Here is a 56,636-nt window from a genome sequence, read left to right on the forward strand (position 1 = left end):
AGAAGCGCCCGCTCTCCAGGTCGTCGAACTGCGCCGAATCGACGATGTTGCACCCCTTCCCAGACAGGTACGTCGAGATCGCCGCAACGATCCCGCGCGCCGTCGGACAGGTCACCGTCAGGACAAACTGCTGCATCGGAAGTCTCGTCGCTTGGCGTGTCGGGTCGCGGCCGGCGCTGCCGGTCAGCTGTCCATCTTCAGGGCGGCGATGAAGGCTTCCTGCGGGATGTCCACCTTGCCGAACTGGCGCATGCGCTTCTTGCCCTCCTTCTGCTTGTCGAGGAGCTTGCGCTTGCGCGAGGCGTCGCCGCCGTAGCACTTGGCGGTCACGTCCTTGCGCAGGGCCGAGATGGTCTCGCGGGCCACGACCTTTCCGCCGATCGCCGCCTGGATCGGGATCTTGAAGAGGTGGTTGGGGATCAGCTCCTTCAGCTTCTCGCACATGGCCCGGCCGCGCTTCTCGGCCTGCGTGCGGTGGACCAGCATGGAGAGCGCGTCCACCGGCTCGGCGTTGACCAGGATCGACAGCTTCACGAGGTCGCCCTCGCGATAGTCGGCGAGCTGGTAGTCGAAGGAGGCGTAGCCCTTGGAGATCGACTTCAGCCGGTCGTAGAAGTCGAAGACCACCTCGTTGAGCGGCAGCTCGTAGGTCACCATGGCGCGCTTGCCGACATAGGACAGGTCGACCTGGATGCCGCGCCGCTCCTGGCACAGGGTCAGGATGTTGCCGAGATAGTCGTCCGGCGTCAGGATCGTCGCCTTGATCCAGGGCTCGTAGATCGCCTCGATCTGCATCGTGTCCGGCATGTCGGCCGGGTTGTGCAGCATGGTCGTCTCGCCGTTGCGCATCCGCATCTCGTAGACCACGGACGGGGCGGTGGCGATCAGGTCGAGGTCGAACTCGCGGCTGAGCCGCTCCTGGATGATCTCGAGGTGCAGCAGCCCCAGGAAGCCGCAGCGGAAGCCGAAGCCGAGCGCGGCCGAGGATTCCATCTCGAACGAGAACGAGGCGTCGTTGAGGCGAAGCTTGCCCATGGCCGCGCGCAGGTCGTCGAAGGCGGCGGCGTCGGTCGGGAACAGGCCGCAGAAGACCACGGGCTGGGCCGGCTGGAAGCCCGGCAGCATCTCGGCCGTCTGGCGCCGGTCCTCGGTGATCGTGTCGCCGACGCGCGTGTCGGCAACCTCCTTGATCGAGGCGGTGATGAAGCCGAGCTCGCCGGGGCCCAGCGCCTCGACATTGACCATCTTGGGCGTGAACACGCCGACCCGGTCCACCGGGTACTTGGCGTCCGTGCCCATCATCCGGATGGTCTGGCCCTTCTTCAGCTCGCCGTCGATCACGCGCACCAGCACCACGACGCCGAGATAGGCGTCGTACCAGGAATCCACCAGCATCGCCTTCAGCGGTGCGTCGCGGTCGCCCGTCTTGGGCGGGGGCAGGCGCTTGACGATCGCCTCCAGCACGTCCTCGATGCCGAGGCCCGACTTGGCCGAGATCAGGACGGCCTCGGAGGCGTCGATGCCGATCACCTCCTCGATCTGCTCCCTGACCTTGTCGGGCTCGGCGGCCGGCAGGTCGATCTTGTTCAGGACGGGCACGATCTCGAGGTCGTTGTCGAGCGCGAGATAGACGTTGGCGAGCGTCTGCGCCTCGACGCCCTGCGCGGCGTCCACCACCAGCAGCGCGCCCTCGCAGGCCGAGAGCGAGCGCGACACCTCGTAGGCGAAGTCGACGTGCCCCGGCGTGTCGATCAGGTTGAGGATGTAGGTCTGCCCGTCCTTGGCCGGATAGGCGAGGCGCACGGTCTGCGCCTTGATGGTGATCCCGCGCTCGCGCTCGATCTCCATGTTGTCGAGCACCTGCTCCTTGCCGGCCATCTCGCGCGCGTCGAGCCCGCCGGTGAGCTGGATCAGCCGGTCGGCGAGCGTCGATTTGCCATGGTCGATATGGGCGACGATGGAGAAGTTGCGGATGCGGGAAAGCGGCGTCTGGCTCATGGCAGACGCCTATAAGGCTTTGAGGGCCGGACGGGAATGGGGTTTCTCGAAGCGGCCCTTCGGGTGCCGGACGCTCGTCAGGCGCCGTCGCCGCGCGCGATCCGCCCGCCGGCCCGCTCGTCGAAGAAGAAGGGGCGCAGCCGCACCCCCACAGCGTTGCCCGCGAAGGCCGCCACGAGCCACAGCCAGCCGTGCAGCGATCCGCTCGCGATCCCGGAGAAATAGGCCCCGATGTTGCAGCCGTAGGCGATGCGCGCGCCGTAGCCGAGGAAGAGGCCGCCGATCACGGCCGCCGCGAGCGAGCGCGCCGGAATGCGCAGGTTGGGCGCGAAGCGGCCGGCAAGGCTCGCCGCCAGCATGGCGCCCGCGACGATCCCGAAGTTCATCACCGAGGTGACGTCGGCAAACACGCTGCCGGCAAGCGCGCGCGCGTTGGCCGGCGCCTGCCAGTAGGCCCAGGCGGCGGGGTCGACGCCGATCGCCTGGGCACCCTTGGCGCCCCAGAGCGCGAAGGCGGAGGTGATGCCCCAGGGCCGCCCGGCCAGCGCCAGCGTCGCGAAGTTGAGGACGGCCAGCGCCAGCGCGCCGGCCAGAAGCGGCCAGGGGCCGCGCGCCAGTCGGGCGAGACCGCGTGTCGCGGGCCGGCCCGCCGTCTCCAGCGCGCCGTGGCGACGACGCTCCGCCAGGACGGTGATCGCGGCGATCGCGGCGAACAGGGCGAGCGACGCCGCGATGCCGGGCCCGACGCCGAGCGTCTCTACCAGCGACACCGGCGGCAGGGCGGGCAGCGATTGCCACCAGTCGAAATGGACGGTGGCGAGCACCGAGCCGACCACGAAGAACAGGAGCGTCACCAGCATGCGCGCGTTGCCGCCGCCGGCCGTGAACAGCGTGCCGGACGCGCAGCCGCCGCCCATCTGCATGCCGATGCCGAACAGGAAGGCGCCGACCACGACGCCGACCGACAGGGGCGAGACGAAGCCCGCGACCGGCTGGCCGAACAGGCTGCCCGCGCCGAGGGCCGGGAAGAACAGCACCACGGCCAGCGCCAGCATCGCCATCTGCGCCCGCAAGCCCCGCCCGCGCCGCTCCAGGATGAAGACGCGCCAGGCGGAGGTGAAGCCGAAGGCGGCATGGTAGAGCACCAGGCCCAGCGCGCCGCCGAGAAGCAGAAGGGCGCCCTGGCGGGGGCCTTGCGCAAGGCCGAGCGCGAGGGCGCCGAGCAGGAGGGCGGCTAGGGCCGCAAGGCCCGGGGGCCCGGACAGGGCGGCCGGAGCCGGGCGGAGGGTGGCGTCGGTCATCGGAAACACTCCGGGCGCGGCCGGTCGGCCGGCGGCGCTTCGTTCGCGGATGGATGCCGGGAATGTAAGTGCCCCATAGCATGCGGGCGAGCGATGGATGTGCGAATGCGCGGCGCGAGGCGGATCCGTTTTGCGCATGAGGGCTCATCGGCGCGTCGGCGATCCGCCGCGGGCGGCGCGCCGCCCTTTCAGCAGGGCGCGCTCGTCATCGAGGTGTTCTTCAGCGCGGCCGAGAAGCGCGGCCGGGCGGCCGAGAAGTTTGACAGCGTCGTGACCGGAAGCCCGACCGTGTTAAACAGCGGCGTGGACTGGACCGTGGTCTCCACGAAGATCACGGAGTCGCTATCGGCGACCACCGGCATGTCGGCCGTGGGGATCGTGGCGTCCGTCATTGCGACCATGGGGGAGGGCGCGTAGGACCAGCACACCACGAACTTTCCGCTCTTGCGCATGACGCTGGAGACGCGGAAGGTGGTCTCGCCGACCGGATGTCCCGCCATCGCGACGAAGATGGCCCGGTTGACGTCGAGGTCGGCGGTGGTCGTCTCGGTCTTTCGCGACAGGATGTCGCCGATGGTGAAGGTCGATTTCTCCGCGGTCGCGGAGTCCCGGTAGAGACCGAACAGCGTCACCGTGCCGAGCAGCAGCGCGATCAGGACGGGCGCGATCAGGGCGAACTCGATGGCGGCGATGCCGCGCCGGTCGCGCGCGAGGCGGCGGAACGGGGAGATGCCGCTCATTGGCCCGACGGCTCGTTCATGAAGGCCGAACTCGACACGATGCTGTATCCCCCGAGGGAGTCCTTGGGTAGGCGGAGGGCGAGGCCCATGAGCGGGGTGATCGGATCGGCGACGAGGCAGGCCCGCACGAACAGGACCTGCGCCCGGTCTCCTGTGGTGAAGGTGACGGAGGGCTCGTAGCTGCTGCCGCGATCCAGGCACGTGGCGCTCGTGGTCGGGATGTCGGACGCGGTCTTGACCACCGACATCTCGACGATCATCGCCTTCTCGCAGACCGGCACCACCAGCCCCATGTTGGCGCAGATCGCCGTCTTCATCTGCGGTTGGCTGGCCGGGGCGTCGGCGGTGTTGATCCGCACCTTGCGCACCGCGAGGTCCAGCGCGCGGTCGAGCGAGATGCTGCGCACCATGATCCACCCGGCCTCGATCGTGGAGAAGACCAGGGCGAGGAAGATCGGCACGACCAGCGCGAATTCCAGGGCGGCGACGCCCGATCGGTCCTGAGCGAAGCGCCGACGCATCCCGTCCCCTACTGCGTGATCCTGATCTTCTGCATGGAGGTCGCGATCGACTGGAACGCCTCCGTCATGTCCAGGCCGTCCACCTTGTAGGCGTAGGCCGGCTTGCTGGCGCATTCGGCGATATCGGCGGCGATGGCGGTGGACACCTTGAAGGCGATGGTGAAGATCGTGATCCCCTCCGCCTTCGTGTAGGCGCAGACCTGCTTGTAGAAGGCCTTGGCCTGCGCGTCGGTGAAGGCGTTGAAGCCGGCGGCGTAGTTGTTGGTCGTGGTCCCGTAGCTGCCGGTGATGTTGCGCGTGGTCACGACATAGCGGCTGTCCGGCTTGGTGTTGGCCGTGGTGGGACGGGGCTGGAAGCCGATCTGGCCGTCCGTCATCAGGACGATGAACTTCAGGGTGTCGGTGTCCGTGAAGTCGGCCGGGCGCGCCGAGAACGCGCTCGGGATCGTCGCGAGGTTCCGGGTGCGGATCGTCTGGAGCGCCGGGCGCATGGACGGGTTGAGCAGGAGCTCGGCCCATTTCATGCCGTAGGCCGTGCCGGTCCCGTCGTAGGGGGCGAGCGCGTCGATCTTCGCCTTCAGCGTCGTCAGGTCGTTGGTCATGTAGGTGACCGTGGGGACGGTCGGGCACCACCAGGGCTGCTTGCCCGAGGCGTTGATGTTGTAATAGCTGAAATGGGGTGCCTGGTCGCGATCGTAGAAGGACGGCTTGCCGGACGCGAAGTCGCCGGTCGTCATCTCCAGGCACCAGCTGTAGCTGTTGCCGGTCGCCCAGCGCGAGTAGGGGGCGGTGCGGCCGTTGTATTCGGCGCTGGTCAGATAGGTGAAGACCTTCTCGCCGAGGTTCACCTGGCCCGCGAAGGGGATCACGCTGACCGAGGTGGTCGGCGCCATGTCCTCCTTGAGGACGATGTCGAGGAAGCTCTTGGCCGCCGGACGCAGCTGCGTCATGCCGCCGTTGTCGAGCATCGATCCCGAGATGTCGAGGACCAGCGAGAGCTCGACGTTCTTGCGCGCCTCCTCGGCCGTCGAGGAGCCGACGATGCCGAGATTGTCGATCTGGGCGAGCTGCAGGAACGTCGTCGGATAGTTGATCCTGGCGCTGGCGGAGACCTTGCGCCGGGTCAGCGTCTTTTCCTCGGTGACGGTCAGGGTCGCCGTGTCGCCGTTCGGCACGCTCTTCAGGAAGGAGCGCACCACCGTCTCGGCGTCCTCGGTCTGCGTCAGCGAGGCGGCGGCCAAGGTGCCGCGATCCAGGGCGTCCTGGAGCGCCAGCCGGCCGCGCTCGTGCACCACGAGATCCACCGCACCGCCCGCCGCCAGCACCATGGGCACGAGGAGAAGCGCCGTCATCACCGGGATGCTGCCCCGGCGGTTGCGCTTGAACGAGGATTCGGGCGGGGCGGCAGGGCGCATGACGACAACCACAGGATGTCAGATGCTTGTTGTCATACCGGGCGACTCCTTAAGACCGCATGACGATTTCCGCCGCGCTTTCACGGGGCTTCCGGCGGCGCCGCCGCGCGGCGAGGAAGGCCGCGGCGACAACGCCCGATAGTGCCGGGGGCGGCCGGGCGAGGACGGCGCGGCGCCTCGGCGCAAGGGGCCATCAGGGTGCCGGCGAAGCCCGCCGGCGCCGGCTCACGCTGTCCCGTGCCGGACCTCGCCGAGACCCAGCCAGCGCGCCATCAGGGCGAGTTCGGCCTCCAGCGCCTCGCGCGTGTCGGCAGGCGCGTCGGGTTCCAGATGGAGGGCGGGAACCAGGAGGCGCGAGCGCGCACGGTCGGCCTTGAGATCGACGCGCGCGGCGAGCCGGTCGCCGTGGAGGAAGGGCAGCACGTAGTAGCCGTGGCGGCGCAGCGCGGCCGGCACGTAGATCTCGATCCGGTAGCGGAATCCGAACAGTCGCTCGGCGCGCGCCCGCTCCCAGACCAGCGGGTCGAAGGGCGCCAGAAGCGCGGTGGCGGCGATGCGCCGTGGCGCTCGGGCCTGCGCATGGAGAAAGGCCACCGGCCAGCCGGGAACGGCGACGGGCTCGAGCGTCCCGGCCTCCACCAGATCGGCGAGGGCGGCCCGCGTTTCGGCCGGACCGAGCCGGAAATAGTCCTTCAGTTCGCCGAAAGTCGCGATTCCCAGCGCCCGGGCCGATCGCTCCACCAGCCGGCGGTGCGCCTCGGCCTCGTCCGGGGTCGGCAGTGCCAGCACCGCGCCGGGGATCACGCGCTCGGGCAGGTCGTAGACGCGCTCGAAGCCGCGCCGGCGCGTGCGCGTCGTCAGGTGGCCGGCATAGAAGAGCCATTCCAGCATGCGCTTGGGCTCGGACCATTCCCACCATCCGGTGCGGCCCCGCTCGAGGTCCGAGGCGCCCATCGGCCCGTCCACCCGGATGCGCTCGAGAAGGGCCATCGCCTCGGCCCGGCGCGGCCCCGCGAAGGTGCGCATGCCGGCGTATCCGGCCGTGCCCCGGTCCGCCCGCGCCATGCGCCAGCGCAAGGAAGGATGGAGGTCGAGCGGCAGGAGCGAGGCCTCGTGCGCCCAGTATTCGAAGACGCGCCGCTCGCCCGGGCGACCCCAGGCGTCGCGGTCGAGCAGCGCGGTGTCGTAGGGGCCGAGGCGCGAGAAGGCGGGCAGGTAGTGCGCCCGCGCGACGACGTTGACGCTGTCGATCTGATGCAGCGCCAGCCGATCGAGGTTGCGGCGCAGGTGCAGGGCGCCGGCCCGATCCGGCCGCGCCCTCGCGAACCCTTGCGCGGCGAGCGCGACGCGGCGCGCCTCGGCGGGCGACAGCGAGCGCGTCACGGCGAAGGCTCCAGGCGGGCGCGCTCGGCGCGGGTGAGCGGGCGCACGGCGCCCTTCGGCAGGTCGCCGAGCGCGAGGTCCCCGATCCGGACGCGAACGAGGCGCAGCGTCTCGGTGCCGAGCGCGGCCAGCAGGCGGCGGACGTGGCGGTTGCGCCCCTCGTCGAGCACGATCTCCAGCCAGGCGTTGCGGGCGCCCGCGCGCAGCAGCCGCGCCGACCGCACGCCGAGCCGCTCGCCCCGGTCCTCGACACCCGCGCGGATGCGCGCCAGCAGCGCCTCGTCGGCCGGCCGGTCGATCTGCACGTGGTAGGTCTTTGGAACGTGCGAGGCGGGATCGAGCAGGCGCTGCGCGAGCCCCGTGTCGTTGGTCAGGAGCAGCAGGCCCTCGCTCGCCTTGTCGAGCCGACCGACCGGCGAGACGTGCGGAAGCTCGAGGCCCTCGAGGCAGCGGTAGATGGTCTCGCGGCCGTCCGGGTCGTCGCGCGTCGTCACCAGGCCGCGCGGCTTGTTCAGCATCAGGACGATCGGCGCGGCGGCCGCCACCGCGTGGCCGTCCACCTCGATGCGCGCGGTGGAGGCGAAGGTGCGGTGTTCCGGGTCGCGCACGATGCGCCCGTCCAGCCGCACGCGCCCCTCGCGCACCAGCGCCTCGCCCTGGGCGCGCGAGCAGTGGCCGAGCTTCGACAGGACGCGCGCCAGCCCGTGGCCGCGCTCTCCCGCCGCCGGAGGGGCGGGGGCGGCGGGCGCGCGGGAAGGGGGGCGGGTTCGGTGCGGCATCGCGCTCGGGCGGCGGGTTGGCTTCCGGGGCTGATTGCGACGGGACGCCGCCGGACGCAAGTCCTCAGGGCGCGGCGGGCGCCGCCGGATCGGGCGCCTTGGCGGCGAGCTGCCACAGCCGGGCGATGCGCGCGGCGAAGGCGCCGGGCTTGTCGCTCAGGAGCCTGCCGCAGGTCTCGGCGGCCTCGGCGCGCAGCTCGGCCTGGTGGCGGTCGAGCAGCGCCAGCACCACGTCGAGATCGGCGCGCGCGCCGAAGGAGCGGGGATCGGCCAGCATCTCGGCATGGAGCACGGCATAGTCGTGGTCGCGGCCGAGCGCCTCGGCGGCCCGGTCGGCTTCCTCGCGCAGGGGCGCGAGCGCGGCGGGCCACAGGCCTTCCAGGAGCTTCAGGTGCATTCCGAGATACTTGATGCGCTTGCGCAGGTCGTGGAAGTCCTCCGCGCGGTTGCTGGCGCGCGCGGCCGCGAGGTCGCGGCGAGCCCGGCGGTAGTTCGCCTCGACGCCGGCGACCACGCGCACGCGGTTGCGGCGCCGGCCCTGCCCGAGCGCCAGCGCGTCGAGCCGCGAGCGGCCCGCTTCGAGGCTTCCCAGCGCCTCGGCGGCGACGTCGCGCGCGCTGCCCTGCGCCTCCACCGCCGCCTCGCGCTTGAGCTCCAGCGCCGTGCGCACCACCGCGAAGGACGGGCTGTCGACCTCGCCCGCGAAACGTCCTTCCAGTCCGTCCAGCGCCTCGATCAGCGCCGTGCGGTCGCGCACGCCCGACAGGGTGCGGCCCGCCTCGCGGTAGCGGGCGTTCTCGGCACCCGCGAAGGACGGGTCCGCCTCGCGCAGGAGCCGCACCAGCCCCCGGAGCTTCTTGAGGCGCTTGCGCGCCTCGTGCACCGCCTCGTGCCGGCCCTCGTCCCCGCCCGAGAGGTCGCGGACGGCCTTGTCGATCTGCTTCTGCGCGGTGCGCCGGAGGGCGATGTCGACGGGAGCGCGGGGGTCGATGCGGTAAGCCATGATCTCCTCTGCGGCCGACGGGCCGAGCGTGCTGAACGGGCGTCGATCCTTCGGCGTTCCGCCCCGACGGATCGGGTGCCGCCCGCTCCGTCGCCGCATGGCGCGGCGGCGGAAGCCGGCAGAAGACGCCGTGGGGTGGCGGTTCGCCGCGCCGTCAGTCCGCTTCCCTCGCGTCCGGGCGGCCTTTCAGCGCCAGCGCGGCGTTGGCGTAGCGTCGGTCGGCGGTGACCTCCGTCCCGATCCAGTCCGGCAGCACGAGCGGGTGATCGGGGGAGGGCAGTTCGATCTCGGCCACCACCAGCGGCGCGAGGGCGCCCCCGAAGACGTCGATCTCCACGGTGAGCCCGCCCAGCGGCACGAGATGACGCCGCTTCTCCACCACGAGGCCGATGCGGGCGGCCTCTAGCTCGGCCGCGTCGGCGGGCGGGATCGGGTATTCGTATTCCCCGCGCGCGCTGCCGGCGCCGGTCTTCACGGTGATCATCGCGGGGCGCCCCTCGCGCAGGCGCACCCGGAGCGTCAGGCCCTCGCGGACCGCCAGATAGAACTGGCGGATCGCGGTTCCCCCGTCGGCGAGGCCACGCCAGCCGTCTCCCCGCAGCAGGAACTTGCGTTCGATCTCGGTCGCCATGGCCGCGAGGATCGCACGCGGGGCCCGTCCGTCAAGCCGCGATCAATCGTCCTCGACGAAGACCTCCTTGCGCTTGTTGCGGATGGCGGGCAGCAGCGCGAAGATCACGCAGGCGAGGCCGAGCGCCAGGAGGGTGGCCGAGATCGGCCGCTCCAGGAACACCATCGCGTTGCCGCGCGAGATGATCATGGCGCGGCGCAGGTGCTCCTCCAGAAGCGGGCCCAGCACGAAGCCGAGGAGCAGCGGCGCGGGCTCGCAGCCGAGGCGGATCAGCACGTAGCCGAGGATGCCGAACACCCCGATCGCGTAGACGTCGAACGGGTTGCTGTTGATCGAATAGCAGCCGATGGCGGCGAACAGCACGATGGCGGGAAAGAGGATGCGGTAGGGGATCGTCAGCATCTTCACCCAGATGCCGATCAGGGGCAGGTTCAGGATGACCAGCAGCACGTTGCCGATCCACATCGAGGCGATGATGCCCCAGAACAGCGCGGGCTGGGTGTTGATGACGTTGGGTCCCGGCGTGATCCCCTGGAGAATGAACGCGCCCACGATCAGCGCCATCACCGGATGGGCCGGGATGCCGAGCGTCAGGAGCGGGATGAACGAGGTCTGGGCCGCCGCGTTGTTGGCGCTTTCCGGCCCGGCGACGCCCTGGATGGCGCCCTGGCCGAACTCGGACTTGTCGGCGGCGAGGTTCTTCTCCATCGAGTAGGAGGCGAAGGAGGACAGGACGTGGCCCCCGCCCGGCAGGACGCCGAGGATGGAGCCGAGCGCCGTGCCGCGCACGACCGGGCCGGCGATGCGCCGGAAGTCCTCCCGCGTCAGCCACAGGCTGTCCACCTTCTTGACGCCGACTTCACGGGTCGTCTCGTTCTCGAGGTTGCGGAAGATCTCCGCCAGACCGAACACGCCGACGGCGATCGAGACGAAGTTGATGCCCTGGTAGAGCTCGAGCTGGCCGAAGGTGAAGCGCGGCGTGCCGGTGTAGATGTCCTGGCCGACCGTGCCGAGGAGCAGGCCGAGCACGATCATGGCGAGCGCCTTGACGATGGAGCCGTGGGCGAGCGAGATCGAGACCAGGAGCCCGAGCACGATCAGGGCGAAGTATTCGGGCGCGCCGAACTGGAGTGCGACGCGGGCCAGCGGCGGGGCCGCGATGGCGAGGAGCAGGGTCGCCACCGAGCCGGCGAAGAAGGAGCCGAGCGCCGCCGTCGCGAGGGCCGCGCCCGCCCGCCCCTTGCGCGCCATCTGGTAGCCGTCGATGGCCGTCACCGCCGAGGAGCTCTCGCCCGGCAGGTTGATCAGGATCGCGGTGGTGGAGCCGCCGTACTGGGCGCCGTAGTAGATGCCCGAGAGCATGATCAGCGCGGTGACCGGCGAGAAGGAGAAGGTGATCGGCAGCAGCATGGCGATGGTCGCCGTGGGGCCGATGCCGGGCAACACGCCGACCAGCGTGCCGAGCAGCACCCCGATGAAGCACCAGAAGACGTTGATGGGGGTGAGCGCCGTCTCGAAGCCGAGGGCGAGATGGGACAGGAGTTCCATGGATCCGCGCGCCTCAGGAGAAGGTCAGGAGGGGGCCGAAGGTCGGCAGGGTGATGCCGAGCCCCACCTTGAAGACCAGCCAGCAAAGGGCCGACATGCTGACGGCGATGGTGAGCGACGAGAGGATGGAGTTGCGCGCCGAGGCGAGCGCCACGATCGCGGTTCCCAGGAACACCACGGGCACGAGGCCGAGGGCGGCGCCGAACTCGCCGAAGATCGCAAGGGCCGAAAGGATCAGGACGATCCCCTTCCACGGGATCGGCGTCTTCTCGACCTGCTCGTTCTTCTTCATGCCGGCCAGGATCACCAGGACGCCGAACAGGGCGAGGAGGATCGCCAGCGTCATCGGGATGAAGCCCGGTCCCATGCGGATCGCGCGGCCCATGTCGTAGTTCGACGCTTCCCAGCCGAAGCCCGCCGCGAGCGCGATGAAGATCAGCCCCGCCAGAAGGTCGCGGCGCGATTTCACGCCTTCGGATGCATGCATGTGGATTGGCCCCCAACCAACTGGCACTGGACGAACCGGCCGGAAGCGCGAGCCCCGGCCGGTCGATATCTCGTCAGGCGGATGCGACGGTCAGTCGGCGTAGGTGCCCGCCGCCTGGATGATCGGGCGCCAGAGCTCGATCTGGGAGGAAAGCTGCTGCTTGAGCGCCTCCGGGGTCGCCTCCTCGGCGGAGACGGGGGCGGTGCCCAGCTCGGCGAAGCGCGCCTTCACCGTCTCGTCGGCGAGCGCCTTCTGCAGGGCGCCTTCCAGCTTGGCGATGATCGCCGGATCGGTGCCGGCGGGGGCGTAGAGCCCGTGCCAGACGCCGATCTCCATCTTGTCGAGGCCCACTTCCTTGGTGGTCGGAAGATCGGGCAGCGAGGTCACGCGCTCGGGCGTCGTCACGGCGTAGGCCTTCACTTCGCCGGCCTTGATCTGGTTGGTGGTGTTGGTGGTCTGGTCGCACAGGACGTCCACCTGGCCGCCGACGATGTCGGTCATGGCCGGCGCCGCGCCCTGGTAGGGCACGGTGATCATCTGCGTGCCGACGGCCTCCTGGAGCAGCATGCCGCACAGGTGCGAGGCGGAACCGATGCCGGCATGGGCATAGGTGGTGTCCGCGCCGTTCTCCTTGAGATAGCTGATCAGCGCGGCCGCGTCGGCCGGCTCGAAGTCCTTGCGCGCGACGATGGTCATCGGCACGGAGGTGACCAGCCCGATCGGGGCGAAGGCCGTCAGCGGGTCGAAGGCGAGCTGGCGGTAGAGCGTCGGGGCCGTCGACATGCCGATATGGTGCAGGAGCAGCGTGTAGCCGTCCGGCTTGGCCTGGGCCACCTGACCTGCGCCCAGCGTGCCGCCCGCGCCGCCGACGTTCTGCACCAGCACCTGCTGGCCGAGCTCGCTGGTCATGGTCTGCGCGATCAGGCGCGTGACGGTGTCGGTCGGGCCGCCGGCGGAGAAGGGAACGACCACCGTGATCGGCTGCGTCGGGTAGTCGACCTGCGCGGACGCGGAGGACGCGGCTGCGAGAACGGCGATCGAGGCCAGGAGCCCCTTCCAAATCGGCGACATGATTCCTCCCAGAATGTCGGCGCCTCGTCGATTGTGGCGCCACGATGAGCAGCACATGATTCTGTTTGGTTGTCCAGCCTTTTGCCAGGACCGGTGCGGATGGTGCCCGCGTTGCTCGGGTCTTCGAGGGGAATACCGCTCGGGTATCGATCGCGGGGACGGTCGGCCCCGGTCTTGCCAGGATGAACGTCGCGCCGGCGATCGGATGCTGACGGGAAGGGACTTCGCGGCAGGATCTCCAGAGGCGATCGGAGGGCGCGGGGCGATGCGCCGCGCGAGATGCCATAAAAAAACCCCACGGCCGGAAGGGCGCAGGGTTCTCTCATATCGGTTCTTGTCGCCCCGCCCCGCCAGTTCATCCGTGGTCGGACCGGAGCGACGGGTACGAGATTGACAGTCCAAGCCTGTGCGAGGCTGGACCCGCTCCCGGCGGGGAGGGTGGCCGGGCCGGCGCGACGCGCGCGCAGCCCGGACGAGGACTCAGAGAGCCTTGAGGTTCTGAGCGGCGAGCTTGCCGGTCTTGCGGTCGGCGACGAGCTCGAAGCTGACCTTCTGGCCGTCGGCCAGGCCGTCCAGGCCCGAGCGCTGCACCGCCGTGATGTGGACGAAGGCGTCCTGACCGCCATCGTCGGGAGCGATGAAGCCGAAGCCCTTCTCGGAGTTAAACCATTTCACGGTTCCCGTAGCCATGGGACACCTTTCTACGCAAGCGTTCGTCGGCGGCCTTCCGGCGCGCTCCAGTTTCGAATATCGCGATGAAGCGGGATGAACTGGCACCGCGCGAGCGGCGCAGGGCCCAAGCGTCCGGCCATCTTTCGACCGCTTGGATATGCCCGTGCCGAACGGAAAAGGCAAGTCGGCGTGACATATTTCCCGCAGCGGCGCGCCGGCCCACCGCCACCGTGCGCCCGTGTGCCGCAGGATCTTGTTTCGCCGCCCATGCATTTGCCCGGGATGTTGGATCTGTCTCGCTCCGTTCGCCTCCGGCGATCTCATCGAACCAGCTCCGGGCCCGTCGGCGCACGCCGCGCCGTGGATCCGGTCGGGTCGACCCGCGTTCTCACATCTTCGCGATCGGAGGCGTCATGCTGAATTGGGTGAGACCGGCACAGGATCCGGGTGTGGAACGGCCCGGACGGCCGAGCGCGCTGCCGCTCGAGTCCTATGCCGCGCTGGGCGACGGGCGCAGCGTCGCGCTGGTGGGGCTCGACGGGTCGATCGACTGGTGGTGCGTCCCCAACATGAATTCGGCGCCGATGCTGGACCGTATCCTTGACGAGCGGCGCGGGGGCTTCTTCACGCTGACGCCCCGGGGCGAGTTCACGTCGCACCGCGCCTACCGGCCCGGGTCCAACGTGCTGGAGACCGTGTTCGAGACGAGCACCGGCCGCGCGCGTCTGGTGGAGGCGCTGAACAGCGGCTCGGGCGGGCGCCTGCCCTGGTGCGAACTGGCGCGCCGGATCGAGGGGCTCGAGGGCGAGGTGACCTTCGAGATGCGCCTCGTGTTCGGCACCCAGGCCGACACGATCTGTCCGTTCCTCTACACCAACGCCAACGCCACGACCTTCCACGCCGGCTCGGTGATCGGCCTCCTGCGCTACAGCGACGGCGTGCGGATCGAGGAGGAGGGCGACGGCGAGATCCGAGGCGTGGTCGGCGTGCGGGCCGGCGGGCGCGAACTCGTCGCCATCCTGGCCGGCGAGAACGAGCCGCTGGTGGTGGAGTCCCCCGAGGTCATCGACGCACGCATCGACGTCACGCACGAGGAATGGCGCCAATGGTGCGCCGGGATCCGCTTCCAGGGATCCTATCGCGACGCGGTGATCCGCAGCGCCCTGGCGCTGAAGCTCCTCCTGTACTCTCCGACGGGGGCGATCGCCGCCGCCGCGACCTGCTCGCTGCCCGAAGGCATCGGCGGCGAGAAGAACTACGACTACCGCTACGCATGGGTGCGCGACGCATCGTATACGATCAAGGCGTTCCTGCGCATCGGCGCGGCGGCCGAGGCGAAGGGCGCCTTCACCTGGCTCATCAAGCGCCTTGCCGAGCACGGCGCCCTGGTCTGCTACACGCTGGAGGGCGGCGTGCTGGGCGAGGAGGTCGAGATCGACCTGCCGGGCTATCGCGGCAGCCGTCCGGTGCGGCGCGGCAACCAGGCGGCCGGGCAGCACCAGCACGGGATCTACGGCGACATCTTCGAGACCGCGGCCCGCTTCGTCGCCGGCGGGAACGTCCTCGACCCGCACAGCGCCTCGGTCCTCGCGGCCGTCGCCGACCGCTGCGCGGAGACCTGGCGCCAGCCCGATTCCGGCATCTGGGAGCTGTCGGAGCGGGGCCACTACACGATGTCGAAGATCAGCGCGTGGCAGGCCCTGGCGCGGGCGGTGGAGCTGGCCGACGGCGGCCATGTGCCCGCCACCTGCCGGGACCGATGGGCACGCTCGCGCGACCGGATCGCCGAATGGGTCGACGCCAACTGCTGGTCCGAGGAGCAGCAGGCCTATGTCATGGTGCCGGGCGGCGACAAGCTCGACGCCTCGCTTGCGCTCGCGGTTCGCTTCGGCTTCGACGGGCGCGATCGGCTGGAGAAGACGCTTCGCGCACTGGACGACCGGCTCGGGCGCGGCCTCTTCCACTATCGCTACCACGGGGTCGAGAACGACGAGGGCTGCTTCCTCGCCTGCACCTTCTGGATCATCGAGGGCCTGGCGCTGCTCGGCCACCGCGACGAGGCGCGCCTGCGTTTCGACGAGGTGATGGCGGCGCTGGATACGCGGGGCGCCGGCATCCTCGCCGAGATGGTGGATCCGGACACCTTGGCGTTCCTGGGCAACATGCCGCAGGGCCTCAGCCATCTGGCGCTGATCCAGACCGCCGCCACCGTGGACGGATGCCCCTTGTAGCGCCCTGACCCCAACGGCGGCTCAGCCGCCGTCGCGAACGCGCGAAAAATAGTCGTCGTCGCCGACCTGCCCGCCCTTCAGCGCGATCTCCAGCCCGTCGAAGGCGGGATCGTCGCTGTGGGCGAGGGCCACGGGCGAGCCCGGCGTGTCCGGCAGCGGCAGGCGGGTGGTCAGCGCATGCACGGCGAGCTGGCGCAGCGCGTGGCTCGACGTGTCGCCGCCCGCGATCACCGCACGACCGAGCCCGAGGCGACGAACGAGCCCGGCCTGGAGGCGCCCGAGCCCCCGGCCGATCGCGTGGCGTGCCCCAGCCGTATCCGAAAGCGCGGCGCCGAGATCGCTGTCCGGCCCCATCGCCGTGTGCACGACGACCGAGCGTCCCGCGTGCAAGGCGGCCTCGGCTCGTGCCGAAACCGCCTCGGTCGCCGCCGTGTCGCCCGCGACGAGGGCCCGGGGATCGAGGGCGATCGTCTCGAATCCGTTCGCGCCGGCATGGCGGATCTGCCGCTCGGTGGTGGGCGAGCAGCTTCCCGACACCACGCTGATGCGGCCCGCCGCGGGAAGCGGCGCGAAGGCGGCGGGCGCGCCGATGCGCCCCGTCCGCGCCCAATGCGCCGTGAGGGCGTATTCGACGCCGGACGAGCCCACCGTGAAGCGGCAGCCGGCCTCGGCCAGCCGCTCCAGCTGCCGGCCGGCGGCCTCCTGCGTCTCCCCGTTCAGGACGTCGACGAGCACGAGGCCGGGATCGGCGGCCAGGATCGCGTCGAGCCGCGCGTCGGCATCCGGCGAACACAGCGCCAGTTGGTCGAGAAGCGCGACGTCGAGGGACGTCTGCCCGGCGAGGTGCAGGCGAAGGTCCGCCTCGCGCATCGGGGTCACGGGGTGGCGGCTCATCACCGGGTGGCGGTCGATCCGGAAGGTCTCGCCCCGGAACCGGGCGAACAGCGTTCCGAAGGCGGTCCAGCGGCCGAGCTGCGGCGCGCCGACCAGCAGCGGCACCGGGCGCTCGCCGAACACCGCCCGGCCGATCTCGGCGGCCCGCCCGATGGATCCGACGCCGGGGCTTGAATCGAAGGTCGAGCAGACCTTGTAGTGGGTGATCGCGGCGCCGCGTGCCGCCAGCCACCGGAACGCGTCGGGCAGGTTCCGGTCCATCCAGTCCGGCGTCTCGCTGCGGCTGGTGCCGGCAAGGCCGATCGCGGCCGCGCCGGCGAACCGCGCGAGTTGCGCGTCCGTCGGCACGTCGGTGAACAGCACCGTCTCGATGCCGCGCATGGCGAGGGATTCCATGACGTCGGTGGAGCCGGTGAGGTCGTCGCCGTAGAAGGCGAGAAGCGGCGTCGTCATCGGCTCAGGCTCCCTTGGCGTCCGCTCCGCCGAACGCTTCGAGCGAGGCGGCGAGTTCGGGATGGTCGGCGGCATGGGCGGCGAGGTCGATGCCCGCGACCGCCGCCTCCCAGGCCTGCCGAACGGCGCGCACGCCGGCCGCCGGCCCCATCGGATGGCTGACCACCCCGCCGCCGCACAGGTACAGGAGGTCGGTGGATCGCACGGCGGCATAGGTCGCGGGCGCCTGTCCGCCCCATTGGCCGGAGCCGACCACCGGCAGGGGGCGGTCGTCCGGGCGGAACAGCGGCCGGCGCAAGGCGTGGTAGGAGCGCAGGAAGGACGCGTCCGGCTCCCAATATTTCGCCGCGATGCCGTTGATCTGGAACTGGTCGACGCCGAGCAGGCGCCAGAAGGTCTGGTAGACCGAGAAGTCGAGGCCCAGCGAGGGGTGCCGCGTGAGGATGTCCCAGCCGTTGCGGTGGGCGTGCAGCACGAGGCCGGACCGGCGGCGCAGGAAGGCCATGGCGCCCATGCCGATCGAGTTGATGTTGACCACCGCCGCGTTGCCGCCCGCCGCCAGCACGAGGTCGTGGTTGCGCATCATCTCGTCGGGATCGGTGGCGGTGATGCCGAAGGCGACCATCACCTTCTTGCCGGTCCGCTGCTCGTGGTCCAGCACCACGGGCATGATCGCCTTCACCCGCTCGGCGAGCGGCGAATAGGCCGGGCTCATCAGCTTCTCGTCGTCCTTGATGAAGTCGACGCCGGCCTCCACCAGCTCGCGCACCATCGCCGCGCTTTCGGGCGGGCGCAGGCCGAGCGCCGGCTTGACGATCGTGCCGACGATCGGCCGGCCGGACACCCCTGTGAGCCGCTTCGACCCCTCGATGCCGAACTGCGGGCCGGGCCAGGCCCTGCCGAAGGCGTCCGGCAGGGTCAGTCCGGTGACGCGGATGCCGCTGAAGCCCTTGATCGAGAACGTGCCGCCGATGGCGATGGTCATCAGGGCGGCGAGGTCGGTGCCGACCGCCTCCATGGGAAAGGCGATGTCCGCCTCGCCGCAGTTGAACGAGCGGGGCTCGGCAAGGTCGTCGTGGGTGCGCCCGAAGGCGGGCTCGGCGACCGGCTCCAGCATGCGCACGTCGACGACGCGGGCGGCCACGCGCGCCTTGAGCTCCGGCGTCTCGCCGGGAAGCGGCACGAAGGTTCCGGTGGACTGATCGCTGGCGATCTTGCGGGCGAGCCCCTCGACGCTGCCCGGCGTCTCGATCCGATAGGTCAGGACGATGTCGTCGCTCATGGGGGAGATGTCCTGCGAAGGCTGGAGAGAAGACGCGGGCGCCCGGCGTCTGGTATCGTCGCCATACCAGTTCGGACGCGTCGGTTCCCCGACGCGCGCCGTTCGCCAGCGGGAACGTCAGCCATGGTGCAGCCGAGCGAGCCGATCGTCCGCCGCAAGCTCTCGACCGAGGTGTACGAGCGCCTCAAGGCGATGATCACCACGGGCGAGCTGCGGCCGGGCGACCAGATGCCCTCCGAGCGCGAGCTGATGGAGCGTTTCGGCGTCGGGCGGCCGGCGATCCGAGAGGCGATGCAGGCGCTGGGCGGCATGGGGCTGCTCGCCATCTCGCACGGCGAGCGGGCCCGGGTGCTGAGCCTGACGCCCCGCTCGCTCTTCGGCCAGGTCGACCGGGCGGCCGAGATCATGCTCACCACCTCGCCCGGCGCCTTGGACCACCTCAAGGAGGCCCGCATCTTCTTCGAGCGGGGCATCGTGCGCCAGGCGGCCGAGCGGGCCGGGCCGGCCGACGTCGCGGCGCTCGGCGCGCTTCTGGCCGAGCAGCGTGCCGCGCTCGGCGACCCCGACCGCTTCATCCGCACCGACATGCGCTTCCACGCCCGCATCGCGGCGGTGCCGGGCAACCCGATCTTCGAGGCGGTGGCCGAATCCATGCTCGGCTGGCTGCGGCAGTACCACAACGAGCTGCTGATCTGGAGCGGCAAGGAGAACGTCACGCTCCTGGAGCACGAGGAGATCCTCCAGTGCATCGCCGACCGCGATCCCGCTGCGGCGGAAGCGTCGATGGTGCGCCACCTGGAGCGCTCGCGCGAGCTCTACCGGCATCAGGGCGCCTGAGGCGCGACGATCCGCGCCACCGCATGGGGCGGCAGCCGGAGCCGCTCGCCCGCCGGCCGCTCGGGCGGCAGGTTGCCGCCGGACGCCGCGTCGAAGGCCGCCTCGTCCAGAAGCGAGACGGTAGCGCCCGGTCCGACGCCTTCCACGGTCGCCTCCTGCGGCTCGGGCGTCAGGTTGGCGAGCCAGAGCTCCAGCCGCCCGTCGGCGCGCCGCACCGCGAACCCGTCCACCGCGCCCGGCCGCGCGGAGCGGAGCTCCAGGCGCCGGGCGCCGCCGAGCGCCGCCAGGCCCTTGGCCACGTGATAGGCCGGCGCCGTGCGCCCCTCGGCCGGCAGCAGGCCGCGCGGGCCGGCAAGGCTTGCGCCCGTCCAGGCCTCGACGCCCGAGCCCGCCAGCCGCGCGGCATAGCCCACGAGGAAGGCCGCGCCGAACAGGCCGCGCGCGCGCGGATCGTCGTGCGCCATGGGAACGCGCCGGCCGTCCGGGTTCGGCATGGTGCGCGAGCCGTAGGGGTTCTGCCGCATGCCGATCGTGGTGGGCCCGAGACGGTAAGGCTTGGCGCCCACGAAGGCGCGGGTGGAGCGCGTGATGAAGGGGATCGCCTCCAGCGTCTGCATCACCGACAGGTCGTCCGCCGCGTGGACGATGGGATTGGTGGCATGGGTGACGAAGTCGAGCCCGTCCAGCGGCACGCGCTTGCGGTTCAGCTCGGTGAAGTAGCTGAGCATGCCGCCGCCGAGCCGGGCGCGCGGAAAGGCTGCGCGCGCGGCGCGATAGACCTCCTCCAGCGGCGGACAGGCCGGCCAGGCGCTGCCCGGCGGGGTGGACCGGCGATCCGCGGCCGGGCCGACCACCACGGTCTGTGGCGCGAGGCCCGAGGCCCGCACGAGGTGTGCCGCGCGCCCCGCCTCGTCGGCCGGCGCGTCCCGGTCGGGCAGAACGAGCTCCAGCGCGCGCTCGGCCTCCGGCAGCAGGGCGGCGACGCGCGCGAACGCGGCGAGCGCCGCCTCGCCGTGTCCGGCGAGCGGATCGAAATGGAACAGGAGGAAGGCCGGCGCGAGGTCGCGCAGGCGATCCGGCCGCGCCAGCGCCGCCTCGGTCTCCTCCGGCGCGACGGCGAGGCCGAAGCGCGGCATCGGGTCGGGCAGGGGCGCACCGATGCGCAGCGCCACGGGGCCGTCCGCCCCGTCTGCGCGTCCGGTCGCGCGCGTCTTGGGCGGGGCGCCCTCCACCGTCAGCCTCACCGACTGTCGATCCGGGGTGCCGGCTTCCATCCGGTAGGGCCAGGGGCGCGCCAGGGGGCGCACATAGGTCTTGAAGGACGCGTCGGACCAGGCGCGCTGGTCCTCCATCTCGAAGGCGTCGCCCTCCATGCGGCAGGTGGCGCGCAGGCCCGGCGCCGGCTCGTGGGCCAGCGCGCGGATGTCCTGGAAGGGCTGCCAGGGCTCGATCAGGTCGGGAAAGCGCGCGTCCTCCACGCGCCCGTCCGTGTGCTCGACGCGCAGCGGCGTGCCGGCGACGCCCCGGATCGGATGCAGGACGCAGAAGCCGCAGCGGTTGGTCTCGAACGCCCGGTCGGGCCGGGCCTCGACGGCGAAGGCGAGCGTGCCGTCCGCCGTGCCCTCGATCAGGGCGCTATAGGCCAGCCGCGCCCCGTCCGGCGCCTCGATCTCGGCCCGGTAGCGGACGCGGAACCGCTCGTCGTCCTCCTCGACCTGCAAGTCCCGGATCGGCGGGTCGCAGGTGCCCCAGTCGCGGTCGCGCACCACGTAGGCCACGGCGCGCAGGATCTCGACGCCGGCGAAGGCGACGGTGCGCAGGTTGCCCGACACGAGGTCCGCTTCCAGGCGCCCCGCCCGCAGGCGGCGCGAGGCGGCCGGTTCCTCTCGCGTGCCGAAGAGCTTCAGCGCGTCGGCCACGATCAGACCTCGCGCGGGTCGAGGCTCGACCCGGCGGCGGCGCTCAGATAGGCCGCCTCCACCAGGGCGAGCGTCTTGAGGTTGTCGCGGCCCGACGTGTCGGGCTCGGTTCCCGCGCGCAGCGCCTGCGCCCAATGCGCCTGGATCAGCGCGACGCTCTCCTGGATGTTGTGCCAGGGGCGCGAGGCCCAGGGCAGGAGCGGCGGCGAGACGTCCTCGTGCCGCGTGCCGTCCGGTCCCGTCACGGTCAGCCGGTAGCCTTCGTCGAGGCGGATCGTTCCCTCGGACCCGTCGATCTCGATCAAGGTCTGCGGGAACCGCTCGGTCTCCAGCCGGGTGGCGTAGGAGCAGTCCACCACGCTGGCGAAACCCGCCTCGTGGTCCAGGAGCATGGTGGCGACGTCCTCGCCCCGGATGCGCGGGTTGACGCGCCGGGTGCGGGCCGTGATCCGCGTGACGTCGCCGAACAGGAAGCGGGCGATGTCGAGCGCGTGGATGCCGAGGTCCTCGACGATGAACCGCTCGCCCTCGGCGAGATAGGGCTGGCCGGCATAGACGTCGTAGGCGGAGCGGAAGGACACGCGCCCGAAGAAGGGGGCACCGATCTCGCCAGAGGCGAGGCACCGGCGCACCGCCCGGATCGGCGACTGCCAGCGGAAGTTCTCGTGGACCATCAGCGGCACGCCCGCCCGCTCGCAGGCCTCCACCATGGCGCGCGCGTCGTCCATCGTCGGTGCGAAGGGCTTCTGGCAGATCGCGGGGATCGCCAGCGAGGCCGCCAGCTCGACCAGCGCGCGGTGGCTGGGGGCGGTGGTGGCGATGTCCACGAAGTCCGGCCGCACCTCCCGGAGCATGGCGGCGGCGTCCGTGAAGCGCGCGGCGACGGCGAAGCTCTCGCCCATGTCGTCGAGCCGCGCCGCGTCGCGGTCGCACAGGGCGACGATGGAGACGCCCGGAATGCCCGCCCAGGCATGCATCTGGTTGCGGGCGAAGAAGCCGCAGCCGATCAGGGCGCCGCGTAGCTCGCGCATCTCGGCCCCCGCGTCAGGTGATGCGGCGGATGGAGGCCATCAGCTCGTCCGGCTCGAAGATGCGCTTCCAGTCGTCGCGCATCAGCGCCGGCTTGCCGAACTCGATGGCCTTGTTGCACGCGTCCGAGAACACGCCGGGCGTCTCCTCGAAGATCACGGCGCCGAGGACGTTCATGTGGCCGAGCAGGAAGTCGCGCGCCGCCTCCCGCGGCACCCCCCGCGCCACGACCTCCTCCATCGCCTCGCGCATCACCACCAGGAGGCTCGCCGTCACCGTCTCCGAAAGGCCCGGCTCGAGCAGCGCCATCTGCTCCACCGTGATGCGGTGCGAGCGCATCACCGGCGCCCAGATCGCCCGCGCGATCTCCTCGCCCAGCGCGTAGTGCGCCTCCGGCCCTTGCATCAGGGCGGAGACGATGTGCTGCTTGGCGGCGACGCCGCCGAAGAAGTCGCGCTTGGCGGCAGGCTCGGTCTCGTCGTTGAAGATCGGCGGATGGCAGGGGTGGGTGACGAAGTAGGTGAGGTCTTCGCGCGCGGGCAGATGGCCGGCGAAGGGCGCGGCGGCGTCGAGGATCATCACCATCGTGCCCGGCCGCAGGCGCGCCTCGATGCCGGACAGGACCCGGCCGATCAGGGTGTCGGGCACGGCGAGGACGACCACTGCGGCGCCGTCCAGCGCGGCGTCCTCGTCCAGGCAGTCGACGCCGAGCTGCGCCTTCAGGCGCTCGCGGCCCGGCTCGGACCGCTCCACGTGGCGCACGTCGAAGCGCGACCCCTTGAGATTGCCGGCGAGGCGGGTGCCCATCTTTCCGCCGGCCCCGAACAGGGCGATCGATGTCATGGAGAATCCTTCGCGACTGGAGCCTCCATGGCGTCGCACGATCACGGCATCTCGTCAACTGGTATGACGAGTACCCGTCCGGTCAGGGCTGGTCGAGCGTGAAGCCGATCCGCAGACTGACCTGGTAGTGTGCCACCCGGCCGCCCTCGACATGGCCGCGCGTCTCGGTGACCTCGAACCAGCGGATGTTGCGCAGCGTGGCGGCGGCGTCGGCCAGGGCGTTCTCGATCGCCTTCTCGATCGAGTCGGGCGAGGAGCCGACGATCTCGATGATCTTGTAGGTGTGCTCGGACATGGGGACGCGCTCCGGGTTGCTCGCCGGTCGACCCGCTCGGCGACCGTCCCCTGTCGTTCTAGCGGCCCGGGGGCGGGCGCACAGGGCGGCGCCTCACTGGCTGACCCAGAGAATGCGCGCGATCCACTCGATCTCGGCCAGCGGGAACTGCCGGTCCGGGAAGTCCGGGTTGACGGAGGCGAGCTCGATCGTGCGGGCCGTCTGGCGCTGGAGCACCTTGACCATGACCTCGCCCTCCTTGGTGCGCACCACGACGCGGTCGCCCCGTCGCACGGGCGCGCCGGGCTTCACCACCACCACGTCGCCGTCGCGATAGAGCGGCATCATGGACTGGCCGGAAACCTCCAGCGCGTAGAGCGAATCGTCGGCGCCCGGCAGCTCGACCTCCTCCCAGCCCTGGCCGGCGGGAAAGCCGGCATCGTCGAAATAGCCGCCGGCGCCGGCCTCGGCGCTGCCGAGCAGCGGCACCGAGGTGCGGGGCGCCGGCACCGGGCGCAGCGAGTGCAGCGGTTCGTCGGGCGCGGCGAAGAAGGCTTCCGAACTCGTGCCCGTCGCCTCCAGCACCTTGGCGATCGATTCCGTGGAGGGCCAGCGCGGGCGCCCGTCCGAGGCCATGCGCTTGGACTTGTTGAACGTCGTCGGGTCGAGGCCCGCCCGGCGCGCGAGGCCCGAGGGCGACATCTTCAGCCGGGCGGCGAGGCCGTCGATCGCGGCCCAGATCCTGTCGTGCGACAGCATGCGGCAAACCTCTCGGGTCGAAGGCGCGGGGCGACGCCGTTGGCCGAGGAATATAGTCCTCGACCCATTCTGTCTAAGATGTGACTCGCGTCCTGTCGACAATCGGTGCGCGGATTCGGACTTCGGGGCGCCGAAAATCCCGTGTTTTCCACCGCTTCGGCGAAAGCCCCGACGACGTTTTTCGCGCGATCTTCCCTCGACAGGGGGGAACCCGAGTCCCAAATGCGGCATTTCGATGGATGGATCGTGGCCGCCGCCCGGGCGCCGGTCCGCTCGCGCCCCGCGTCGCGTGGAAGGGTCAGGATGAGTACGGTCGGCTTCCGCTTCGCCCCCAACACCACCGAGGAAACCCGCATGCGCGCCAGCGAGCCGGGGCGCGGGCGCGACGCGACGGGGCCGCTCGGCATTCCGTTGCGCGGCTGGAAGGACATCGTCTGGCGGCTCTACTACTCGTTCTTCGAGGACCGCGTCATGCTGATCGCGGCCGGCGCCACGTTCTACCTGCTGCTGGCGCTGTTTCCCGCCTTCGCGGTGTTCGTATCGTTCTACGGCATCGTCGCCAACCCGACCACGATCGCCGACCACATCGCCTTCATCGGCCGCTTCCTGCCGCAGGCCGGGACCGACATCCTCACCTCGCAGCTCGAACAGCTCGTCTCTCGCGATCCCGCCTCGCTGTCGGCGAGCTTCGTGACCAGCCTCCTGTTCTCGCTGTGGAGCGCCAACAACGGCATCAAGACACTGTTCGAGGCGATGAACGTCGCCTATGGCGAGCACGAGCAGCGCTCGTTCCTGAAGCTCAACGCGGTCGCCTTCTGCTTCACGATCGGCGCCTTCTTCATCGCCACCGTGCTGTTCGTCTCGGTGGGCGTGGTGCCGGCCGTGATGGCGATCGTGGGCGCCCAGAGCTATACGGACGGGCTCATCGCAGCCGCGCGCTGGCCGGTGGTCTTCGTGCTGATCGTCGGCGCCATCAGCATGGTCTACCGCTACGGTCCGAGCCGCAACCGGGCGCGCTGGTCGTGGGTGCTGTTCGGCGCGATCCTGACCGCCAGCGTCTGGCTCGCCGCCTCGATCGGCTTCTCCTGGTACCTGCGCTCCTTCGCCAACTACAGCGTGACCTACGGCTCGCTGGGGGCCGTGATCGGCTTCATGATGTGGGTGTGGATCTCGTCCATCATCTTCATCGTCGGCGCCGAGGTGAACGCCGAGATGGAGCACCAGACGGCGATGGACACGACGGACGAGCCGGACAAGCCGCTCGGCGAGCGCGGCGCGCGCGTCGCCGACACGATCGGCCGCTCGCTCTGGCGCGAGAAGCGCGAGGGCTGAGCGCCCCCGCGCCGTCTCCCGTGGTTCAGGCCGCGGCCTTGGCCGGGGCGAAGCGCCCGTAGAACGTCTCGCCGCGCGTCGCCATCTCCCGAAGGAGCGGCGTCGGGCGGAAGCGTTCGCCGTGCTTGGCGGCGAGCGTTTCGCACAGCGCCACGAAGGCCTGCACACCCATCCCGTCGATGTAGCTGAGCGTGCCGCCGGTATAGGGCGCGTATCCGAAGCCGAGGATGGAGCCGACATCGGCCTCGCGCGGGTCGGTGACGACGCCTTCCTCCACCGTGCGCGCCGCCTCCAGCGCCATGGTCACCAGGAAGCGCTGCTTGAGCTCGGCGAAGTCGATCTCGTCGGCCTTGCGCTGCGGGAACCTGTCCTTCAGCCCCGGCCAGAGATGCTTCTTCGCCGGCTTGGCGGGGTAGTCGTAGAAGCCCTTGCCCGCCTTGCGGCCGAGCCGGCCCTCGCCGTCCACCATGTCGTTGACCAGCGCGAAGTGACGCGGGTCCACCGCACCCTCGCCCATGTCGCGGATCGTCGCCTTCATGATCCGCTGCGACAGGTCCACCGCCGTCTCGTCGTTGAGCGCCAGCGGGCCGACCGGCATGCCGGCGAACTTGGCCGCGTTCTCGATCATCGCCGGGGGCACGCCCTCGACCAGCATGTCGTAGGCCTCGGTCATGTAGCGCAGCACGCAGCGGTTGGCGAAGAAGCCGCGCGTGTCGTTGACCACGATCGGCGTCTTCCGGATGGCGCGCACGAAGTCGAGCGCGACGGCCAGCGCCCGGTCGCCCGTCTCCTTGCCGAGGATCACCTCGGTCAGCATCATCCGGTCCACCGGCGAGAAGAAGTGGATGCCGACGAAGCGCGCCGGGTCGGGGAAGGCCTCGGCGAGGCTGGTGATCGGCAGGGTGGAGGTGTTGGAGGCGAAGATCGCGTCGGGCTTCAGCACGGCGGCGACCTGCCGGCTGACCTCCGCCTTCACCTCGCGGTCCTCGAACACGGCCTCGATCACGAGGTCGGCGTCGGCGAGGGCCTCGTAGTCGGGCGTCGCCGAGATGCGGGCGAGCAAGGCCTCAGCCTCCTCGGGCTTCGCGCGGCCCTTCTTGACGAGGCCCTCCATCAGGCTCGCCGAATGGGCCTTGCCCTTGTCGGCGGCCGCCTGGTCCCGGTCCACCAGCACCACGTCGATGCCGGCCTTGGCCGCGACATAGGCGATGCCGGCGCCCATGAAGCCCGCGCCCACGACGCCGACCTTGCCGATCCGCTGCTCGGGCACGCCGGCGGGCCGGCGGGCGCCCTTGTTCAGCGCCTGCATCGAGACGAAGAGCGAGCGGATCATCATCGCCGCCTCCGTGGTCTGGAGGACCTGCGTGAAATAGCGCTGTTCGATCCGCAGCGCCGTGTCGATCGGCACGAGCAGGCCTTCGTAGACGCATTTCACGATGGCGCGGGCGCCGGGGTAGTTGTCGGCCGTCTCCTTGCGGTAGAGCGAGGCGACCGCGGGCCAGACCTGCGCGCCGGCGGGCGAGTAGACCGGCCCGGACGGCAGCTTGAAGCCCTTCTCGTCCCAGGCCTTCACCGGCTTCAGGCCCGCCCGCAGCATGGCCTTGGCCGCCTCGATCAACTGGTCGTCCGGCACGACCTCGTCGACGAGCTTCATGCCCTTCGCCTTGGCGGCGCTCAAGGTCTCGCCCTTGAGCAGCATCTGCAGCGCGCTCTGCGTGTCGGCGAGGCGCGGCACGCGCTGCGTGCCCCCGGCGCCGGGGAAGATGCCGACCTTGACCTCCGGCAGGCCCATCTTCGCGCTCTGCGCGGCCACGCGCCCGTGGCAGGCCAGCGCCAGCTCGAAGCCGCCGCCCATGCAGGTGCCGTTGATCGCGCAGACATAGGGCTTGCCCGAGGTCTCGAGCTTGCGCCAGATCCGGCCCATCTCGCCGCAGCGCCGGAACAGCTCGGCCACCGCCCCGTCGGGGTCGCTCTCGCGCTGCGCCTGGAAGGCGGCGAACATGGCGCCCAGCATGTTGAGGTCGGCGCCGCCGGTGAAGGAGCCCGCCTTGCCGGAGGCGAGCACCACGCCCTTCACGGCCGGATCGGCGGCGAACGCGTCCACCAGGGTCTCGATCTCCCGCAGCACCTCCTCGGTGAAGACGTTCATCGAGCGGTCCGGCATGTCCCAGGTGACCAGCGCCAGCCCGTCCGCGTCGCGGTCGACGGTGAAGTTGCGAAGATCCATGCGGTGTTCTCCCGATCGTTCGATCCGCCGGGCGCGTGGCGCGGGCGGGCATTGGTGGGTCAGGCCGGCGAACGTCGCCGGGCCTTCAGGGTTTTCAAAGACCTGTCCGGTAGAATCGGTCCCGACGAAACGGGAACGGGACGGGGACGATGACGACGGACTGCGAGGGCTGCCGCTCGGGCAGGCGCCTGGACTTCGACTTCTCCATGGCCTTCCAGCCGATCTTCGACATCGCCGCCGGCAGCGTCTGGGGCTACGAGGCCCTGATCCGCGGACTGTCGGGGGAGGGCGCCCACGCCATCCTCTCCATGGTCTCGCCGGACCAGCGATACCAGTTCGACCAGGCATGCCGGATCAAGGCCCTGGAGCTCGCCGCCCGGCTGTTCCCGCGCGGCGAGAACACGCGCCTGTCCATCAACTTCCTGCCCAACGCCGTGTACGAGCCGGCGGCCTGCCTGCGCGCGACGCTCGCCGCCGCGCGTCGCCACGACTTTCCGCTCCAGTCGCTGATGTTCGAGTTCACCGAGAACGAGGAGATCGTCGACACCGGCCACCTCCAGACCATCCTCGCCGAATATCGCCGCCAGGGCTTCATCACGGCGCTGGACGACTTCGGCGCCGGCTATGCGGGCCTCAGCCTCCTGGCCGACTTCCAGCCCGACCTCATCAAGCTCGACATGAAGCTCGTCCGCGGCATCGAGGTGAGCCGGCCGCGCCAGATCATCGTGGCGACGATCGCAACCGCCGCGCGCGAGCTCGGCATCCAGATCCTGGCCGAGGGCGTCGAGACCGAGGACGAGTTCACCGTGCTGAAGGCGGCCGGCATCACGCTGTTCCAGGGCTACTGGTTCGCCAAGCCCGCCTTCGAGGCCTTGCCGCCGCTCGACATGTCGATCCGCGCCACGCACCGCCCGAGCCGCAGCCTGGTGGCCTGAGGCCGGCATCACACCCGCTCGATGATCGTCGCCGTGCCCATGCCGGCGCCGATGCACAGCGTGACCAGCGCGGTCTGCCGGTCCTGGCGCTCCAGTTCGTCGAGGACGGTGCCGAGGATCATCGCGCCCGTCGCGCCAAGCGGATGGCCCATGGCGATCGCGCCGCCGTTGACGTTTATCGCGGCCGGATCGATCTCGAACGCCTGCATGTAGCGCAGCACGACGGCGGCGAAGGCCTCGTTCAGCTCGAACAAGTCGATGTCGGACAGAGACATGCGGGAGCGCTTCAGGAGCTTTTCCGTCACGTCCACCGGGCCTGTCAGCATCAGAGCGGGGTCGGAGCCGATCGAGGCGAAGGCACGGATGCGCGCGCGGGGCTTCAGCCCGAGCGCCTCGCCGCCGGCCTTGGAGCCCACGAGAACCGCTGCGGCCCCGTCCACGATGCCCGACGAGTTGCCGGCATGGTGGACGTGCTCGACGGCCTCCACTTCGGGATGCGCCTGGATGGCGACCGCGTCGTAGCCGCCCATCTCGCCCATCATCGCGAAGGACGCGTTGAGCGAGCCCAGCGACTGCATGTCGGTGCCGGGGCGCATGTGCTCGTCGCGGTCGAGGATCAGGAGCCCGTTCTGGTCCCGCACCGGCACGACCGAGCGCGCGAAGCGCCCCTCCGACCAGGCGGCGGCCGCGCGCTTCTGCGATTCCACCGCGTAGGCGTCCACGTCGTCGCGGGTGAAGCCGTACTTGGTGGCGATCAGGTCGGCCGAGACGCCCTGCGGCATGAAATAGGCCGGGATGCCGACCGACGGATCCATGATCCAGGCGCCGCCCGACATGCCCATGCCGACGCGCGACATGGATTCGACGCCGCCCGCGATCACGAGGTCGTCCGCGCCCGCCGCGACCTTGGCGGCCGCGAGGTTCACCGCGTCGAGCCCCGAGGCGCAGAAGCGCGAGATCTGCATGCCGGGCGCGGCGAAGTCGTAGCCGGCCTCGAAGGCCGAGGCCTTCGGGATCACCGATCCGGCCTCGCCGACCGGGTCGACGCAGCCGAAGATGATGTCGTCCACCTCGGCCGTCGGCAGCCCGTTGCGCTCGCGCAGGGCTTCCAGAACCTTGGCGCCGAGCCGCACGGCCGGCACCTCGTGGAGCGATCCGTCCCGCTTGCCGCGGCCGCGCGGGGTGCGCACGTGGTCGTAGATGAAAGCGTCGGTCATGAGAGATTCGTCTTTCCTGTCCGGCCTGCCTGTGCGGCTTGTTCAGAAGGCGTCGGCGTCGAGCGCCATCATCGAGTCGGCGCCCGACGAGATGCGGGCGAGGTGGGCCGCCGTCTCGGGCATCAGGCGGTCCATGAAGAAGCGCGCGGTGACGAGCTTGTTCTCCAGGAACGATGTATCGTCGCCCGCACCGGCCGCCAGCTTTTCCTGCGCCGCGTGCGCCATGCGGCCCCACATGTAGCCGAGCGCGACGAGCCCGAAGAGATGCATGTAGTCGGTGGAGGCGGCGCCCGCGTTGTCGGGCTTCTGCATGGCGTTGGTCATCAGCCACATCGTGGCCGACTGGAGATCGTTGAGGCCCTTCTTCAGCGACTTGGTGAAGGGCGCCATCGCCTCGTTCGAGCGGTGCTCCTCGCAGAAGGCGCCGACCTCCTTGAAGAAGGCCTGGATCGCGCGACCGCCATTGAGGGCGAGCTTGCGCCCGACGAGGTCGAGCGCCTGGATGCCGTTGGCGCCCTCGTAGATCTGGGCGATCCGCGCGTCGCGCACGAACTGCTCCATGCCCCATTCCCGGACGTAGCCGTGGCCGCCGTAGACCTGCTGGGCCATCACGGCGTTCTCGAAGCCCTTGTCGGTGAGGACGCCCTTGATGACCGGGGTGAGGAGGCCCATCCAGTCGTCCGCGGCCTCGCGGACCTTCGGGTCCTCGGCGCGGTGCGCGAGGTCGCCCCGCAGCGCCGTCCAGAGGATCAGCGCGCGGCCGGCCTCGTTGACGGCGCGGATTGTCATCAGCATGCGCCGCACGTCGGGATGCACGATGATCGGATCGGCGGCCTTCTCGCCGTGCTTCGAGCCCGCGAGCGCGCGCCCCTGGAGCCGGTCGCGGGCATAGGCGACGGCGTTCTGGTAGGCGATCTCGGAGATCGCCAGGCCCTGGACGCCGACGCCGAGCCGCGCCTCGTTCATCATCGTGAACATGGCACGCAGGCCCTTGTGCGCCTCGCCGACCAGCCAGCCCGTCGCCCCGTCGTAGTTCATCACGCAGGTGGCGTTGCCGTGGATGCCCATCTTCTCCTCGAGCGAGCCGCAGGACACGCCGTTGCGCGCGCCCGGCCGGCCGTCCTCTTCCGGCAGGAACTTCGGCACGATGAAGAGCGAGATGCCCTTCACGCCCTCCGGCGCGCCCTCGATGCGGGCGAGCACCAGGTGGACGATGTTCTCCGACAGGTCGTGCTCGCCGGCCGAAATGAAGATCTTCTGGCCCGAGATGGCGAAGGAGCCGTCGGCGTTCGGCACCGCGCGCGTGCGCAGGAGGCCGAGGTCCGTGCCGCAATGGGGCTCGGTGAGGTTCATGGTGCCGGTCCAGATGCCGTCCACCATCTTGGGAAGGTACAGAGCCTTCTGCTCGGGCGCGCCGTGGTGCTCGATCGCCGCGATCGCGCCGCGCGTCAGGCCGGGATACATGGCGAAGGCCATGTTGCTCGAGGACAGGAACTCGTTCACGGCGGCGGCCAGCGTGTGCGGCAGGCCCTGGCCGCCGAACTCGGGATCGGCCGACAGCCCGCCCCAGCCCGCCTCGCGGAACTGCGCATAGGCTTCGCGGAAACCCTTGGGCGTGGTGACCGAGCCGTCCGCCGCCCGGTGGCAACCCTCGAGGTCGCCCGACTGGTTGAGCGGCAGGAAGACGTCGGCGGCGAACCGGCCGGCCTCGCCGAGGATCGCCTCCACGACGTCGGGCGTGGCGTCCGAGAAGCCGGGCAGGTTGCCGTGGCGCTCCCAGCCGAGGATGTCGTTGAGGACGAAGAGCGTGTCGGCGACGGGGGCCTGGTAGACCGGCATGACGAGAACTCCCAGCGTCAATCTTTGACGTTTGCGTAAACGTCACTCAGCGATGTCTACCGCCGTTCCGCGCCGGGATCAAGCCGAACGGGGCCTGCGGGCCCAAGCCACGGACGAAGCACCCCGTGGGTCTTGAGATCGCCGTCCGAGACTGAAACAGAGGAGGGCGACAGCACAAGGCAGGGCAGGCTCCATGTTCCAGAACTTCGACGAGGCGTCCGATTCCTCCCAGAGCGCCTCGCGCGTCGAGCGCCTGCGCGCCAGCCTCGCGGAAGCGGGCGTCGACGGGTTCGTGGTGCCGCGCGCCGACGAGCACCAGGGCGAGTACATCCCCCCGTCCGCCGACCGGCTGCGCTGGATCACCGGTTTCACCGGCTCCGCCGGCACCGCGCTCGTGCTGCCCGGCCGCGCCGCGATCTTCGTGGACGGGCGCTACACGGTGCAGGTGCGCGCGCAGGTGGACGGCGCGGTGTTCGCCATCGAAAGCTCCGTGGACACGCCGCTCGGCACCTATCTGCGCCGCAACGCCGAGGGGCTGCGCATCGGCGTCGACCCCTGGCTGCACACGGTGGGCGAGGTGGCCTCGCTGCGCGCGGCCATGGCGGAGGCCGGCGGCGAGCTCGTCGCCCTGCGGCACAATCCGCTCGACCGCGTGTGGCAGGACCGCCCGCAGCCGCCCAAGGGCGCCGTGGCGCCCCATCCGCTGCGCCACGCAGGGCGATCGGGCGCCGAGAAGCTCGACCAGATCCGCGAGGCGCTGGCCAAGGCCGACGCCGCCGCCACCGTGCTCACCGACCCGTCGTCGGTCGCCTGGACCTTCAACATCCGCGGCTCCGACGTGCCCCATACGCCGCTGCCCCTCTGCTTCGCCCTGATCCGGCGCGACGGACGGCCGACGGTCTTCATTGACGGCGACAAGCTCGGGCCGGAGGCGGCGGAGGCCCTGGGCGCGCTCGCCGAGATCGCGGCGCCGGCCCTCCTGGAGCCGGCGCTGGCCGAGGCCGCGCGGGCGGCGCGCGTGATGCTGGACCCGGCGCTCGCCGCCGACCGGCTGCGCGAGGTGGTGGAGGAGGCCGGCGGCACGGTGGTGCCGGGCGTCGATCCGGCCCGGCTGCCCCGCGCGCGCAAGAACGCGGCCGAGATCGCCGGCGCGCGCCGGGCGCACCTGCGCGACGGGGCGGCGGTCTCGGCGTTTCTTGCCTGGCTGGACGCGCAGGACCCCGGCACCGTGGACGAGATCGGCGCGGCCGAGGCGCTGGAGGGCTTTCGTGCCCGCTTCGCCGAGGCCGACGGGCAGCCGCTGCGCGACCTGTCCTTCGACACGATCTCGGCGGCCGGCCCCAACGCCGCCTTGCCGCACTACCGGGTGAACCGGCAGTCCAACCGCCCGCTCGCGGCCGGCGAGGTGTTCCTGGTGGATTCGGGCGCGCAGTACGAGGACGGCACCACCGACATCACGCGCACGGTGGCCGTCGGCGCCGTGTCGGACGAGGCGCGTCTCAAGTTCACGCTGGTGCTGAAGGGCATGATCGCCGTCAGCCGGGCGCGCTTTCCGGTCGGGACGCGCGGCATCGACCTCGATCCCCTGGCGCGCGTCGCGCTGTGGCGGGCGGGCTCCGACTACGCCCACGGCACGGGCCATGGGATCGGCTCCTACCTCGCGGTCCACGAGGGGCCGCAGTCGATCTCCCGGCGCGGCATGGCGGTGCTGGAGGAGGGCATGATTGTGTCCAACGAGCCCGGCTACTACCGCGAGGGCGCCTTCGGAATCCGCATCGAGAACCTGATCCTGGTCCGGCCGGCCGAGCGCGTGGCGGGCGGCGATCTCGACACCCACGACTTCGAGACGCTGACCTTCGTGCCGATCGACCGGCGGATGATCGCGGTCGACCGCCTGGACGCGGAGGAGCGCGACTGGCTCGACGCCTATCATCGCGCGGTGCGCGAGCGGATCGGCCCGCGCCTCGAGGGGGATGCGAGGGTCTGGCTGGAGGCCGCGACCCGGCCGCTCGGCGAAGATTGAGCCGCGGTCAGCGGCAGAGGCGGCGCGGGCCCGACGCGGGCTGAAACGTGCCGGTCTCGGCGTCGAACGAACGGTATCGGCTCTCGCAATAGCGGTACCACGGGCCGGTGAAGGGAGCGGGACGGGCCTGTCCCGCGTCCATCGCGACGCCGCGCGACGCCTCCGCCTCGACCAGCGCCGCATCGAGGTCGAAGGCCAGGACGGCCCCCGCCGCCAAGGCGGGATTGTCGCGGTACACGCCCGGTGCCGGGGGCGCAGGACGGGCGTAGTAGAGCGGACCCGCGACGAGCGGGCCGCCGATCGTGCCGGGACCTCGCTTGTAGACGGGCGGAGCGACCTCGAGGGGAACGACGGGGATGGGGCCGGGCCGCACGAAGACCGGGCGATTGTAGGGATCGAGGCCGACATAGTCGCCGGCCCGGGCCACCTCGGCACCCCCGGCGCCCAACAGGGTCAGCGCCGCCATCGCGGTCCGCCACCAGCCAGCCATCACACCCTCCTTCTGCCGATCATCCCGTTCGGATAAGGCCGAGCGCGAGGGCTTGGTTCCCGCATATGCGAACGGCCGCCCCCAAGGGGCGGCCGTCGTTCCGTCGTGCGCTGCGCCGAGCCGTCAGCGGCAGAACTGACGCGGGCCGTGGTAGGGCTGGAAGGTGCCCGAGCGCGGATCGAAGGACCGGTAGCGCTGCGAGCAGTAGCGATACCACTCGCGGCTCCAGGGTTCGGCCCGGTAGGCCGGGGCGGCGTAGTAGCGCGGCGCGCGCTCGACGTAGCGCGGCTGCGCCGAGCTGGCGATGGCCGCGCCCACGCCCAGGCCGACGATCGCGCCGGCCAGGGCCGCGCCGCCGTTGTGGCGTCGATAGTGGCGATGGCCGTAGCCGTAGCGCGGGCCGCCGTAGTAGCGGTGGCCGCCGCGCCAGCCATGGCCGCCACGGAAGCCGCCGGGGCCGTAGCGGTAGTACGGGTCCGCCTTCGCGGCGGTGACGCCGACCAGCGGGGTGGTGGAGGGCAGGGCCGCCGGCACCATGGTCAGCGCGAGCGCCACGGCCAGCGAACGCCCGGCGAGCCACTTGGGAATGCGCATGGGAAACCTCCGGGAACGAATGCGATCATTCCCGTTGAACCGCTTTCCGCCTGAACGGTTCCTGAACGCGGGTTCGCGCCGTGATTGCACGCCCTACCGGTGTGACACGTCCGCACTCATCTGGATAAATTGATTAATATTTCGTAAAGCATGTTGCTTAGGCCTCGGGTCGTCGGCAAGACCGCAGGGCGATCGGACCCCGAAGGAGTCGATAGGGATGAGCTCACCGCTGTCGTTCTTCTTCCGCCGTGACGGCCAGCGGCCGAGCGAGGGCACCGTGGAGCGGACGGATTTCGGAAAGGTGATCGAGCCCGCGCCGCCGCGCGCTCCGGTCGCGCCCCCGGTGACGTCCCATCCGGGCTTCGTGCCGCCGCTGGACAATATCGGCCAGCGCAACGAGCTCCTGAAGGTGCGCATCGGCGAGATGGCCGAGCGCCTCGGCGACCTGCGCACCCTGACCGACGACTTCTCGCAGCTCATCGGCCCGATCGAGACCATTGCCGAGGAGTTGCCGCGCTCCAAGGCGCGCATCCTGGAGCTCGAGGCGTTGCTGCAGCAGGAGATGGAGAGCGGGCAGGCGCTGCGCCGCGAGGTGGATTCGCTGCTCGGACGCTATTCCACCGCCTCCAGCGAACTGTCCACGGCGGTGGCGCGGGCGACGCGCCTCGAGAACACGATGCGCGAGCAGGAAACCGCCTTCGACGAGCAGCGCCTGACGCTGCGCGAGAAGACCACCCATGCCAACGCCCTGGAGCGCCAGCTCCTGGCGGAGGTGGAGCAGAACCAGTCGCTGGCGCTGGAGGTGAAGACCCTTCGGGCCGAGGCGCAGGTCTCCGACCAGGCGCTGGCGGACGCCGAGCGGATGCTGGGCGAGGTGTCCGAGCGCCGGCAGATCCTGGAACAGGAGAACCGCCGCTTCCAGAACCTTGCCGGCGAGCAGGCCGCCGAGCTCGTGTCGTCGGGCACGCGGATCGACGAGCTCGAAGCCCAGGGCGAGGCGCATCTGCAGACGATCGCGCTTCAGGAAACCCAGATCGCCGCCGAGCAGGCCGGGCGCCAGCGGGCGGTGGCCCAGCTCGAGGCCGAGCTCTCGGCCATGAAGACCGAACGCTCCAGCGCGTCGATGAAGATCGAGGCGCTGTCGGCGCGGCTGATGGCGACGGACCAGATCCTCGCCCAGGTGCGTGGCCAGCTTCGCGAGCGCGAGGAGGCCATGCGCGCGGCGGAGCGGGCCAACAAGGAGGCGATCGCCGAGCGCACCACGTTCGACCGCCGCCTGGAGGCCAGCAAGACCGAGGCCGGCCGCCTTATGGCCCATCTCCAGGACGCCCAGAAGGGGCGCACGGAACTGGAGGCGCGCGCCGACATGCTGGTCAAGGCGCTGGCCGCCAAGGACGCGGCGCTGGAGGGCGTCACCACGCGCGCCAACAATCTGTCCGACCGCGTGGAGGCGCTCACCCTGCGCTTCGAGCAGGAGCGCCAGACGCTGGAATCGGCCAACCGCCGCCTGATCGAGGAACTGCAGAACGAGAAGGCCGAGCGGACCCTGGCCCAGGGCGCGCTCGACATCGCCCGCGAGAACCGCTCGGCGCTCCAGCGCCAGAACGAGACGCTGAAGCGCGCGACCCGCTCACGCGGCGGCGAGAGCGGGTTTTCGGTCGAAGGCGGCGCGGAAGGGCACGGCGGCACGGCGCCGGGCGGCGAGTCCAGCTCCAACGTGCGCCCGTTCATGATGCCCGAAAAGGGCGACTGAGCGCTGGGGACGGCCGGCTCGGCGGGCATGGCGCCGGGCACCCCGTCGGAGGCGCGCAACAGGAAATGCCCCGCAACCTATTGAACGGAAGCAGGGAAATGTCCGAAGGTCGGGATGGAGGCCCTCGGAGGCGATACGCGAGCGGCGGCAAAGGATCGGCAAGATGGCGAATGGTGCGAGCGAGGAGATCGGCGTGGGCCTCCGGCAGAGCGTGACGGAGCATTCCGGCATCGGGCGGGGCGACAGCGGTTTCGTGCTGGTCTCGACCAACGACAGGTCGGGCGCCGCGCGCGACTGGTCGGCGGCGCTGGACCTGGTGCGCGAGGCCAGCGAGGCGATCCGCATCCGCGACGAGCGCGCCACCGAGATGGAGATCGAGCACCGGCTCGACGCCGAGCGGGCGAGCGAGGAGATCCGCTCGCTGCAGGAACAGCTCGACGAGGCCGAGGTGCGCCTGGCCGAGACGGAAGCGCGCGTGCGCCTGGCCGAGGGCCGCGCCGCCGAGGCCGAGGCCTGGCTCGCCAAGATGCACGACGCGATCGTCGGCAGCTTCGGCCAGGTGCTGAGCGGCGACGACAGCGCCGAGGCCGAGCTTCGCGCGGCGCTCGCCAGCGGGCGCCTCGGGGACGACGAATGAGCGCCGTCCGAGAAACCACCTCCTTTCCCGAGGTCGAGACCATGGCGCAGACCGATCCGGGACGCGTGGCCGAGGTCACGAGCCTTTTCTCCGCGCCCGAGACGGGCGAGGCCGAGCCGATCCGGTCGGAGCTGGCGCCGGCCGAGCCGGCGGTGCCCGCCAAGGCGATCGCCCTGGCGGTGGGCCAGCTCACCATCGAGCCCTCGCCGACCGACTGGACGCGCACGCTGACCCTGGTGGAGCGCACGGCCGCGACGATCCGGGCCTACGAGAAGCGCTTCGTGCAGCTCGATAAGCAGTCCAAGGCGCTGGCCGACCGCGCGGCCGAGGACCAGCACCGGCTGCAGACCCATATCCACTCGCTGGAGGAGCGGCTGCGCCAGGCCGAGGAGCGGGTGATCGCGGCCGAGACCGCGCTGCGCGACGCCGAATACCACGAGTGGGAAGCCGACATGCGCTCCAAGCGCGCCGAACAGCGCGCGGGCGAGGCCGAGGCCAAGTGCCGGCAGACCGAGGCCTATCTGCGCCGCGTCCACGAGCTCCTCGCCGGCGTGACCTGACCGATCCGGCGCGGCGGAACCTGCCGCCTCGTCACCGGCGATCCGGTCTCCCGGCGGTAGGATGCCTGCGAAAGCGGCTAGCCCTCGAACCGATCCGGCTCGATCGACCCAGGCTCAGGCCGGCTCCACGAACCCGTCGAGCACGCGCTTCTGGCCGGCGCGGTCGAAATCCACGGTCAGCTTGTTGCCCTCCACCACGGCCACCGTGCCCGTGCCGAACTTGATGTGGAACACGCGGTCGCCGGCCGAGAACCGGCTCGGCTCGTCGGCCACCGATTTCGCCACCAGCGTGCCCTCGATCTCCCGCGGGCCCCCGGCGCGCGCCGAGGAATAGAGCCCGCCGCCCTTGCGCGGCGGCTGGTTGGCCCCGCGCGAGCGGTTGTCCGAGAAGGGATCGCTCAGGCGACCGGCGAAGCCGGCGCGATCGGGCCCCGCCCTCGCCGCCGCGTCCGGGCGGCCCGAGCCGCCGGCCGCGCCGTCGCGCGCGATGTACTTGTCGGCCGTGGCGGATGCGCGCGAGCGCGCGTCCGAGCCGGACACGCCGCCCTCGCCGTATTCGATCGCCCGGCCGCGCCCGCCCGCATAGCCGCCCGAGCCCCCCGCCGCCTGCGCGCGGCGCCAGCCCGGCGTGCCGTAGGAGGAGGTCGAGAACGCGTTGCCGTCCCAGCGCGAGGCACCGTAGCCGCCCATGCCGCCGGCGCCGTAGCCGCCGTAGGAGGTGGAAGGCTCCAGGACGTCGACATGGTCCTCGGGCAGCTCGTCCAGGAAGCGCGAGGGAATGGTGGACTGCCACATGCCGTGGATGCGCCGGTTCGAGACGAACCAGATCTTGACCCGCCGCTTGCCGCGCGTGATCCCGACATAGGCGAGGCGGCGCTCCTCCTCCAGCCCGGAGCGGCCGCCCTCGTCCAGCGATCGCTGATGCGGGAAGAGGCCTTCCTCCCACCCCGGCAGGAACACGGTCTCGAACTCCAGCCCCTTGGCCGAGTGGAGCGTCATGATGGAGACGGCGTCGGTCTCCGCGTTCTGCTCGGTGTCCATCACGAGCGCGATGTGCTCCAGAAAGCCCGGCAGGCTCTCGTAGTCGTCCATGGAGCGGATCAGCTCCTTGAGGTTCTCGAGCCGCCCCGGCGCCTCGGCCGAGCGGTCGGCCTGCCACATCTCGGTGTAGCCGGATTCGTCGAGGATCATCTCGCCGAGATCGGTGTGGCGCATGGTCGACAGGAGGCCCGACCAGCGTTCGAAGTTGCGCACCACCTCGGCGAGCGCGGCGCGCGGGCGCGCCTTCAGCTCGTCGCCCCCGACGAGGTCGGCGGCCGCCGCCAGGAGCGGCAGGCCCTTGGCGCGGGCGTAGTCGTGCAGGAGGCGGATCGCGGCATCGCCGAGCCCCCGCTTCGGCGTGTTGACGATGCGCTCGAAGGCGAGATCGTCGGCCGGCTGGCAGACGCAGCGGAAATAGGCGAGCGCGTCGCGGATCTCCTGCCGCTCGTAGAAGCGCGGCCCGCCGATCACGCGATAGTTCAGGCCGAGCGTGACGAACCGGTCCTCGAACTCGCGCATCTGGAACGAGGCGCGCACCAGGATCGCCATGTCGTTGAGCTTGGCGCCCTTGCGCTGGAGCTGCTCGATCTCCTCGCCGATGGCGCGGGCCTCCTCCTCCGAGTCCCAGCCCGCCGACACGGTCACCTTCTCGTGCTCGGGATCGTGGAGGTCGGTGTAGAGCGTCTTGCCGAGACGGTCCTGGTTCACCGAGATCAGCCCGGCCGCCGCGCCCAGGATATGGGCGGTGGAGCGGTAGTTGCGCTCCAGCCGGATCACCGTGGCGCCCGGAAAGTCGCGCTCGAAGCGCAGGATGTTGTCCACCTCCGCGCCGCGCCAGCCGTAGATCGACTGGTCGTCGTCGCCCACGCAGCACACGTTGACTCCCTCCTGGCCGTTCTGCGCGCGCTCGGGCGAATGCTGGGCGAGAAGGCGCAGCCAGAGGTACTGGGCGACGTTGGTGTCCTGGTACTCGTCCACCAGGATGTAGCGGAAGCGGCGATGATAGTCGGCCAGCACGTCCGGGTGGTCGCGGAAGATCGCGATCGGGTGCATCAGGAGGTCGCCGAAGTCGGCGGCGTTGAGGCTGACGAGACGATCCTGGTAGGCGCGATACAGGGTGCGCCCCCGACCCTCGGCGAAGGCGCGCGCGTCGCCTTCGGGGATCTTGTCCGGTGTCAGGCCCTTGTTCTTCCAGCCGTCCATCAGGTTGGCGAAGGTGCGGGCGGGCCAGCGCTTGTCGTCGAGGTTCTCGGCCTGGATCAACTGCTTGATGAGGCGGATCTGGTCGTCCGTGTCGAGGATGGTGAAGTTCGACTTGAGCCCGACCAGTTCGGCATGGCGGCGCAGGATCTTCACGCCGATGGAGTGGAACGTGCCGAGCCAGGGCATGCCCTCGACCTCTCCGCCCACCAGATGGCCGATGCGCGTCTTCATCTCGCGCGCGGCCTTGTTGGTGAAGGTGACCGCCAGGATCTGCGAGGGAAAGGCGCGGCGCGTCGCCAGGATATGGGCGATCCGGGTGGTGAGCACCCGCGTCTTGCCCGTTCCCGCGCCCGCCAGCACCAGGACCGGCCCTTCCGTGGTCTCCACCGCGGCGCGCTGCTCGGGGTTGAGCCCGGCGAGATAGTCGGCGGCGGGCGGGGCGACGGGGCCCCCGCGCGCGGCCAGTGCGCGCGCGGCGATGCCGCCCTGCGGCCGGCCCGCGGGGGCGGCGTTCTGGTCTCGGGTCTCGTCCATCGCCTCTACTTAATCGATTCCGCGCGGAACACTAGGGGAACACCCCAAGCGGTCGCCGGCCGGCTTTCGCCCTCGCTGTGGCCTCCGCCGCCTTGCCCTCCTCGGGTCTTATGCCGCAAGAAAAGACAGGCGCTCCGGGCGGAGCGGAACGGCGGGCCGGAAGGGAGGCAGGACGCATGAAGCTCTTCATCGCACTGGGCGGCCTCCTGGTGCTGGCGCTCCTTGCGCTTCTGGTGGGGCCGGCCTTCGTGGACTGGACGAGCTACCGCGCCAGCTTCGAGGCGGAGGCCTCGCGCATCCTCGGCCAGCGGGTGGAGGTGCGCGGCATCGCCTCGGCGCGCCTCCTGCCGTTTCCCTCCCTGTCGTTCACCGACGTGGTGGTGGGCGACGATCCGGCCGATCCGGTGCTCACGGTGCGCGCCTTCCGCATGGATGCCGAACTCGCCCCCTACCTGTCGGGCGAGATCCGCATCTTCGACATGCGCCTCGACGGCCCGGCGCTCAGCATCCCTGTGGAGGCCGACGGCGCGATCCGCTGGCCGGTGGGCGCGCGTGCCGCCCCGCCCGGCGAGACGGTGGTTCTGGAGCGTATCGAGGTGGCGGACGGCTCGGCCGTCCTGGCGGACAGGCGCTCGGCGCGGCGCATCGCGCTGTCGCGCATCCACGGCACGCTCTCGGCCCAGTCGCTGCGGGGGCCCTTCGCGGGGACCGCGACGCTGCTGCTCGACGGCGAGCCGCTCGCCGCCTCCTTCTCCACCGGCACCGGGGCGGGCGACGGCCATCTGCCCGTGCGCCTGACGCTGGATTCGCAGCGCCTCGACGCGCGCGCCACCTTCGACGCGGTGGCGTCCGACCAGCCCGGCGAGCCCCTGGCGGAGGGCACGCTGACCCTTGCGAGCCCGATCGATCCGGCGGCCGAGCGACCGGCCGAGGCCGCGCCGCGCCTGCTGCCGCCGACGCGCCTCGTCACCCGCCTCGCCCTGACGCCGACCTCCTTGCGCGCGTCGGACCTGCGCGCCGAGGTCGGCGACCCGCAGCAGCCCTATGTCGCGACCGGTTCGGCGCTGGTCGACCTCGGCTCGATTCCGCGGTTCGACCTGCAGCTGGATGGTCAGGCGATCGACGTCGACCGCCTGGCTCCGCCCGCGGTCGAGGCCGGTCAGTCGCCGGGCCTTGCCGCCCGCGTCGAGGCGCTGCGCGCCGCGCTGGAACGGCTGCCGACGCCCGGCATGCCGGGGCGCGTGCGCCTCGCCCTGCCGCTCGTCACCGTGGGCGACACGACGATCCGCGACGTCGCGCTGGCCGGCTCGCCCGCCAGCGACGGTTGGTCGCTCCAGTCCTTCTCGGCCGAGCTGCCCGGCCGAACGCGGATCGAGGCCTCGGGCGTGCTGCGCACCGACGACGAGCCGGGCTTCCGGGGCAACCTCCTGCTGGCGGCGCGCCAGCCGGCCGCGTTTCTCGGCTGGGCGGCCGGCGCGAGCGACCCCGCGCTGGTGCGGCTCCAGCGCGCCGGCTTCTCGGCCGAGGTGGCGCTGTCGCCCACCGACCAACGCTTCGACGGGCTGGAGGTCGACCTCGACGGGCGCACCCTCCGGGGCTCGATCCGGCGCGCCGTGCGACCGGAAGGCAGCAGCACCGCGATCGACCTCGGCGGCGAGGCGATCGATCTCGAGCCCGTCGCCGCCCTGGCGCGGCTTCTCGCGCTCCGCGACGGAGCGCCGCGCCCCGGCGAGCGCTTCGAGGTGCAGTTCTCGGCGGCGCCGGCGCGCTTCGGCGACTTCCAGGCCGCCGGACTGGAGGCCGACCTGTCGCTCGATCGCGGGCTGATGGACATCGCCAGCCTCGACGCGCGGGACTTCGCCGGCGCCGACCTCCATGCCGAGGGGACGCTGGCGGATCCGTTCGGCACGCCCCGGCCCGATCTCAGCCTCGATATCGCGGCCGGCGATCCGGCCCGTGTGGCGGAGTTCCTGCGCCGTCGCCTGCCGGGCAGCCCGCTGGCCGACGTGATCGCGCGGCGCGCGCCCACGCTCGGCCCGCTGGCGTTGAGCGGCACGGCGACATCGCAGGGCGCCGGCCGGACAGACCTTGCGGTCGCCCTCGCAGGCACGGCCGCGGGCACGGACGTGACGCTTCGCCTCGCCCTGGAGAACGGCCTCGGCGCCACGGAGCGCAACGGACGCTTCGGGCTGGACCTCGCGCTCGCCCAGCAGGACGCCGCGGTGCTTCTGGCGCAGGCCGGCCTTCCCGTGCTGCCGATCGGCGATGCCGTGCCGCTCGACGCCGCGCTGACCGCGTCCGGCGCGCCGGGCCAGCCGGCGGAGGTGTCGCTGCGCCTGCGCTCGCGCGGCACGGAGCTGTCGGCGGACGGCTCGGCGACGCTCGGCGCCGACGGCCTCAAGGCGGCGGGGCTCGCCCTGCGCCTCGGCAGCGACGATCTCGCGCCCTGGCTCACGCGGCTGGCCCTCGCCTACGGCCAGCCGCTCGCGGGGCTCCCGGTCTCCGGCGCGGCGCGTCTGTCGTGGACGGACGGAAGCTGGACGCTGGACGGGCTGTCCGGCACGCTCGGCGACACGCGTCTGTCCGGTGCCCTGACCGCGCCCGCCGGCGAGCCGGTGTCCGGGCGACTGGCGCTGTCCTCGCTCTCCCTCGACTGGCTCGGCACGGTGGTTGCGGGCGCCGATGCGGCCGGCGCGATCGGGACGGGCGGCGCGACGCCGACGCCCTTCGCCGCGCCGCTCCTTCCCGGACGCGCGTTCCGCCTCGCGCTGGCCGCCGAGCGGGCGACGGGTCTCGGCTTGGATCTCTCCGGGCTCGCGACGGAGATCGCCGGCGACGGCGGCCGGCTCGCGGTCTCCGGCCTGTCCGCCGCCACGGCCTCGGGCGGTCGGCTGGCGGGAGGCGGCGAAGTGCGCAACGCCGCCGGCATCCTGTCGGCGAGCCTCGACATGAGCCTTCGCGGGCAGCCGGTCGCGACCGACGGCGCTCTGTTCTCCGGCCGGCTCGACATGGCCGGAACGCTTGCGGGCGGCGGCGAGACCTGGCCGGCGCTCCTGTCGTCGCTGAACGGGCGGGGGCGGCTCGCGATCGCGGACGCGGTGCTGCGCGACGTGCGGCCGGACCTTCTCGCGCCCGTTCTCGAAGCCGCCGGGACGGACGGTTTCGAGACCGGGATCCCCGCCGTGTCGGCGCTGGTGGAGCGCCTCTCTGCAGGCGCGCGGGCGCCGCTCGGCACGCTCGCGGCGGACTGGACGCTGGGTGCGGGCACGCTGCGCACCGGACCGCTGCGCCACGACTTCGCCGACGCGGCGCTGGAAGGGGAGGCGGCGTTCGACATGCGGTCCGGCCAGGTGGAGGCCGAACTTGCGCTTCGCCTCGCGCCTCCGGCCGACGAGGCGGTGGAGGACGCGCCGCCCGCCGTGTCCTACCGGATCGCCGGGCCGTGGACGGCGCCCGTGCTCCAGACCGCGGTGCAGCCGCTCGCGACCTATCTGTCGGCGCTCAGCGCCCGGCGCGAGGAGGAGCGGATCGAGGCGATCGAGGACGACCTGCGCGAAACGGTGCGGCTGCGCCGCGAGGCGCGCCTGTATCGCGAGCGCGAACGGTTGCGCGAGCAGTTTCGGCAGGAGCGGGAGACGCGCGAGGCGCAAGCGCGCGAGGAAGCGGCGCGCGCAGAGGCGGAGCGGCAGGCGCGCGAGCGCGCGGAGGCCGAACGGCGAGAGGCGGAAGCGCGGCAGGCACGCGAGGCGGAGGCCGCGCGGGAAACCGCCGCGCGAGAGGCCGCCGCAAGGGCCGCCGCCGCGCAGGCCGAGGCGGCCGCACGCACCGCGCCCGCGCAACGCCCGCCGCCTTCCGATTTCGAGTTGCAGCCGCTTCCCCCGCCGGGCGCCCCGCCGGCCTCCGGCTTCGGCGGCCTTCCCGGCGTCAGCGATCCCAACCGGCTCTGAGCGGAAGCGGCAGCCGCGCAGGGATGCACGGCGCGCAAGGCGGGTGCGCGGGGTCCGTCAGGTGCCGTCCGGTGCGCGGGCGAGGGCGTCCGCCAGCACGCGGAGACGGATCGCGGAGGACAGGTTGGTGCCGGGCGCGCGTTCGGCGTCGATCTCGGCGATCAGCGCCGCGAGGCTCGTATGCCGACGCGCGGCGATGCGGCGCAGCTCCCGCCAGAAGGCGTCCTCCAGGCTGATCGAGGTTCGGTGCCCCCGGATCGACAGGGAGCGCTTCTCGGTCATGCCTCGGGATCGTCGGCGGAGCTTTTCGAGGAGACCGCGCCGTCGAGCCGGGCGCCGTCGAGCCGGCGGTCCGCTCGCTCGGCCTCTAGCCGCGCTCCGTCGCGCTCGGCCTTGGTGCGCCCGTGCGCGGCGCGGTTGCGCGCGGCCGCGTCCTCGCCCGCGGCGCGCGCGGCACGCTTGCGGGCCAAGCGGAGGTTGACCACCTCGCCCAACGCGTCAGGGCTTCTTGCGGAAGGCGTCCAGCGACACGACGTCGGCCGAGGACTTCTCGGCCTGCGCCTTCTCGTCGGCCGGTTCGGGCTTGGCGTCCGGCGCCGCCTTGCCCGCCGACTTGGCGGCCGGGGCTCCGGACTTCGCGGCCACCGGCTTCACGGCGGTCGCGGTCGGCGAGACGGGCGCGAGCGCGGTGGGCGCGGGGGCGTCCTCGTCCTGCGAATTGGCCGCGTCCATGTCGCGCACGTCGAACTCGAGCTCGAAGTTCACGGCCGGGTCGTAGAAGCCGCGGATCGCGGAATAGGGAATCAGCAGGCGCTCGGGGATGTCGGAGAAGGACAGGCCGACCTCGAAGGCCGTGTCGTTCACCGAAAGATCCCAGTACTGGTGCTGGATGACGATGGTCATTAGCTCGGGATACTTCTCGCGCAGGCGCGACGACAGGCGCACGCCGGGGGCCGAGGTCAGGAAGGTGATGAAGAAGTGGTGCTCGCCGGGCAGGCCAGTCTTGACCACCTCGCCCAGCACCTTGCGGATCACGCCGCGCAGGGCGTCCTGCGCCAGAACATCGTATCGGATAAGGTCCTGGCCCATCGGTGGTCCTGAATTCGCAACGCCTGACTGCGGGCGACGGGGCCCGGAAAACGAGTGGAGGTTTCTGTTGCCAGGCACCTCCGAGCCCCGCCTGAAAGTGCGAACCCTCAGGGCTTGATTCGAAGCTATCGCACCGCGTTAAGCGGCGAGACGGGCTTCCGCATAGTTGTCGTTGGCAACTACTTTTTCAGCCCGATAACGGTGGTACCATGCCGAGCGAAAGAACGATCTTTACACCCTCGTCGATCCTATTTCGCCCCCGCCTCAACCCAGCGGCGAGGCTGGGCTCAGGTGGAGGCGCCGGGTACCGCCCCCGGGTCCGAAAGGTTTATTCCATCGGCCGTTTATCGCCATAGCCGGAGCAAGCCCCGGCCGGGCGAATATAGGGTTTCGGCGCGCCCCTGAAAAGACGGCAAAATGGTTTTGATGGGCCGCCCCGGCGCGGGGGCGGCCGCGGGACTCGACTCCGCGCCCCAAAGGCGCGATCCATCCCCCGACACGCCCACCGCGGAGCCGCCATGCGCGCCTATCTCGACCTTCTCGCCCGCGCCCTCGACCAAGGCACCGACCGGGGCGACCGCACCGGGACGGGCACGCGCGGCGTGTTCGGGCACCAGATGCGCTTCGACCTGTCGGAGGGGTTCCCGCTGGTCACCACCAAGCGGCTGCACCTGCGCTCGATCGTCCACGAGCTGCTGTGGTTCCTGCGGGGCGAGACCAACGTGGCGTATCTGCGCCAGAACGGCGTGCGCATCTGGGACGAATGGGCCGACGAGAACGGCGACCTCGGCCCGGTCTACGGCTCGCAGTGGCGATCCTGGCCGGACGGCAAGGGCGGCCACATCGACCAAATCGCGCGGGTCGTCGAGGAGATCCGGTCCAACCCGAACTCGCGCCGCCTCGTCGTCTCGGCCTGGAACCCGGCCATGGTGGACGAGATGGCCCTGCCGCCCTGCCACTGCCTCTTCCAGTTCTACGTCTCCGACGGGCGCCTGTCCTGCCAGCTCTACCAGCGCTCGGGCGACATCTTCCTCGGCGTGCCCTTCAACATCGCCTCCTATGCGCTGCTGACGCACATGGTGGCGCACGTCACGGGCCTCCTGCCGGGCGACTTCGTCCACACGCTCGGCGACGCCCATCTCTACCACAACCATCTCGATCAGGCCCGGCTGCAGCTCGCGCGCGAGCCTCTGCCGCTGCCGCGCCTGCGGCTCAATCCGGCGGTGAGCGACCTCTTCGCCTTCCGGTTCGAGGACATCGCGATCGAGGACTACGAGGCCCACGGCCACATCGCGGCCCCGGTGGCGGTCTGAGCGGATGACGCGCGCGCTTCCCCTGGTCGCGGTGGTCGCGGTGGTCGCGACAGCCGCCAACGGCGTGATCGGCCTTCGGGGCGCGATGCCGTGGTCGATCCCCTCCGACCTCAAGCGCTACCGGGCGCTCACCATGGGCAAGCCGATGATCATGGGGCGCCGCACGCTGGAATCGATCGGCCGCGTCCTCGACGGGCGCGACACGATCGTGCTGACGCGCGCCGCGAGCCTGCCCTTCGAGGGGGCGATCCCGGCGCGCTCGCCCGCCGAGGCGCTGGCGCTGGCCGCCCGGGCGGCGGATCGCCGCGGCGCGAACGAAATCGTGATCGCCGGCGGGGCGCAGATCTACCGCGAATTCCTGCCGTCGACCGACCGCGTCGAGCGCACGGTGATCGACGCCTCGCCCGACGGCGACGCCTTCTTTCCCGACCTGGAGGCCGCCGGCTTCGCGCTCGCGGCCCGGGAGCCCGGCCCCGGCGGCCCGCGCGACAGCGCGCCGACGTGGTACGAGCGGTGGGAGCGCACGTGACCGCCGCGCTAACCATGGCGGGAAGGCGCCCGATCATTCGCTCGTGACGCGCGTTGAAACGCGATTTTGCGGTTCCTATAAGGGGTTGATGACGCGGCGGGGCGGATAGGCCTCCGCGCGCGCCTCGGGTTTTGACGGAAGGACATCCATGCCCTGGAGCAATCAGACGGGGAACGGCGGCTGGAAAGGCGGCGGTGGCGGCGGGCCCTGGGGACAGGGACCGCAGGGGCCGCGCCCCGGCGGCAACAACAACTCGCCTGATCTCGAGGACATCCTCCGACGCGGCCAGGATCGCCTGCGCCGCGCCATGCCGGGCGGCGGCGGCGGTCGCGGGGCGGGTTCGGGCGGCGGTGCCGCGATCGCAGGCCTCGCGGTGGCCGGCCTCGCGGTGGTCTGGCTCCTGAACGCGGTCTACACGGTGCAGCCCGACGAGGTCGGCGTCGAGCTCCTGTTCGGCAAGCCCAACGAGCAGCTGTCCGAGCCGGGTCTCCACTTCGTGCTGTGGCCGTTCGAGACGGTCGAGACCGTCTCCACCGCCGAAAGCCAGATGGTGATCGGCTCCTCGCAGGGCGGCGAGGGCTCGGGCCTGATGCTGTCGGGCGACCAGAACATCGTCGATACCCAGTTCACCGTGAACTACCAGGTGGCCAACCCGGACAACTACCTGTTCAACGTGCAAGACCCGCCGGCGCTGCTGCGCCAGGTGGCCGAGAGCGCGATGCGCGAGGTGGTCGGCCGGCGTCCGGTCGAGGACGTGTTCCGCGACGACCGCGCCGGGATCGCCGAGCAGGTGCGCGCCATCACGCAGGACACGCTCGACAACTACGGCGCGGGCCTCCGGGTCAACGCCATCACGATCCAGGACGCCGCGCCCCCGTCCGACGTCGCCGACGCCTTCGAGGAGGTGCAGCGCGCCGAGCAGAACGAGGCGCAGTTCGTGGACGAGGCCCGCCGCTACCAGAACGAGCAGCTCGGCCGCGCCCAGGGCGAGGCGGTGCAGATCCGCGAGGACGCCGCCGCCTACAAGAACCGCGTCGTGCAGGAGGCGCAGGGCGAATCGCAGCGCTTCAGCGCGATCCTCGGCGAATACGAGAAGGCGCCCGAGATCACCCGCCAGCGCCTCTACTTCGAGACCATGGAGGGCGTTCTCGGCAATTCCTCCAAGGTCATCATGGACCCGGCCGCCGCCGGCGGCCAGGGCGTGGTGCCCTACCTGCCGCTGAACGAGCTGTCGCGCCCGAGCGCGCAGGGGCCCGGCGCCGTGGGCGGCACGCGCACCATCCAGCCGAGCGGCACGACGCCGGACTCGGTGGCGCCCTCGCAGGGCAACGGCAGCCAGGGCACCAACCTGTCCAGCATCCAGGGGGCCGCCCGATGAGCAGCCGCGTCTACGCCCTTCTCGCGGTCGTCCTCGCCGCGCTCTTCGTGCTCTACAATTCGGTGTTCATCGTGCGCGAGGGCAACCAGGCGGTGGTGACCCGCTTCGGCCAGATCCAGCGCGTGGTCACCGAGCCGGGCCTCAACTTCAAGCTGCCCTTCAGCTTCGCCGGCGCGGACAACATCCAGGTCCTTCCGAACCGCCTCCTGCGCCTCGACCTCGACAACATGCGCGTCCAGGTCTCGGGCGGCGCCTTCTACATCGTGGACGCCTTCCTGGTGTACCGCATCAACAACGCGGCGCGCTTCCGCCAGGCCGTGTCGGGCTCGGTGGACCAGGCCGAACAGCGCCTGCGCAACCGCTTCGACGCCGCCGTGCGCCGGGTCTACGGTCTGCGCAACTTCGAATCGGCCCTGTCGGAGGAGCGCTCGCAGATGATGGTCGAGGTGCGCGACCAGATCCGCCCCGACGCCACGCAGCTCGGCATCGACCTCGTGGATGTGCGCATCCGCCGCACCGACCTCACGGACGACGTCTCGCAGCAGACCTATGCGCGCATGCGCGCCGAGCGTCTGGCCGAGGCGGAGCGGGTGCGCGCGCGCGGCCGCGTGTCGGCCCGCGAGATCCGCGCGGCCACCGACCGGTCCGTTTCGGAGACGGTGGCGGGCGCGCGGCGCGACGCGGAGGTCCTGCAGGGCGAGGGCGAGGCGGAGCGCAGCTCCATCTTCGCCAACGCCTACCAGCGGGACCCGGAATTCTTCCAGTTCTACCGCGCCATGCAGGCCTATCGCACGGCGTTGGAGAACGGCGGCACCACCATGCTGCTGCGGCCGGATTCCGAGTTCTTCCGCTACTTCGACAATGCCGGCGGACCCGGCACGGGCGCGGTGGCGAACCGGGTGCCCCCGGCGGTGGCGCCGTCCGCGGCCCCGGCAGCGCCGCCCGCCGCCGCCGCCGAGCCGGCGCCCGCGCCGGCCAACTGACGACCCGGCCTTTCGAGCCCGCCGCTCCCCACGAGCGGCGGGCTTCTTGATTCCAACGTTTTTATCGGCTTGCCTCCATCGCGCGGTCCGCCGCGACCACGCTCCCGGCCGAGGATTCCCGATGCCCACCACGATTGCCCGCCTCGCTTCCCCGCTCGCCGGAGCGGCGCTCGCGCTTCTTGCGGTCCAGGCCGGCCCGGCGCGCGCGCAAGGGGTGATCGCGCCGCCGTCCGAGGGCCAGCCGATCGCGCCGCAGCCGCCCACCGCCGCGACGGTCGATCCGGCGGCGCCCGGCGTGCCGGCGCAGCCGGGTTCGGCCCAGCCGCGCATGGTCGGGCCGGCTTCGGTCGCCGATCTCGCGGACCGGCTGCTCGGCGCCGTGGTCAACATCTCGACCTCGCAGAAGGTCGAGGGCGGGCCGGCGCGTCCCGCTCCGCCGCTGGCCGCGCCCGACGGCTCGCCGCTGCAGGACTTCTTCAACGACCTCCTCAACGGCCGGGAGGGTGACGGGGAGAACCGCGTCCAGTCGCTCGGCTCCGGCTTCGTGCTCGATCCGTCCGGCGTCGTGGTCACCAACAACCACGTCATCGCAGACGCCGACGAGATCACGGTGAACTTCGCCGACGGGCGCCAGCTCGACGCGCGGGTCCTCGGCGTCGATCCCAAGACCGACCTCGCCGTTCTGAAGGTGGAGTCCGACACGCCGCTCGCCGCCGTCCGGTTCGGCGACAGCGACGCGGTGCGCATCGGCGACTGGGTGATGGCGATCGGCAACCCGTTCGGCCTCGGCGGCTCCGTGACCGTCGGCATCGTGTCGGCGCGCGGGCGCAACATCCAGGCCGGCCCCTACGACAACTTCATCCAGACCGACGCCGCCATCAACCGGGGCAATTCGGGCGGCCCCCTGTTCGACATGTACGGCAACGTCATCGGCATCAACACGGCGATCATCTCGCCGACCGGCGGCTCGATCGGCATCGGCTTCGCCATCCCCTCGCTGCTGGCGCAGAACGTCGTGGACCAGCTCCGCGAGTTCGGCGAGACGCGGCGCGGCTGGCTCGGCATCCGCCTGCAGGAGGTGACCGACGAGATTGCCGAGGGGCTCGGACTGCCGAACGCGCGGGGCGCCCTGGTCATGGGCATCATCCCGGAAGGGCCCGCCGACAACGGCCAGATCGAGATCGGCGACGTGGTGACCCGCTTCGACGGCCGCGACATCGCGACCTCGCGGGACCTGCCGCGCATCGTGGCCGAGACCGAGATCGGCAAGACGGTGACGCTCGACCTCCTGCGCAAGGAAAGCCTCGACGCGCCGGCCCGGCCCGTCAGCGTAGAGGTCACGCTCGGGCGCCTCGAGGACGCCGACGAGACGGACGCGGGCGAGGACGACGCGCCGGCGGACAACGATCCGGCCGCGCCCGACGTCGCCTCGCCGAGCGCGACGCTCGGTCTCCAGCTCTCGGACGTCAGCGACGAGCTCAAGTCCCGCTTCGACCTCGCGGACGACCTGTCGGGCGTCGTGGTCACCGAGGTGGCGCCGAACTCGGCGGCCGGCGAGAAGGGGATCGTCCCCGGCACGGTGATCCGGGAGATCGGCCAGGAGGTGGTGAAGGACGCCGCCGACGCCCGCGAGAAGCTCGCCAAGCTCAAGGCGGACGGACGCCGCAACGCCCTGCTTCTCCTGGCCGACCGCTCGGGCGACCTGCGCTTCGCGGTGGTGCCGATCGACTAGCGCGCATGCGCAACGCCGCGCCGTCCTGGCGCCCCCTCCCGCGCGGCGGACGCGGCGCCCGGCGCTAGAGGGGGCCTGAACCGTCCGCTCGCCCGGCGGCGCGCCAGTCCGCCGCCCGCAGCGCGAAGAGGCTGTGGCGCCGGAGGTGGGGATGGGTCTCCGCCGATATCTTCGGATGGTCGAACGTGCCCCGCGCGCGCATGCCGAGGCGCCGCATCACCGCCTCCGAGGCCCGGTTCTCGACCACGCACTGCGCGACGATCACGGGCAGGGCGAGGGTTCGGAAGCCGTAGGCGAGGCAGGCGAGCGCCCCCTCCGTGGCATAGCCCTGCCCCTCCGCCTCCGGCAGGAGGCGCCAGCCGATCTGCACGGTCGGCGCGAAGGCGTAGATGTCCTCGGTGACCGGCGCGAGACCGATCGTGCCGACCACCGCGCCGTCTCGGCGGCGCTCGGCGGCGAGGAAGCTCATGCGGTTCCGGTCGAGGCCGGCGTTCCAGCGGTCCATCGTGGCGTCGGCTTCCTCGCGCGTCAGGCGCCTGTCGAAGAAGCGCATCACGGCGGGGTCGGCGTTGAGGCGATGGAACACCGGGCGGTCCGCCTCGCGCCAGCGCCGCAAGGTGAGCCGCTCGGTCGCCAGCCCGTCCATCAGGACACGAAGTCGTCCGCGCGATAGCCCTGGAGGAACAGGAGCGCCGTCAGGTCGCCATGGTCGATCCGGTGCGGCGCCTTGGCCGCCACCGCCGGCTTGGCATGGATCGCGACGCCGGTGCCCGCCGCCAGGATCATCGGCAGGTCGTTCGCCCCGTCGCCCACCGCGATGGCGTCGGCCGGCGTCGTGCCGAGACGAAGCGAGATGTCCCGCAGGGCCGCGAGCTTGGCTTCGGCGCCGAGGATCGGCTCGGCCACGGTGCCGCTCAGGGTGTCGCCCGAGATCTCCAGCACGTTGGCGCGGTTCTCGGCGAAGCCGAGGCGCTCGGCGATCACCTGCGTGAAGGCGGTGAAGCCGCCCGACACGAGCGCCGTGTGCGCCCCGCTCGCGTTCATGGTGCGCACCAGGGTCGCGCCGCCCTCGGCCAGGGTGATGTGGCCGGCGATCACGTCGGCGATGGTCGAGACGGGCAGGCCGCGAAGAAGTGCGACACGCTCGCGCAGGGCCGGCTCGAAAGCGATCTCGCCGTTCATCGCGCGCGCGGTGATCGCGGCGACCTGGTCCTTGATGCCGATCGCGGCGGCCAGCTCGTCGATGCATTCCTGGTCGATCATGGTCGAGTCCATGTCGGCCAGGAGAATCCGCTTGCGGCGGCCCGCCGCCTCCTGCACCACGCAGTCGACGCCTTCGTCCAGCGCGAGGCGGCGCAGCCGCTCGGCGGTCGCCGCGTCCGGGCGGTGGAGGGTGACGAGGTCGCAGGCGACGTCCGGCTCCAGCCAGCGCGGCTCCGCCTCGCCGATCTCGCCGCGTGCCGTCTCCACCAGGGTGCGGGAGACGCGGGGATCCCGCCGCGCCGACAGGAGGGTGACGACAAACATGAAAGGACCGACCTGAGCATGGAACGACCGAAGGCGATCCTGATAGCCGGGCCCACCGCCAGCGGCAAGTCGGCCCTGGCGCTGCGGCTGGCGCGGCGCTTCGCCGGCACGGTCGTCAACGCCGATTCCATGCAGGTCTATGCGGGCCTGCGCATTCTCAGTGCGCGGCCCTCGGAGGCGGAGATGGGCGAGGTCGAGCATCGGCTCTACGGCCACGCCGACCCCGCCGCGCCCTATTCGGCCGGCCACTGGCTGCGCGAGATGGGGCCGCTGCTCGCCGAACTGGCCGGGCGCGGCCGCGTGCCGGTCGTGTGCGGGGGCACGGGGCTCTACTTCAAGGCGCTGCTCGGCGGCCTCGACGACCTGCCGCCGGTGCCGGACGCGATCCGCGCCCATTGGCGCGCACGGGCCGAGCGGGAAGCGCCGGAGGCCCTGCACGCCGAGCTCGCGCGACGCGATCGCGCGGCGGCCGCCGCGGTCCGCCCGAGCGATCCGGCCCGCATCGTGCGGGCGCTGGAGCTCTCGGAGGCGACGGGGCGCCCGCTGGCCGAGCTGCGGCGAGGCGGCGGCGCCCCTCTGATCGCGCCGGAGGGCGTCCTCCGGCTGGTCCTTGCGCCCGACCGCGCGCTCCTGCGGGAGCGCATCGCCGCCCGCTTCGACGCGATGCTGGCCGAGGGGGCGCTGGACGAGGCGCTGGCCTTCCGCGCACGCGGCCCGGCCGCCCGGGAGGGGCTCGCGGGGCAGGCGATCGGGCTGCGCGAGCTCGTCGGCCATGCCGACGGGACCCTGTCTCTGGCGCAGGCCCGCGAGCGGGCGGTGACGCGCACCCGCCAATACGCCAAGCGGCAGGACACGTGGTTCCGCAACCAGTTCGGCGCCGAGTGGCGACGGCTCGGCGACGGCGCCGCGTTCGATCCGGGGGGCTGATCGGGGAACCGCGCGGGAAGGCGTCCGTTTCCGGCCGGTCAGGAGGTTCCCCATGTCGTCCAGTTCCATGCCCGTGCGCGACCACCGCGACGCGATCGAGAAGGCGGCCCGGCTCGGCTACCTGGCGCGGGCGGCGGTGTTCGTGGTGATCGGCACCTTCGCCTTCCTGACGGCCTTCGCCGCGGGCGAGGCCATGAGCCAGGAGGACGCGATCGGTCGGATCGTCGCCTCGCCCTTCGGCGGCGTTCTCCTGGTGCTCCTGGCCGTGGCACTGCCCTGCTTCTCGCTCTGGCGCTTCGTGCAGGCGATCTTCGATGCCGACGGCTACGGCACCTCGCCCAAGGGGCTCGCCACCCGCCTCGGCCGCTTCGTCTCGGGCCTCGCCTATCTGTTCCTGTCGATCTACGCCGCCTCGCTCCTGTTCGGCCTGTCCACCGGCGGGGACGGGGACGGGGGCGGGGGCCTTCTGAACCAGTGGGCGCCGCTGTTCGGGCCCTGGTTCACCATTCCGGCCGGGCTCCTGATGCTCGGGGTCGCCGGGGCGCAGGTGAAGAAGGCCTGGAGCGGCTCGTTCCTGCGCTTCCTGCGCCTGCCGCAGGCCCACGCGCGCTGGATGACCGCGGTCTGCCGCTTCGGCATCGCGGCGCGCGCCGTGGTCTTCCTGGCGCTCGCGGTCCTGTTCTTCACCGGCGCCTCGCGCTGGTCGCCCGACCACATGCCGGGCCTGGAGGACGCGCTCGTGGCCATCGGGTCCTGGCCGCATGGCGCGCTGCTCCTTTCGGGCACCGGGCTCGGCCTCGTCGCCTTCGGCGCCTATGCGCTGATCCTGTCGTGCTACGGCCGCATCCGATCGCCCGACCTCGACCCGTCGGACGCCCTGCGCCGCATGGGCGCCTGAGCGAAAGTGCCGGGCGCGGCTTGACGGCCGCGTGAACTGCCCATAGGGTCTCGCCCCATGCAGACGATCACGCTCATTCTCGTAGGAAAGCGCACACGCGAGGCGGTCTAGGGACCGTCCGGCTCCTGCCACGTGTGCGCACCCCAAGGCCCCTCGAAGGGCCTTTTTTATTGCCTGAATTTCCCGGAAACGACGCGCCGCAGCCAGACGAGCCGGCACCCAAACCCAGCAGGCCGAGCCATGAACCAGATGACGATCGACACTTCCGTCCGCCAGATGACCGGAGCCCAGATGGTGGTCCAGGCGATGAAGGACCACGGCGTCGAGCATCTCTTCGGCTATCCCGGCGGCGCCGTGCTGCCGATCTACGACGCGCTGTTCCAGCAGTCCGATGTCAAGCACATCCTGGTGCGCCACGAGCAGGGCGCCGGCCATGCGGCCGAGGGCTACGCCCGCTCCACCGGCAAGCCGGGCGTCATGCTGGTGACCTCGGGGCCCGGTGCCACCAACGCCGTCACCCCGCTGCAGGACGCGCTGATGGATTCCATCCCGCTCGTCTGCATCACCGGCCAGGTCCCCACCACGCTGATCGGCTCCGACGCGTTCCAGGAATGCGACACGGTCGGCATCACGCGCCCCTGCACCAAGCACAACTGGCTGGTTAAGAGCGTCGAGGACCTCGCCGAGATCCTGCACGAGGCTTTCCACGTCGCGACCTCGGGCCGGCCCGGTCCCGTCGTCGTCGACATCCCGAAGGACGTCCAGTTCGCGACCGGCACCTACACGCCGCCGTCGCTCTCGCGCGCCACGCAGCGCTATCAGCCGAAGCTCGCCGCCGATGACGGACGCATCCGCGCCGCCGTCGAGATGATGAAGGGTGCCAAGCGCCCGATCCTCTACACGGGCGGCGGCGTCATCAATTCGGGGCCGGAGGCCTCGCGTCTCCTGCGCGAGCTGGTCGCCATGACCGGGTTCCCGATCACCTCGACCCTGATGGGCCTCGGCGCCTATCCGGCGTCGGGCGAGAACTGGCTCGGCATGCTCGGCATGCACGGCACCTACGAGGCCAACCTCGCCATGCACGGCTGCGACGTCATGGTCTGCATCGGCGCGCGGTTCGACGACCGGATCACCGGCCGCCTCGACGCGTTCTCGCCGGGCTCCAAGAAGATCCACATCGACATCGACCCCTCGTCCATCAACAAGAACGTGCGCGTCGATCTGCCCGTCATCGGCGACGTCGCGCACGTCCTGGAGGCATTGATCGGCGTCTGGCGCGAGACGGGCGCCACGGTCGACCAGGCGGCGCTGGGCGAGTGGAAGGACAAGATCGCCGGATGGAAGGCGCGCGACTGCCTCGCGTTCCGCCAGGAGGGCGACCTCATCCTGCCGCAGCACGCCATCAAGCGCCTCTACGAGCTGACCCGGGACCGCAAGACCTTCATCACCACGGAGGTCGGGCAGCACCAGATGTGGGCCGCGCAGTTCTACGGCTTCGAGGAGCCCAACCGCTGGATGACCTCGGGCGGGCTCGGCACGATGGGCTACGGCCTGCCGGCCGCGGTCGGCGTCCAGATCGCGCATCCGGACGCGCTCGTCATCGACATCGCGGGCGACGCCTCGATCCAGATGATGACGCAGGAGCTCTCCACCGCCGTCCAGCACGGCGCGCCCGTCAAGGTGTTCATCCTGAACAACCAGTACATGGGCATGGTGCGCCAGTGGCAGCAGCTCCTGCACGGCAACCGGCTGTCGAACTCCTATTCCGAGGCGATGCCGGACTTCGTGAAGCTCGCCGAGGCCTATGGCGGCAAGGGCATCCGCATCGAGACGGCGGGCGACCTCGACGCCGGCATCC

At 71.4% G+C, this 56,636-nt stretch carries 48 protein-coding genes, 1 other RNA gene and 1 pseudogene (1 of these 50 running past the window's edge); 17 read left to right on the forward strand and 33 right to left on the reverse strand.

The genetic code is table 11. From position 1 onward, the window contains the following. The 14 genes and pseudogenes from purU to D3218_RS18515 form a co-directional block, all read right to left on the reverse strand. A pseudogene (purU, locus tag D3218_RS18450) lies at positions 1-136 on the reverse strand (formyltetrahydrofolate deformylase); the annotation flags it as partial. A gap of 47 nt (positions 137-183) precedes the next feature. Further along, on the reverse strand, positions 184-1,998 hold the full coding sequence (gene lepA / locus D3218_RS18455; RefSeq protein WP_119541556.1) for a translation elongation factor 4: 1,815 nt from the start codon (positions 1,996-1,998) through the stop codon (positions 184-186). 77 nt (positions 1,999-2,075) lie between these two features. Further along, positions 2,076-3,299: a YeeE/YedE family protein gene (locus D3218_RS18460; protein ID WP_119541602.1), complete on the reverse strand. Its 1,224-nt coding sequence runs from the start codon at positions 3,297-3,299 to the stop codon at positions 2,076-2,078. A 188-nt stretch (positions 3,300-3,487) separates the two neighbouring features. Further along, a complete protein-coding gene (locus tag D3218_RS18465; protein ID WP_119541557.1) occupies positions 3,488-4,039 on the reverse strand; it encodes a TadE/TadG family type IV pilus assembly protein in 552 nt (183 codons plus the stop codon). After that, positions 4,036-4,560 (reverse strand): TadE/TadG family type IV pilus assembly protein, encoded by a 525-nt coding sequence (locus tag D3218_RS19870; RefSeq protein ID WP_168990594.1) that lies wholly within the window; start codon positions 4,558-4,560, stop codon positions 4,036-4,038. The genes D3218_RS18465 and D3218_RS19870 overlap by 4 nt, the downstream gene beginning before the upstream one ends. Before the next feature lie 8 nt (positions 4,561-4,568). Next, positions 4,569-5,975: a TadE/TadG family type IV pilus assembly protein gene (locus tag D3218_RS18475; RefSeq protein ID WP_119541558.1), complete on the reverse strand. Its 1,407-nt coding sequence runs from the start codon at positions 5,973-5,975 to the stop codon at positions 4,569-4,571. Positions 5,976-6,200: 225 nt separating this feature from the next. Continuing rightward, positions 6,201-7,358, reverse strand: coding sequence for a winged helix-turn-helix domain-containing protein (locus tag D3218_RS18480; protein WP_119541559.1), 1,158 nt, complete (start codon positions 7,356-7,358; stop codon positions 6,201-6,203). Beyond that, positions 7,355-8,137, reverse strand: coding sequence for a pseudouridine synthase (locus D3218_RS18485; RefSeq protein ID WP_119541560.1), 783 nt, complete (start codon positions 8,135-8,137; stop codon positions 7,355-7,357). Before D3218_RS18485 ends, D3218_RS18480 begins: the two co-directional genes overlap by 4 nt. A gap of 64 nt (positions 8,138-8,201) precedes the next feature. Then, positions 8,202-9,140 carry a CHAD domain-containing protein gene (locus D3218_RS18490; RefSeq protein WP_168990595.1) on the reverse strand — a complete coding sequence of 313 codons (939 nt, stop codon included), beginning with the start codon at positions 9,138-9,140 and terminating at the stop codon, positions 8,202-8,204. Between the two features lie 154 nt (positions 9,141-9,294). Next, on the reverse strand, positions 9,295-9,771 hold the full coding sequence (locus tag D3218_RS18495) for a CYTH domain-containing protein (RefSeq protein ID WP_119541562.1): 477 nt from the start codon (positions 9,769-9,771) through the stop codon (positions 9,295-9,297). A 42-nt stretch (positions 9,772-9,813) separates the two neighbouring features. After that, positions 9,814-11,319 carry a tripartite tricarboxylate transporter permease gene (locus D3218_RS18500; protein ID WP_119541563.1) on the reverse strand — a complete coding sequence of 502 codons (1,506 nt, stop codon included), beginning with the start codon at positions 11,317-11,319 and terminating at the stop codon, positions 9,814-9,816. 13 nt (positions 11,320-11,332) lie between these two features. Continuing rightward, positions 11,333-11,788 (reverse strand): tripartite tricarboxylate transporter TctB family protein, encoded by a 456-nt coding sequence (locus D3218_RS18505; RefSeq protein WP_245415116.1) that lies wholly within the window; start codon positions 11,786-11,788, stop codon positions 11,333-11,335. 108 nt (positions 11,789-11,896) lie between these two features. Next, entirely contained in the window at positions 11,897-12,877 is a 981-nt protein-coding gene (locus D3218_RS18510; RefSeq protein ID WP_119541565.1) for a tripartite tricarboxylate transporter substrate-binding protein, read from the reverse strand. Positions 12,878-13,357: 480 nt separating this feature from the next. Beyond that, positions 13,358-13,567: a cold-shock protein gene (locus D3218_RS18515; RefSeq protein WP_119541566.1), complete on the reverse strand. Its 210-nt coding sequence runs from the start codon at positions 13,565-13,567 to the stop codon at positions 13,358-13,360. Positions 13,568-13,998: 431 nt separating this feature from the next. Here D3218_RS18515 and D3218_RS18520 point away from each other — a divergent pair, with 431 nt between their 5' ends. Then, positions 13,999-15,780 (forward strand): glycoside hydrolase family 15 protein, encoded by a 1,782-nt coding sequence (locus D3218_RS18520; protein WP_245415117.1) that lies wholly within the window; start codon positions 13,999-14,001, stop codon positions 15,778-15,780. 21 nt (positions 15,781-15,801) lie between these two features. Here the strand turns inward: D3218_RS18520 and D3218_RS18525 are convergent, their stop codons facing one another. Then, positions 15,802-17,127, reverse strand: a complete 1,326-nt coding sequence (locus tag D3218_RS18525; protein ID WP_119541568.1) for a four-carbon acid sugar kinase family protein — start codon at positions 17,125-17,127, stop codon at positions 15,802-15,804. A 4-nt stretch (positions 17,128-17,131) separates the two neighbouring features. Next, a complete protein-coding gene (oiaX, locus tag D3218_RS18530; RefSeq protein ID WP_119541569.1) occupies positions 17,132-18,409 on the reverse strand; it encodes a 3-oxo-isoapionate-4-phosphate decarboxylase OiaX in 1,278 nt (425 codons plus the stop codon). Between the two features lie 123 nt (positions 18,410-18,532). Between oiaX and D3218_RS18535 the strand changes: the two genes are divergently transcribed. Beyond that, positions 18,533-19,246, forward strand: a complete 714-nt coding sequence (locus tag D3218_RS18535; RefSeq protein WP_119541570.1) for a transcriptional regulator NanR — start codon at positions 18,533-18,535, stop codon at positions 19,244-19,246. Here D3218_RS18535 and apnL read toward each other — a convergent pair. From apnL to D3218_RS18560, 5 genes are all read right to left on the reverse strand, one after another. Next, on the reverse strand, positions 19,234-21,168 hold the full coding sequence (gene apnL / locus D3218_RS18540; RefSeq protein WP_119541604.1) for a D-apionate lactonase: 1,935 nt from the start codon (positions 21,166-21,168) through the stop codon (positions 19,234-19,236). The genes D3218_RS18535 and apnL overlap by 13 nt on opposite strands. Next, entirely contained in the window at positions 21,168-22,196 is a 1,029-nt protein-coding gene (locus D3218_RS18545) for a Gfo/Idh/MocA family protein (RefSeq protein ID WP_119541571.1), read from the reverse strand. The genes apnL and D3218_RS18545 overlap by 1 nt, the downstream gene beginning before the upstream one ends. 13 nt (positions 22,197-22,209) lie before the next feature. Beyond that, a complete protein-coding gene (locus tag D3218_RS18550) occupies positions 22,210-23,037 on the reverse strand; it encodes a phosphogluconate dehydrogenase C-terminal domain-containing protein (RefSeq protein ID WP_119541572.1) in 828 nt (275 codons plus the stop codon). 82 nt (positions 23,038-23,119) lie between these two features. Next, positions 23,120-23,332 (reverse strand): dodecin, encoded by a 213-nt coding sequence (locus D3218_RS18555; RefSeq protein WP_119541573.1) that lies wholly within the window; start codon positions 23,330-23,332, stop codon positions 23,120-23,122. Positions 23,333-23,425: 93 nt separating this feature from the next. After that, positions 23,426-24,070 carry a S24 family peptidase gene (locus tag D3218_RS18560; protein ID WP_119541574.1) on the reverse strand — a complete coding sequence of 215 codons (645 nt, stop codon included), beginning with the start codon at positions 24,068-24,070 and terminating at the stop codon, positions 23,426-23,428. Between the two features lie 303 nt (positions 24,071-24,373). On the opposite strand from D3218_RS18560, the gene D3218_RS18565 reads away from it, so the two are divergent. Next, positions 24,374-25,402 carry a YihY/virulence factor BrkB family protein gene (locus D3218_RS18565; protein ID WP_119541575.1) on the forward strand — a complete coding sequence of 343 codons (1,029 nt, stop codon included), beginning with the start codon at positions 24,374-24,376 and terminating at the stop codon, positions 25,400-25,402. Between the two features lie 25 nt (positions 25,403-25,427). On the opposite strand, the gene D3218_RS18570 is transcribed toward D3218_RS18565, so the two are convergent. Beyond that, complete coding sequence (locus D3218_RS18570; RefSeq protein WP_119541576.1) at positions 25,428-27,629, reverse strand: FAD-dependent oxidoreductase; 2,202 nt, start codon at positions 27,627-27,629, stop codon at positions 25,428-25,430. Positions 27,630-27,778: 149 nt separating this feature from the next. Here D3218_RS18570 and D3218_RS18575 point away from each other — a divergent pair, with 149 nt between their 5' ends. Beyond that, positions 27,779-28,564, forward strand: a complete 786-nt coding sequence (locus D3218_RS18575; RefSeq protein WP_119541577.1) for an EAL domain-containing protein — start codon at positions 27,779-27,781, stop codon at positions 28,562-28,564. 8 nt (positions 28,565-28,572) lie between these two features. On the opposite strand, the gene D3218_RS18580 is transcribed toward D3218_RS18575, so the two are convergent. Next, entirely contained in the window at positions 28,573-29,781 is a 1,209-nt protein-coding gene (locus tag D3218_RS18580; RefSeq protein WP_119541578.1) for an acetyl-CoA C-acetyltransferase, read from the reverse strand. Positions 29,782-29,823: 42 nt separating this feature from the next. Further along, the gene (locus D3218_RS18585; protein ID WP_119541579.1) at positions 29,824-31,620 is read right to left on the reverse strand and encodes an acyl-CoA dehydrogenase C-terminal domain-containing protein; all 1,797 of its coding nucleotides are present in this window, start codon (positions 31,618-31,620) and stop codon (positions 29,824-29,826) included. Positions 31,621-31,813: 193 nt separating this feature from the next. Here D3218_RS18585 and D3218_RS18590 point away from each other — a divergent pair, with 193 nt between their 5' ends. Next, positions 31,814-33,643, forward strand: coding sequence for an aminopeptidase P family protein (locus tag D3218_RS18590; protein WP_119541580.1), 1,830 nt, complete (start codon positions 31,814-31,816; stop codon positions 33,641-33,643). 7 nt (positions 33,644-33,650) lie between these two features. Here the strand turns inward: D3218_RS18590 and D3218_RS20190 are convergent, their stop codons facing one another. Together D3218_RS20190 and D3218_RS18600 are read right to left on the reverse strand one after the other, a co-directional pair. Further along, complete coding sequence (locus D3218_RS20190) at positions 33,651-34,133, reverse strand: BA14K family protein (RefSeq protein ID WP_245415118.1); 483 nt, start codon at positions 34,131-34,133, stop codon at positions 33,651-33,653. Between the two features lie 123 nt (positions 34,134-34,256). After that, a complete protein-coding gene (locus D3218_RS18600) occupies positions 34,257-34,727 on the reverse strand; it encodes a BA14K family protein (protein WP_245415119.1) in 471 nt (156 codons plus the stop codon). Positions 34,728-34,944: 217 nt separating this feature from the next. On the opposite strand from D3218_RS18600, the gene D3218_RS18605 reads away from it, so the two are divergent. The 3 genes from D3218_RS18605 to D3218_RS18615 all read left to right on the forward strand — a co-directional run bounded on the left by D3218_RS18605 (position 34,945) and on the right by D3218_RS18615 (position 37,677). Beyond that, positions 34,945-36,480, forward strand: coding sequence for a chromosome partitioning protein ParA (locus tag D3218_RS18605; RefSeq protein ID WP_119541581.1), 1,536 nt, complete (start codon positions 34,945-34,947; stop codon positions 36,478-36,480). A 163-nt stretch (positions 36,481-36,643) separates the two neighbouring features. Next, the gene (locus tag D3218_RS18610; protein WP_119541582.1) at positions 36,644-37,117 is read left to right on the forward strand and encodes a hypothetical protein; all 474 of its coding nucleotides are present in this window, start codon (positions 36,644-36,646) and stop codon (positions 37,115-37,117) included. After that, the gene (locus D3218_RS18615; RefSeq protein WP_119541583.1) at positions 37,114-37,677 is read left to right on the forward strand and encodes a hypothetical protein; all 564 of its coding nucleotides are present in this window, start codon (positions 37,114-37,116) and stop codon (positions 37,675-37,677) included. The genes D3218_RS18610 and D3218_RS18615 overlap by 4 nt, the downstream gene beginning before the upstream one ends. Positions 37,678-37,791: 114 nt before the next feature. Here D3218_RS18615 and D3218_RS18620 read toward each other — a convergent pair whose 3' ends face one another. After that, positions 37,792-40,455 carry an ATP-dependent helicase gene (locus D3218_RS18620; RefSeq protein ID WP_119541584.1) on the reverse strand — a complete coding sequence of 888 codons (2,664 nt, stop codon included), beginning with the start codon at positions 40,453-40,455 and terminating at the stop codon, positions 37,792-37,794. 176 nt (positions 40,456-40,631) lie between these two features. On the opposite strand from D3218_RS18620, the gene D3218_RS18625 reads away from it, so the two are divergent. Beyond that, entirely contained in the window at positions 40,632-44,402 is a 3,771-nt protein-coding gene (locus D3218_RS18625; protein WP_168990596.1) for an AsmA family protein, read from the forward strand. A 57-nt stretch (positions 44,403-44,459) separates the two neighbouring features. On the opposite strand, the gene D3218_RS18630 is transcribed toward D3218_RS18625, so the two are convergent. The 4 genes from D3218_RS18630 to ssrA form a co-directional block, all read right to left on the reverse strand. After that, positions 44,460-44,684: a ribbon-helix-helix domain-containing protein gene (locus D3218_RS18630; RefSeq protein ID WP_119541586.1), complete on the reverse strand. Its 225-nt coding sequence runs from the start codon at positions 44,682-44,684 to the stop codon at positions 44,460-44,462. Next, positions 44,681-44,887: a DUF4169 family protein gene (locus D3218_RS18635; protein ID WP_342635124.1), complete on the reverse strand. Its 207-nt coding sequence runs from the start codon at positions 44,885-44,887 to the stop codon at positions 44,681-44,683. Before D3218_RS18635 ends, D3218_RS18630 begins: the two co-directional genes overlap by 4 nt. Before the next feature lie 13 nt (positions 44,888-44,900). Beyond that, positions 44,901-45,491 carry an SspB family protein gene (locus tag D3218_RS18640; protein WP_119541588.1) on the reverse strand — a complete coding sequence of 197 codons (591 nt, stop codon included), beginning with the start codon at positions 45,489-45,491 and terminating at the stop codon, positions 44,901-44,903. A 53-nt stretch (positions 45,492-45,544) separates the two neighbouring features. After that, positions 45,545-45,903: a transfer-messenger RNA gene (gene ssrA / locus D3218_RS18645) on the reverse strand. A gap of 106 nt (positions 45,904-46,009) precedes the next feature. On the opposite strand from ssrA, the gene D3218_RS18650 reads away from it, so the two are divergent. The 5 genes from D3218_RS18650 (at position 46,010) to D3218_RS18670 (ending at position 51,426) form a co-directional block, all read left to right on the forward strand. Continuing rightward, complete coding sequence (locus tag D3218_RS18650) at positions 46,010-46,804, forward strand: thymidylate synthase (protein WP_119541589.1); 795 nt, start codon at positions 46,010-46,012, stop codon at positions 46,802-46,804. 4 nt (positions 46,805-46,808) lie between these two features. Continuing rightward, positions 46,809-47,333: a dihydrofolate reductase gene (locus D3218_RS18655; protein WP_119541590.1), complete on the forward strand. Its 525-nt coding sequence runs from the start codon at positions 46,809-46,811 to the stop codon at positions 47,331-47,333. Positions 47,334-47,481: 148 nt separating this feature from the next. Continuing rightward, positions 47,482-48,711 carry an FtsH protease activity modulator HflK gene (gene hflK, locus D3218_RS18660; RefSeq protein WP_119541591.1) on the forward strand — a complete coding sequence of 410 codons (1,230 nt, stop codon included), beginning with the start codon at positions 47,482-47,484 and terminating at the stop codon, positions 48,709-48,711. Continuing rightward, positions 48,708-49,694 carry a protease modulator HflC gene (hflC, locus tag D3218_RS18665; RefSeq protein ID WP_119541592.1) on the forward strand — a complete coding sequence of 329 codons (987 nt, stop codon included), beginning with the start codon at positions 48,708-48,710 and terminating at the stop codon, positions 49,692-49,694. Before hflK ends, hflC begins: the two co-directional genes overlap by 4 nt. Before the next feature lie 121 nt (positions 49,695-49,815). Then, complete coding sequence (locus tag D3218_RS18670; RefSeq protein WP_119541593.1) at positions 49,816-51,426, forward strand: Do family serine endopeptidase; 1,611 nt, start codon at positions 49,816-49,818, stop codon at positions 51,424-51,426. A gap of 64 nt (positions 51,427-51,490) precedes the next feature. Here D3218_RS18670 and D3218_RS18675 read toward each other — a convergent pair whose 3' ends face one another. Next, positions 51,491-52,072 carry a GNAT family N-acetyltransferase gene (locus tag D3218_RS18675; protein ID WP_119541594.1) on the reverse strand — a complete coding sequence of 194 codons (582 nt, stop codon included), beginning with the start codon at positions 52,070-52,072 and terminating at the stop codon, positions 51,491-51,493. Continuing rightward, positions 52,072-52,953 carry a phosphoserine phosphatase SerB gene (serB, locus tag D3218_RS18680; RefSeq protein ID WP_119541595.1) on the reverse strand — a complete coding sequence of 294 codons (882 nt, stop codon included), beginning with the start codon at positions 52,951-52,953 and terminating at the stop codon, positions 52,072-52,074. Before serB ends, D3218_RS18675 begins: the two co-directional genes overlap by 1 nt. 18 nt (positions 52,954-52,971) lie before the next feature. Between serB and miaA the strand changes: the two genes are divergently transcribed. The 3 genes from miaA to D3218_RS18695 all read left to right on the forward strand — a co-directional run. Further along, positions 52,972-53,880, forward strand: a complete 909-nt coding sequence (gene miaA, locus D3218_RS18685; protein WP_119541596.1) for a tRNA (adenosine(37)-N6)-dimethylallyltransferase MiaA — start codon at positions 52,972-52,974, stop codon at positions 53,878-53,880. Between the two features lie 52 nt (positions 53,881-53,932). Continuing rightward, positions 53,933-54,778, forward strand: a complete 846-nt coding sequence (locus tag D3218_RS18690) for a DUF1206 domain-containing protein (RefSeq protein ID WP_119541597.1) — start codon at positions 53,933-53,935, stop codon at positions 54,776-54,778. 240 nt (positions 54,779-55,018) lie between these two features. After that, positions 55,019-56,636, forward strand: the 5' portion of a protein-coding gene (locus D3218_RS18695) for an acetolactate synthase 3 large subunit (RefSeq protein ID WP_168990597.1). Its footprint extends 176 nt past the window's final position; 1,618 of the gene's 1,794 nt are visible here — the first part of the coding sequence; the start codon lies at positions 55,019-55,021; its stop codon lies off the right edge, out of view.

The organism is Aureimonas flava (genome assembly GCF_003583935.1).
Lineage (GTDB): Bacteria > Pseudomonadota > Alphaproteobacteria > Rhizobiales > Rhizobiaceae > Aureimonas > Aureimonas flava.

Coding starts and splice junctions, on each gene's coding strand:
- lepA (WP_119541556.1), bottom strand. CDS start 1,998: ATGAGCCAGACGCCGCTTTCCCGCATCCGCAACTTCTCCATCGTCGCC.
- D3218_RS18460 (WP_119541602.1), bottom strand. CDS start 3,299: ATGACCGACGCCACCCTCCGCCCGGCTCCGGCCGCCCTGTCCGGGCCC.
- D3218_RS18465 (WP_119541557.1), bottom strand. CDS start 4,039: ATGAGCGGCATCTCCCCGTTCCGCCGCCTCGCGCGCGACCGGCGCGGC.
- D3218_RS19870 (WP_168990594.1), bottom strand. CDS start 4,560: ATGCGTCGGCGCTTCGCTCAGGACCGATCGGGCGTCGCCGCCCTGGAA.
- D3218_RS18475 (WP_119541558.1), bottom strand. CDS start 5,975: ATGCGCCCTGCCGCCCCGCCCGAATCCTCGTTCAAGCGCAACCGCCGG.
- D3218_RS18485 (WP_119541560.1), bottom strand. CDS start 8,137: ATGCCGCACCGAACCCGCCCCCCTTCCCGCGCGCCCGCCGCCCCCGCC.
- D3218_RS18490 (WP_168990595.1), bottom strand. CDS start 9,140: ATGGCTTACCGCATCGACCCCCGCGCTCCCGTCGACATCGCCCTCCGG.
- D3218_RS18495 (WP_119541562.1), bottom strand. CDS start 9,771: ATGGCGACCGAGATCGAACGCAAGTTCCTGCTGCGGGGAGACGGCTGG.
- D3218_RS18500 (WP_119541563.1), bottom strand. CDS start 11,319: ATGGAACTCCTGTCCCATCTCGCCCTCGGCTTCGAGACGGCGCTCACC.
- D3218_RS18510 (WP_119541565.1), bottom strand. CDS start 12,877: ATGTCGCCGATTTGGAAGGGGCTCCTGGCCTCGATCGCCGTTCTCGCA.
- D3218_RS18515 (WP_119541566.1), bottom strand. CDS start 13,567: ATGGCTACGGGAACCGTGAAATGGTTTAACTCCGAGAAGGGCTTCGGC.
- D3218_RS18525 (WP_119541568.1), bottom strand. CDS start 17,127: ATGACGACGCCGCTTCTCGCCTTCTACGGCGACGACCTCACCGGCTCC.
- oiaX (WP_119541569.1), bottom strand. CDS start 18,409: ATGAGCGACGACATCGTCCTGACCTATCGGATCGAGACGCCGGGCAGC.
- D3218_RS18535 (WP_119541570.1), top strand. CDS start 18,533: ATGGTGCAGCCGAGCGAGCCGATCGTCCGCCGCAAGCTCTCGACCGAG.
- D3218_RS18545 (WP_119541571.1), bottom strand. CDS start 22,196: ATGCGCGAGCTACGCGGCGCCCTGATCGGCTGCGGCTTCTTCGCCCGC.
- D3218_RS18550 (WP_119541572.1), bottom strand. CDS start 23,037: ATGACATCGATCGCCCTGTTCGGGGCCGGCGGAAAGATGGGCACCCGC.
- D3218_RS18555 (WP_119541573.1), bottom strand. CDS start 23,332: ATGTCCGAGCACACCTACAAGATCATCGAGATCGTCGGCTCCTCGCCC.
- D3218_RS18560 (WP_119541574.1), bottom strand. CDS start 24,070: ATGCTGTCGCACGACAGGATCTGGGCCGCGATCGACGGCCTCGCCGCC.
- D3218_RS18565 (WP_119541575.1), top strand. CDS start 24,374: ATGAGTACGGTCGGCTTCCGCTTCGCCCCCAACACCACCGAGGAAACC.
- D3218_RS18570 (WP_119541576.1), bottom strand. CDS start 27,629: ATGGATCTTCGCAACTTCACCGTCGACCGCGACGCGGACGGGCTGGCG.
- D3218_RS18575 (WP_119541577.1), top strand. CDS start 27,779: ATGACGACGGACTGCGAGGGCTGCCGCTCGGGCAGGCGCCTGGACTTC.
- D3218_RS18580 (WP_119541578.1), bottom strand. CDS start 29,781: ATGACCGACGCTTTCATCTACGACCACGTGCGCACCCCGCGCGGCCGC.
- D3218_RS18585 (WP_119541579.1), bottom strand. CDS start 31,620: ATGCCGGTCTACCAGGCCCCCGTCGCCGACACGCTCTTCGTCCTCAAC.
- D3218_RS18590 (WP_119541580.1), top strand. CDS start 31,814: ATGTTCCAGAACTTCGACGAGGCGTCCGATTCCTCCCAGAGCGCCTCG.
- D3218_RS20190 (WP_245415118.1), bottom strand. CDS start 34,133: ATGGCTGGCTGGTGGCGGACCGCGATGGCGGCGCTGACCCTGTTGGGC.
- D3218_RS18600 (WP_245415119.1), bottom strand. CDS start 34,727: ATGCGCATTCCCAAGTGGCTCGCCGGGCGTTCGCTGGCCGTGGCGCTC.
- D3218_RS18605 (WP_119541581.1), top strand. CDS start 34,945: ATGAGCTCACCGCTGTCGTTCTTCTTCCGCCGTGACGGCCAGCGGCCG.
- D3218_RS18610 (WP_119541582.1), top strand. CDS start 36,644: ATGGCGAATGGTGCGAGCGAGGAGATCGGCGTGGGCCTCCGGCAGAGC.
- D3218_RS18615 (WP_119541583.1), top strand. CDS start 37,114: ATGAGCGCCGTCCGAGAAACCACCTCCTTTCCCGAGGTCGAGACCATG.
- D3218_RS18620 (WP_119541584.1), bottom strand. CDS start 40,455: ATGGACGAGACCCGAGACCAGAACGCCGCCCCCGCGGGCCGGCCGCAG.
- D3218_RS18625 (WP_168990596.1), top strand. CDS start 40,632: ATGAAGCTCTTCATCGCACTGGGCGGCCTCCTGGTGCTGGCGCTCCTT.
- D3218_RS18630 (WP_119541586.1), bottom strand. CDS start 44,684: ATGACCGAGAAGCGCTCCCTGTCGATCCGGGGGCACCGAACCTCGATC.
- D3218_RS18640 (WP_119541588.1), bottom strand. CDS start 45,491: ATGGGCCAGGACCTTATCCGATACGATGTTCTGGCGCAGGACGCCCTG.
- D3218_RS18650 (WP_119541589.1), top strand. CDS start 46,010: ATGCGCGCCTATCTCGACCTTCTCGCCCGCGCCCTCGACCAAGGCACC.
- D3218_RS18655 (WP_119541590.1), top strand. CDS start 46,809: ATGACGCGCGCGCTTCCCCTGGTCGCGGTGGTCGCGGTGGTCGCGACA.
- hflK (WP_119541591.1), top strand. CDS start 47,482: ATGCCCTGGAGCAATCAGACGGGGAACGGCGGCTGGAAAGGCGGCGGT.
- hflC (WP_119541592.1), top strand. CDS start 48,708: ATGAGCAGCCGCGTCTACGCCCTTCTCGCGGTCGTCCTCGCCGCGCTC.
- D3218_RS18670 (WP_119541593.1), top strand. CDS start 49,816: ATGCCCACCACGATTGCCCGCCTCGCTTCCCCGCTCGCCGGAGCGGCG.
- D3218_RS18675 (WP_119541594.1), bottom strand. CDS start 52,072: ATGGACGGGCTGGCGACCGAGCGGCTCACCTTGCGGCGCTGGCGCGAG.
- serB (WP_119541595.1), bottom strand. CDS start 52,953: ATGTTTGTCGTCACCCTCCTGTCGGCGCGGCGGGATCCCCGCGTCTCC.
- miaA (WP_119541596.1), top strand. CDS start 52,972: ATGGAACGACCGAAGGCGATCCTGATAGCCGGGCCCACCGCCAGCGGC.
- D3218_RS18690 (WP_119541597.1), top strand. CDS start 53,933: ATGTCGTCCAGTTCCATGCCCGTGCGCGACCACCGCGACGCGATCGAG.